Genomic DNA, 56945 nt, shown 5'->3' on the forward strand with positions numbered 1-56945 from the left:
CCGCGGGGGCAGCCGCGCGGCTCGTACTCCGGCCGGTCGGGGCCGACGGACGGATAGTCGGTGGCCTGCGTCTCCCAGGTGATGATGCCGTCCTTGACGTACACCTTCCACCGGCACGAACCCGTGCAGTTGACGCCGTGCGTCGAGTGCACGACCTTGTCGTGACTCCAGCGGTCGCGGTAGAACGACTCCCCCTCGCGGCCTCCGGTGCGGTGCACCTCCCGCAGGTCCTCGGAGACCTCGGCGCGGGAGAAGTACCTGCCCGCCCGCAGGAGGGTTTCGGCAGGGTTGGGCCTTGGCTGCACGTCCGGCTCCTTCACACGATGACGCGTCCAGTTCACTCGACGACGCGTCCGGCACGGCGAGCCTAAGCAGCGCGACCGGTGCGAAAGGGGGGCCGATCGGCCCTCCCCGCTGTGACCAAATCCCGTATCTGTCCCGGCGGATGGCGTGTGAGTCTGGATTCCGTGAGTGCTGTACGACGCTGGTTGCCCAACCAGCACGGAGCCTGGGCGATGCTCGCCGTCCCGTTCGTCACGGGCGTGCTGATCGGCGGCCCGGCCTGGATCGACCTCCCGCTGTTCGTGGCCTGGATACTGGCCTACGTCGCCGCCTTCCACGCCCAGCAATGGCTCCGGCTGCGCCGACTCTCACGCAACCCCCGCGCCGCCGCCCGGCACGTCCGGCCCGCGCTCGTCACCGGCGTGGCCACCGCCGCCGTCGGGATCCCGCTCGCCGTCGCCGAACCGTGGCTGCTGCTCGCCGCCGCCGCGATGACGCCGTTCCTCGCCGTCAACGCCTGGCACGCCCGGTACAACCGGGAACGCGACCTGCTCAACGGGATCGTCGCCGTCGTCCCCGCCTGCGGCATGCTCCTCGTCACCCTGCGGCTCGGCGGCGGCAGCCTCGGCCTTGTTGACGGACTGGCCCCGGCGGCCGCCTGCCTGCTCTACTTCGCCGGCACCGTCCCGTACGTGAAGACGATGATCCGCGAGCGCGACTCGCTCGCCTACCGGCGCGGATCCGTCGCGTACCACGCCCTCGCTCTGGTCGCGGCGACCCTGCTCAGCCCCTGGCTGGCGCTCCCCTTCGCCCTCTACCTGGCCCGCGCCGCCGCCCTGCCGGGCCGCCGCCTCACGCCCCCGGTGGTCGGCGCGGTGGAGCTGGCCGGCTCGCTGACGCTGATGGGGTTCCTGGTGGGGGCGTACGGGTGAGACCGGGGCGGGCCGGGGCGGCGCGGGCCCGGGTGGCGGCGGCCTACAACGCCTCGCGCTTGGTCAGCCAGTTGAAGCAGAGCCAGCCCGGCAGCACCGGCAGCCACAGGGTCAGCAGCCGGAACAGCAGCACCGCCGGTGTGGCGACCTCCAGGGGCAGGTTCACCGCCACCAGGCCGAGGGTCAGCGCGGTCTCGACCGCGCCGACACCGCCCGGCGTCGGCGCCGCCGAGCCGAGCGCGTTGCCCGCGAGGAAGACGACCGCCACGCTCGCGTAGCTGACGCTGACCTCGCCGTGTCCGAAGGCCCGCACCGAGGCGTCCAGGCAGAACACGAACGACGCGGTGAGCAGCAGCATCCCGCCGATGCCGGTGACCAGCTTCATCGGCCGCTGGACCACGTCCAGCATGCGCGGCACCACGCCCGCGAACAGCGAGCGCAGCCGCGTCGACACGAACTTCCGCAGGAACGGGATCGCCGTCACGACGAGGACCAGGACCGCGACCGTCAGCAGACCCGCGATCACCGTCCTCGACGGGGTGAACGACGGCGACTTCTCCGTCCCGGTCAGATAGCCGAAGGTCAGCAGGAGCAGGATGTGCGCTCCCAGGCCGAAGAGCTGCGACGCGCCGACGCTCGCCACCGCGAGCCCCGGGCGTACGCCCGCGCGCTGGAGGAAGCGGGTGTTCAGGGCCACACCGCCGACCGCCGCCGGGGCGACGATCTTCACGAACGAGCCGGCGACCTGCGCCGTCACCGTCCGCCGGAAGCCGACCCGCTCCGGCACGAAGCCGAGCAGGCTCATCGCCGCCGCGATGTAGCTCAGCGCCGCGAACAGCACGGCCGCCGCCACCCACCACCAGTCGGCGTGGCTGATCGCAGACAGCGGGGTCTTGGCGATCTGGCCGAGCAGGAAGTACGCGCCGATGGCGCCCGCGATCAGCGACACCAGGGTGCGCGGCTTGATCCGCTCCAGGCGGACCGGCTCCACCGGGGCCTGAGGGCGGATCAGGAGCACCTGCTGCCGGATCCGGACCAGCAGGTCCTCCTCGCGGGCCTCGTCCAGGGCCTCGTCGAGCGCGCGCTTCTCGGCCTTCTTGTCGGCCTGCTTCTCCGCCCGCGCCTCCTTGCGGGCGGTCGTCAGATTGGCGTGGGCCCGGGCCTCCGCCCGCGCCTGCCGGGCCGCCTCGGAGGCGGCGAGGACCGCGTCGCGCTCCCGCTTCGAGCGCTCGCGGCCGAGCCGGCGCAGCTCGGCGCGGGTCGACCGGCTGAGCGCGATCGGCTGGAGCAGGGGCATGCAGTCGGCGATCGCGTCGCCGCCCAGCACCTCGACGGCGAGGGCGACCGCCCGTTCGGGCCCCACCCGCAGGCCGAGCGTGGTGAGCAGCTGCGCGATGTCCATCCGCAGCACCAGGTCGCCGGCGGCGATCTCGCCGCCCCGCAGATCGGTCAGGATCACCTTGCCGGAACGATCCACCAGGATCGCGTCCCCCGCGAGCCGGCGGTGCGCGATCCGCCGCGACTGGAGGGCCTTCACCTGCCGCCAGGCACCGCGCACCAGGTCGTCGGTGATCTCGTCGTCGTCCAGCGAGTCCAGGGTCCGGCCGCCCAGGTGCTCGTACACGAGCATGACCGCGTCCGGGCCGAGCTCGGAGGTGGCGATCAGTTTGGGCGCGTTCGCGCCCGCCGCGATCGCCGCGTACGCGAGCAGCGCCTCCTGTTCCAGGGCCTGGCGCAGCGAGAGGATGGAGCGGCCGGTGGTGATGGAGCGCAGGGTGAGCCGCCGCCAGGCCCGGTAGAAGAAGCCGTGCGCCTGCTGTTCGCGGTCGACGACCGTCACGTCCAGCGGCGGGCCGTCCTCCAGGGTGACGACGTAGCGGCGGCCCCGGTCGCCGGTGTCCGCCGCGTCCGGCACGCCCTCGGCGCGCAGCGCGGTCACCGGCCGGAAGCCGACCCGGCGCAGTCCGGCGAGGAGCGTCTGCCCGGTCGGCCGGACGTTGGGCGAGCCGACCGCGTAGAGCGTGCCGTACGCCACCGTCCAGCCGATCAGGACGGTGAGGATGATCGAGAACGCGGTGGTGTAGCCGGCCACCAGCATCGTGAACGCGTCGAGCAGCAGCACCACCCACAGCACCACGCGCCAGCGCGGCCGGCGGGCCATGCCGACGGCCGTCATGTACGCGATGACGGGGGCGAGGTAGTTGTGGACGGGGTCGGTGAGCCCGCCCCCGGACTGCGGCTGGGTCAGCGCGTCCTGGATGGTGCCGGGCGCCACCTTCGCCACCCACAGATCGGTGGCGAGGGTCACCCCGTGCGCGAGGACGGCGGCGAGGACGCCGTCGGCGATCCGCAGTCCGTCACGTTTCACGAGCCGTTCGATGGCGAAGGCGACGGGGACCAGCAGGACGGCGATCGAGGAGAACAGCCCGGCGAGCTTGACGAAGATGTCGGGGGCGCCGCCGGCGCCCTTGTTGATGTCGTGCTCCAGGCCGGAGGTCGTGCCCTGGGCGAAGGCGGCGATGGCGAGGACGAGGGCGATGGCGAGGATGCCGACGAGCAGCCGCATGAGATCGGACGGACGATGCACGCGGGCGGCGAGCAGGGGCTCGTCGCCGGATACGCGCTCGGGTGCGCGTTCGGGCCGGCTGTCGTGCGCCATCACCATGTCCGTCTCTGCGTGCTTCTCGGTCGTCGCCGTGCGTGCTGCCGTTGTCGGGTCCGTCGTCGGTTTCGCTGTCGTCTGTGTCGTCGTTACGTGTTCGTGATCTCGTATCACCAGTCACCGCCCGCACGATGGTGGCACGAAGAGAGCCCGAACGGAGGCATCAGGGGGTTGTCAGTGCCGTACGGCAGGATGGGCCGATGCAGACGTACGAGCCGCCCGAGCTGCCGGAGTACGCGGAGCGGGTCCTTCAGGCCGCCGAGGACATCCCGCCCGGCCGGGTGATGACCTACGGGGACGTCGCCGAGTGGATCGGCGAGGGCGGTCCGCGCCAGGTCGGCCGGGTGATGGCGCTGTACGGCGGCTCCGTCCCGTGGTGGCGCGTGGTGCGCGCGGACGGGACGATCCTGCCGGGACACGAACACCGTGCGCTCGGTCACTACCGGGCCGAGGGCACCCCGCTGCGGGACACCCGCGGAGGCGGCGTGCCGCGCCTCGACCTGCGCCGGGCCCGCTGGGACGGGACGGCGGCGGGCACCCCGGTGTCCGGCGGGGACCAGGGAGAACCCGGCACGGACGGGTGAGACCGGGGTACGGGGGAGCCGGGCCGGAAGGACGTCGGCCCGGGAAGACCCTGCCCGGAAGCAGGGGACACGGGGCGCCGGGTCAGGCCGGACCGGCGGGTGTGAGATACCCGCGCCGGAGGCCCGGACGCGTGGGTTCCGGGCGCGCGATCGCGTAACGTCGAGGGTCGCGCTCCGCACCGGGACACCCCGGGGCCCGGGAGCCCCGAGCGCTCCGCGCACCGTACCCACGACCCACCAGCAGGACCGGCGACCCACGTGACTTCCTCCTCCGCCCTTCGGCCTACGCGGGGCCCCGGCGCGTACCGGCTGGTGCGGGCCGTGCCGGCACCGGTGCGGCCCCCTCTGCTTGACGCGACGCAGCGGGCGGTGGTTGAGCACCGGGAGGGACCGCTTCTGGTGCTCGCGGGCCCCGGCACCGGCAAGACGACCACGCTGGTCGAGGCCGTCGCGGCCCGGATGGAACAGGGCACCGCCCCCGAGCGGATCCTCGTCCTCACCTTCAGCCGCAAGGCCGCCGTGGAACTCCGCGACCGGATGGCGGCCCGGCTCGGCGGCCGGCGCCCCCCGCAGGCCACCACCTTCCACTCGTACTGCTACGCCCTGATCCGCGCACACCAGGACGCCGACCTGTTCGCCGAACCGCTGCGGCTGCTCTCCGGACCCGAGCAGGACCTGGCCGTCCGCGAACTCCTCGCCGGACAGATCGGCCTGGAGAAGGCCGGCCTCGGCAAGGTCGGCTGGCCCGACGAACTGCGCGCCTGCCTCACCACGCGCGGCTTCGCCGACGAGGTCCGCGCGGTCATCGCCCGCTCCCGCGAACTCGGCCTCGGGCCGGACGCCCTGGACGCCTTCGCGCGGCGGGTCGGACGCCCCGACTGGCGGGCGGCGGCCGGCTTCCTCGCCGAGTACCTGGACGTCCTGGACCTCCAGGGCGTCCTCGACTACACCGAACTGGTCCACCGGGCCGTGCTGCTCACCGAGTCGGCGGCGCCGGGCACGCTGCCCGCGTACGACGCGGTCTTCGTCGACGAGTACCAGGACACCGACCCGGCGCAGGTCCGGCTGCTGCGCGGGCTCACCGCCGGCCGCACCGGCGCGGTCGTCGCGTTCGGCGACCCCGACCAGTCGATCTACGCCTTCCGCGGCGCCGACGTGAACGGCATCCTCGACTTCCCCGCCGTCTTCGGCGGACCGGTGCGGGTCCTCGGCACCTCGCGCCGCTCCGGCGCCCGCCTGCTCGCCGCCACCCGGCTGCTCGCCCAGCGCATGCCGCTGCCGCGGCTGCCCGCCGCCCAGGCCCGCGCCCACCGCGCGCTTGAGCCGGTACGGGACGGGGGCCGGGCCGAGGTCTACACGTACCCCACGCCCTCGACCGAGACCGAGAACATCGCGGACCTGCTGCGCCGCGCCCACCTGGAGGACGGGGTCCCCTGGCAGGACATGGCGGTCCTCACCCGCGCCTCGGCCCACCTGCCGGCCCTCCGGCGCGCCCTCACCTCGGCCGGCGTCCCGGTGGAGACCGACGCGACCGACGTCCCGCTCCGGCACGAGCCGGCCGTCTCGCCGCTGCTGCTCGCGCTGCGGGCGGCGGCGCACGGGGCGGGGACGGACGGGGACGAGGCGAGGGGGGAGGCGGGGACCGAGCCGGGGGCGGAGCTCGCGCCCGAGTCGGGGCCGGTGCCCGCGCCCGAGCCGGAGTCCGAGCCCGGGGAGGCGCGGGAATCCGGCCCGGAGCCGGCGCCCGAGGAGCGGGAGCCGGAAGCCGGCCCCGAGCCGTCCGGGGCCGCCGGGGCCGTCGAGGACGCCCCCGCCCCCGCCCGCCTCGGGTGGCTCGGCGTCGAGACCGCCGTCGCGTTGCTCGCCTCGCCGCTCGCCGGGATGGACCCGGCCGATCTGCGCCGGCTCGGCCGGGCGCTGCGCGACGAGGAGCGGGCCGGCGGCAACACGGTGCCCGCCCCGTCGGACGTCCTGCTCGCGCGGGCGCTCGCGGAGCCGGAGCGGCTGGTGGCGCACGACCAGCGCTACGCGCGCGGGGCGCGCGTACTCGGCGAGCTGCTGCGGGACGCGCGCGTACGGCTCGCGGCCGGCGGCACCGCCGAGGAGGCGCTGTGGCTGTTCTGGAACGGTACGAGCTGGCCCACCCGCCTGGAGCGCGCCTCGCTGCGCGGCGGCCCGGGCGGCCGCAACGCCGACCGCGACCTCGACGCCGTGTGCGCGCTGTTCGAGACCGCCGCCCGCGCCGAGGACCGGGTCGGCGGCCGCGGCGCGCTCAACTTCCTCGAAGAGCTCGACGCCCAGGACATCGCCGCCGACACCCTCACCCGCCGGTACACCCGCCCCGACGCCGTCCGGCTGATGACCGCGCACCGCGCCAAGGGCCTCGAATGGGGCCTGGTCGTCGTCGCCGGGCTCCAGGAGGGCCGCTGGCCCGACCTGCGCCGCCGCGGCTCGCTCCTGGAGGCCGACCGCATCGGCCGCGACGGGCTCGCCGAGCCGCTCACCCCCGGCGCCCTGCTCGCCGAGGAGCGCCGGCTCTTCTACGTTGCCGCCACCCGGGCCCGCGACCGGCTCGTCGTCACCGCCGTGAAGGCCCCGGCGGAGGACGGCGACCAGCCGTCCCGGTTCCTCGCCGAACTCGGCGTCGAGCCGAAGGAGATCACCGGCCGCCCCCGGCGCCCCCTCGCGGTCGCCGCGCTCGTCGCCGAACTGCGCGCCACCACCGTCGACCCCGCCGCCTCGCCCGGACTGCGGGCCGCCGCCGCCGAACGCCTCGCCCGGCTCGCGGCCCTCGCCGACGAGGACGGCAACCCGCTGGTCCCCGCGGCCCACCCGGACCGCTGGTGGGGGCTCGCCGAGCCGACCCGCGGCGCTGTGCCGCTGCGTGACCGCGAGCACCCGCTCGCCCTCTCCGGCTCCGCCCTCGACCAGCTCGCGAACACCTGCGCCCTGCAGTGGTTCCTGGGCCGCGAGGTCAAGGCCGACGCCCCCGCGACCGCCGCCCAGGGCTTCGGCAACGTCGTGCACGTCCTCGCCGACGAGGTCGCCTCCGGCCGTACGCCCGCCGATCTCGACGTCCTCATGGCCCGACTGGACTCCGTCTGGGACGCCCTCGCCTTCGACGCGCCCTGGAAGTCCGCGCAGGAGAAGGAGAACGCCCGGGCCGCCCTGGAACGCTTCCTGCACTGGCACGTCATGGACCGGGCCGGCCGTACCCCCGCCGCCATCGAGCACGACTTCGACGTGACGCTCGCCGCCGGCGCGTACCAGGTGCGCATCCGCGGCTCCATGGACCGGGTCGAGGCCGACGAGCAGGGCCGTGCGTACGTCGTCGACTTCAAGACCGGCAAGTCCGCCCCCACCAAGGACGAGGTCGCCCACCACCCGCAGCTCGCCGTCTACCAGCTCGCCGTCCGCGAGGGCGCCGTCGACGAGGTCTTCGGCGGCCGCACCCCCGAACCCGGCGGCGCGGAACTCGTCCACCTGCGGCAGGCCGCGCCCAAGAAGGAGGGCGGCGACGCGCTGCCGAAGGTGCAGTCCCAGGAGCCGCTCGAAGGGACCGAGGGCACCTGGATCGGCGACCTCCTCGCCACCGCAGCCGGCCGGGTCCTCGACGAGCGGTTCACTCCTTCGGCGGGTCAGCAGTGCACCACCTGCGCCTTCCGGGCCTCGTGCAGCGCACGCCCGGAGGGCCGCCACATCGTGGAGTGACCTCGTACGTCCCGAGGGGCGCCGTCCCGGGCGCTCGCGGTGCGGGCCGGGCCGTGCTCCGGCAGTCTGGAGAACCGGTGCGCGCGTCCGCGGGCACCGGCCTGACGAGGACCGAGAGGCGGCCCCCGACCCGGACCCGGCACCAGCAGGAACCCGTCGGCCATCAGCGACAGCGAAGTCCCATCAGGGGGGAATCCCGCGAGGAGGCTCGCATGGCGTCCCACACCCCGCTCCGCACCACCACGCTCCGCGCCGCCACGGTCGTCTGCGCCGTTCTGGTCAGCGGAGCCGTGCCCGCCGCTCTGGCATATGCCCAGGCTCCGGCGGCGGCGGAGGCACCGTCACCCACCCCCAGCCCCAGGCCCTACTCGAATCTCACCCCCGCCCAGATAGCCGACAAGGGCATCGCCGCCACCAAGTCCGCGACCTCGTTCCGGATGATGGGCCACGTCATGGCCCACGGCCGCGCCGCCGACATCGACATCTCGCTCAACCAGCACGACTGCTCCGGCACGGTCAAGCTCCGCAACGGCTCCGGCGAGGTCCGGCAGACCGGCGGCACGACGTACATCAAGGGCGACGACGCGTTCTGGCGGACCGGCATGGCCGGACAGCGGCTGAGCCAGGACCAGATGAACTCGGCGATCAGCCAGCTCCACGGCCGCTGGCTGAAGATCCCCGCCGGGATGACCGACGGCCACGGCATGAAGATGGAGCAGTGCAACGTCACGTCCATCGCCGCCGACCTCGGGAAGTTCAAGACCGAGCACGGCCAGGTCGTGCGCGGCCCCGACGGCGTGGTGAACAACACTCCCGTGGCCACCGTGATCAAGCGGAACAGCGTCACGGTGCACGGCCGGACCCATGAGGAGACCTCGACCCTGTCGATCGCCTCTAAGGGCACGCCATACATCCTCAAGGCGGTCGGGACCGGCGGCACCGGCACCGGCTCGCTCGTCTTCTCCGACTTCGGCAAGACCGTGAAGGTCACGGCGCCGCCCGCCGACCAGACCGTCGACGTCTCCTCGATGAAGATGATGATGAGCCCGTCCCCGTCGCCGTCCTGAACGGCTCCGGCACCGCCCTGAGGGGCAGCGGCCCGGCCCTCGCGGCCGGGCCCGGAGGGGAGGCCGCCGGGAGGCGGCACGACGGGGAATGTCGGCGGACCCCGTTAGCCTCTTTGGAGTGACCTCACGCCTCACCGATCCCGAGCAGCTGAAGGAGCTGCTCGGGATCCCCTTCACCCCGGAGCAGACGGCCTGCATCATCGCGCCGCCCGCCCCGCAGGTCATCGTGGCCGGAGCCGGCTCCGGCAAGACGACGGTGATGGCCGCCCGGGTGGTCTGGCTGGTCGGCACCGGCCAGGTCGCGCCCGAGCAGGTCCTCGGCCTGACCTTCACCAACAAGGCCGCCGGCGAGCTGGCCGAGCGCGTGCGCACCGCCCTCGTCCGGGCCGGCGTCACCGACCCCGACCCGGCCCCGCTCCCCGGACCGGACGAGAACCCGCCCGGCGAGCCCCGGATCTCCACGTACCACGCCTTCGCCGGCCAACTCCTGACCGACCACGGCCTGCGCATCGGCCTGGAGCCCACCTCCCGGCTGCTCGCCGACGCCACCCGCTACCAGCTCGCCGCCCGCGTGCTGCGCGAGTCCCCCGGCCCGTACCCCGCGCTCACCCGCTCCTTCCCCACCCTCGTCGGCGACCTGCTCGCCCTCGACGCCGAGCTGTCCGAGCACCTCGTACGGCCCGAGCAGCTCCGCGCGTACGACACCGAGCTGCTCGCCGCCCTCGCCGGCGCCAAGCTCAGCAACGCCGACCTGCGTAAACTCCCCGAGGCCGCCGCCGCCCGCCGCGAACTCCTCGGCCTCGTGATCCGCTACCGCGCCGCCAAGCGCTCCCGCGATCTGCTCGACTTCGGCGACCAGATCGCCCTGTCCGCCGAGATCGCCACCACCCGGCCCGAGGTCGGGGCGCTGCTGCGCGACGAGTTCCGGGTGGTGCTCCTCGACGAGTACCAGGACACCTCCGTCGCCCAGCGGCTGCTGCTGTCCGGCCTCTTCGGCCAGGGCACCGGGCACGCCGTCACCGCCGTCGGCGACCCCTGCCAGGCCATCTACGGCTGGCGCGGCGCCTCCGTCGCCAACCTCGACGACTTCCCCACCCACTTCGCCCAGGCCGACGGTCGCCCCGCCGCCCGGCACGCCCTGTCCGAGAACCGCCGCAGCGGCGGCCGGCTCCTCGACCTCGCCAACGGCCTCGCCACCCCCCTGCGCGCCATGCACGCGGGCGTGGAGGCGCTGCGGCCCGCGCCCGGCGCGGAGCGCGACGGCAGCGTACGGATCGCGCTGCTGCCCACCCACACCGACGAGATCGGCTGGCTCGCCGACTCCCTCGCCCACCTGGTCCGCACCGGCACCCCGCCCGGCGAGATCGCCGTCCTGTGCCGCACGGCCGGCGACTTCCCCGCGATCCAGGCCGCGCTCGTCGCCCGGGACGTCCCCGTCGAGGTCGTCGGCCTGTCCGGGCTGCTCCACCTGCCCGAGATCGCCGATCTGGTCGCCGTCTGCGAGGTCCTCCAGGACCCCGGCGCCAACGCCTCCCTCGTCCGGCTCCTCACCGGCCCGCGCTGGCGCATCGGCCCGCGCGACCTGGCCCTCCTCGGCCGTCGCGCCCGGCTGCTCGTGCACCGCCCCGGGGCGGAGGCGGAGGACGCCGACCAGCGGCTCGCCGCCGCCGTCGAGGGCGTCGACCCGGCCGAGGTGATCTCGCTCGCCGACGCGCTCGACACCTTCCTCGACCCGGCCGGCGCCGAGGACGACACGCTGCCGTTCTCCGCCGAGGCCCGGGTCCGCTTCGCCCGCCTCGCCACCGAACTGCGCGCCCTGCGCACCTCGCTCGCCGACCCGCTGATGGACGTCCTGCACCGGGTCCTCGCCGCCACCGGCCTGGAGGTCGAGCTGTCGGCGTCCCCGCACGCCCTGGCCGCCCGCCGCCGCGAGACCCTCGGCAACTTCCTGGACATCGCCGCCGGCTTCGCCTCCCTCGACGGCGAGGCCACCCTGCTCGCCTTCCTCGGCTTCCTGCGCACCGCCGCGCAGTACGAGAAGGGCCTGGACAACGCGCTCCCCGGCGGCGAGAACACCGTCAAGGTGATGACCGCCCACAAGTCCAAGGGCCTGGAGTGGGACATCGTCGCCGTGCCGGGCCTGGTCACCGGGCAGTTCCCGTCCACCCGCGCGCGGGAGTCCTGGGCCGCCCAGCCGCAGGTCCTGCCGTACGCGCTGCGCGGCGACGCGGCGACCCTGCCCGAGCCGGGGGAGTGGACCGCGGCCGCCATGAAGGCGTTCAAGGACGAGCTGCGCGCGCACCAGCACACCGAGGAGCTGCGCCTCGGGTACGTGACCTTCACCCGCCCCCGTTCCCTGCTCCTCGGCTCCGGCCACTGGTGGGGCCCGGCCCAGAAGAAGCCCCGCGGCCCGTCCGGCTTCCTGACCGCGCTGTACGAGCACTGCGCGGCGGGGCACGGCGAGATCGAGGCGTGGGCGGACGCGCCGGCGGAGGACGAGGAGAACCCGCTGCTCGCCGCCGACCTGGCCGACCAGGCGTGGCCGCTGCCGCTCGACAAGGAGTCCTTCGAGCGGCGGCGCGAGGCCGCGCGGGCGGTCCTGGAGCGGCTGTGGGCGTACGGGCCGGGGGACGGCGCGCACGAGGCCCCGGCCCCGGCCCCGGAGCCGGAGGACGGCTGGTTCCCGGACGAGCCCGACTGGGACGGACCGGAGTGGGACGGACCGGAGTGGGACGGGCCGGTCCCGGACGAGCCGCTCCGGGCCGAGGAGCCCCCGCGGCCCGCGGAGGCCTCGGTGGAGGTCCCCGCCCCTCGCACCCCCGACGCGGCACCCACCCCGGAGGAGCTGCGCACCATCGAGTCCTGGGACCGCGACCTCACCGCCCTCGCCGCCGAGCTGCACCGCTCCCGCGCCACCACGCGGGACGTCGTGCTGCCCGCGTATCTCTCCGCCTCCCAGGTCATCCGGCTCGCCGCCGACCCCGACGGCTTCGCCCGGGAGCTGGCCCGCCCGATGCCCAAGCCGCCGCAGCCCGCCGCCCGCCGCGGCACCCGCTTCCACGCCTGGGTCGAGTCCCGCTTCGAGGAGCTGCCGCTGCCCCTGCTCGGCCCGGAGGAGCTGCCCGGCGGCGAGGAGTTCGCGGGGGAGCCGGAGATCCGCGACGAGCGGGACCTGGAGGAGCTGAAGGAGGCGTTCGACCGCACCCCGTACGCCCGCCGCGTCCCGTACCGCGTCGAGGTCCCCGTCCACCTCTCCCTCGCGGGCCGGGTGGTGCGCGGCCGGATCGACGCCGTCTACCGGGACCCGGACACCGGCGCGTACGAGATCGTCGACTGGAAGACCAGCCGTCTGCGCACCGCCGACCCGCTCCAGCTGGCGCTCTACCGGCTCGCCTGGGCCGAGCAGCACGGGCTCGACCCGGAGGAGGTGGCCGCCGCGTTCGTGTACGTACGGACGGGGGAGGTCGCCCGGCCCCGCAGGCTGCCCGGCCGGGCCGAGCTGGAGGCGATCCTGCGCGGCGACGGCCCCGGAGACGGCCCCGAGGGCGTCCCGGGCGTCCCCGGCGCTCCTGGTGTGCCGCACCCCTCGGACGCCCCGGACGGGGCGCCCCCGGGCGCCGGATAGGCTCAGTGCCATGAGCCAGACCCCGGACAGCGCCGTCCACCCCGCACCCTCCGACGCCGTACGCGCCCACATTGCCGCGCACCGGTCCGCCTTCCTCGACGACCTCGCCGCGTGGCTGCGGATCCCGTCGGTGTCGGCCCAGCCCGAGCGGTCCGGCGACGTGCGGCGCAGCGCCGACTGGCTCTCCGAGAAGCTGACCAGGACCGGTTTCACCACGGTCGAGGTGTGGGAGACGGACGGCGCGCCCGCCGTCTTCGCCGAGTGGCCGTCCGGCCTGCCGGACGCGCCGACCGTCCTCGTCTACGGCCACCACGACGTGCAGCCCGCCGCCCGCGAGGACGGCTGGCACACCGAGCCGTTCGAGCCGGCCGTGATCGACGGCCGGATGTACGGGCGGGGCGCGGCCGACGACAAGGGCCAGGTCCTTTTCCACACCCTCGGCGTCCAGGCGCACCTCGCGGCGACCGGCCGTACCGCGCCCGCCGTCAACCTGAAGCTGCTGGTGGAGGGCGAGGAGGAGTCGGGTTCGCCGCACTTCCGCGCCCTGGTCGAGCAGCACGCCGACCGGCTCGCCGCCGACCTGGCGATCGTCTCCGACACCGGCATGTGGTCCGAGACCACGCCGACCGTGTGCACCGGCATGCGCGGGGTCGCGGACTGCGAGATCGACTTCTACGGACCGGACCAGGACATCCACTCCGGATCCTTCGGCGGCGCCGTGCCCAACCCGGCCACCGTCGCCGGCCGGATCGTCGCCGCCCTGCACGACGACACCGAGCGGGTGGCCATCCCCGGCTTCTACGACGGGGTCACCGAGCTGTCCGAGGCCGAGCGGGCGCTCATCGCCGAGCTGCCCTTCGACGAGGCCGCCTGGCTGACCACCGCCAAGTCGCACGGCACCCTCGGCGAGGCCGGCCACTCCACCCTGGAGCGCGTCTGGGCCCGCCCCACCGCCGAGGTCAACGGCATCGGCGGCGGCTACCAGGGTCCCGGCGGCAAGACGATCGTCCCCGCCTCCGCCCACCTGAAGCTGTCCTTCCGGCTGGTCGCCGGCCAGGACCCGGCGCACATCGAGACAGCCGTCCGCGGGTGGCTGGCCGGGCTGGTCCCGGCGGGCATCCGGTACGAGATCGCCTTCGGCGCCCCGACCCGGCCCTGCCTCACCCCGCTCGACCACCCGGCCCTGAAGGCCGTGGCCGGCGCGATGAGCCGGGCGTTCGACGGGGCGAAGGTCCGCTACACGCGCGAGGGCGGCTCGGGACCGGCCGCCGACCTCCAGGACGTGCTGGGCGCCCCGGTGCTGTTCCTGGGCATCTCGGTCCCGTCCGACGGCTGGCACGCGCCCAACGAGAAGATCGAGCTGGATCTCCTCATGAAGGGCGTCGAGACGACCGCGTACCTCTGGAGCGACCTGCCCGCCGCTCTGCGCGCGGACGCCCCCGGCGCCTGACCGTCCGAACACCGGGCAGCCCGCGCGCCGAGCCGTCCGCACACCGACCCGTCCGCGCGCCGGGCCGCACCCACCCATCCGAACCGGGGGAGTTGGAACCACCTGTGAGCAGCACCTTGAAGAACGCGTTCGCGGAACGGCCGATCTCGCTCACCGCCCCGAGCGGGATCGACCGCGCCGCGCACCACCGCCTCGACGAGGCGTGGCTCGCCGCCGCCTGGAGCCACCCGACGACCCGCGTCTTCGTGGTCTCGGGCGGCCAGGTGCTGATCGACGACACGCCCGACGGCCGGACCGAGCTGGTGATGACCCCGGCGTTCGAGGCCCCGCCGACCGAGACCCACCGCTACTTCCTGGGCACCGACGACGACGGCGTCTCCTACTTCGCGCTCCAGAAGGACAGCCTGCCCGGCCGCATGGACCAGTCCGCGCGCCCGGCCGGACTGCGCGAGGCGGGGCTGCTGCTCTCGCCGCGCGACGCCGGTCTGATGGTGCACGCGGTGGCCCTGGAGAACTGGCAGCGGCTGCACCGCTTCTGCTCGCGCTGCGGCGAGCGGACGAAGATCGCGGCGGCCGGGCACGTCCGGCGCTGTCCGGCCTGTGGCGCCGAGCACTACCCGCGGACCGACCCGGCCGTGATCATGCTGGTCACCGACGACCAGGACCGGGCGCTGCTCGGCCGCCAGATGCACTGGCCCGAGGGCCGTTTCTCGACGCTCGCGGGCTTCGTCGAGCCCGGCGAGTCCATCGAGCAGGCGGTGGTGCGCGAGGTCTTCGAGGAGGCCGGTGTCACGGTCGGCGAGGTCGGCTACGTGGCGAGCCAGCCGTGGCCGTTCCCGTCCAGCCTGATGCTGGGCTTCATGGCCCGCGCGTCGTCCCCGGAGATCACCGTGGACGGCGAGGAGATACACGAGGCCCGCTGGTTCTCGCGCGAGGAGCTGGGCGCCGCCTTCGAGAGCGGCGAGGTGCTGCCGCCGTACGGGATCTCGATCGCCTCCCGGCTGATCGAGCTCTGGTACGGCAAGCCGCTGCCGAAGCCGGGCGACGTGGTCTGACCGGCGTCCGACGGGGGTCAGGCCGGGGTCAGGCCGGGGTACGGACGGCGTCCGGCCGGCCCGGCCGGCACCGTAAGCGGAAGCGGAACAGCCCCCTCCCGAGTGATCGGGAGGGGGCTGTTCCCAGCCACGCGGGAGGGAGCCTCAGACGGCGAGGGCCTGCTTGACCTGGGCCAGGCTCGGGTTGGTCATGACGACCTCGCCGTCGCCGGACGTCGGGACGACGCGCACGGTCGGAACGGTCTGGTTGCCGCCGTTGGCCTGCTCCACGAACTTCGCCGAGGCCGGGTCCTGCTCGATGTTGATCTCGGTGTACGCGATGCCCTCACGGTCCAGCTGGCTCTTCAGCCGGCGGCAGTAACCGCACCACGTCGTGCTGTACATCGTCACAGTGCCCTGCATGGCCTGGCGCTCCTCGTCTTCGGGGTGGCACGGAGGTCGGTGCCGAGAATAAAGAACGTACGCCTCGGTCCGGCCATTCCCGGAATTCGTATGACCGGCGTCGCACACCTGTGGACAAGCTCCGCACCGACCCCGCGAGACCTGGCAGCATGGCTGTGTGACAGCAGCAACGCACTCCTCTCTCTTCCCGCAGGTTCCGGAGTCGGCCGACGCGGTGCTCGCCGGGCTCGACCCCGAGCAGCGCGAGGTCGCCCTGGCCCTGCACGGCCCGGTGTGCGTCCTCGCCGGCGCCGGCACCGGCAAGACCCGGGCCATCACCCACCGCATCGCCTACGGGGTGCGGGCGGGCATACTCCCGCCCGCCAGTGTGCTGGCCGTCACCTTCACCAACCGCGCCGCCGGCGAGATGCGCGGCCGGCTCCGCCAGCTCGGCGCGGGCGGCGTCCAGGCCCGGACATTCCACTCCGCGGCCCTGCGCCAGCTCCAGTACTTCTGGCCGAAAGCCGTCGGCGGTGATCTTCCGCGGCTCCTGGAGCGGAAGGTGCAGCTGGTCGCCGAGGCCGCCGCGCGCTGCCGGGTCCGCCTCGACCGCAACGAGCTGCGGGACGTCACCGGCGAGATCGAGTGGGCCAAGGTCACCCAGACCGTCCCCGCCGACTACCCGGCCGCCGTCGCCAAGTCGCTGCGCGACGCCCCGCGCGACGCCGCGGAGATCGGGCAGATCTACGCGATGTACGAGCAGCTCAAGCGCGACCGCGGCGTGATCGACTTCGAGGACGTGCTGCTGCTCACCGTCGGCATCCTCCAGGACCGGCACGACATCGCGGACCAGATCCGCCGCCAGTACCAGCACTTCGTCGTCGACGAGTACCAGGACGTCTCGCCGCTCCAGCAGCGGCTGCTCGACCTGTGGCTCGGCGACCGCGACAACCTGTGCGTGGTCGGCGACGCCAGCCAGACGATCTACTCGTTCACCGGCGCCACCCCCGACCACCTGCTGAACTTCCGGGTCCGGCACCCCGACGCGACCGTGGTCAAGCTGGTCCGCGACTACCGCTCCACCCCCCAGGTCGTCCACCTGGCCAACGGGCTGCTCGGCCAGGCCCGCGGCCGGGCCGCCGAGCACCGCCTGGAGCTGATCTCCCAGCGCGACCCCGGCCCCGAGCCCGCCTACACCGAATACCCGGACGAGCCGGCGGAGGCCGAGGGCACCGCCCGCCGCATCCGCGAGCTGATCGCCTCGGGCGTCCCGGCCGGCGAGATCGCCGTGCTCTACCGGATCAACGCCCAGTCGGAGGTCTACGAGCAGGCCCTCGCCGACGCCGGCGTGCCCTACCAGCTGCGCGGCGCCGAGCGCTTCTTCGAGCGCGAGGAGGTCCGCAAGGCGGGCGTGGCGCTGCGCGGCGCCGCCCGCGCCGGGGGGAACGACGCCCTGCTCGACGACGTCGACGACCTGCCCGCCCAGGTCCGCGCCGTCCTCTCCAGCAACGGCTGGACCCCCGAGCCGCCGACCGGCTCCGGCGCCGTCCGGGACCGCTGGGAGTCGCTGGCCGCCCTGGTCCGGCTCGCCGAGGACTTCGCCCGCGCCAAGCCCGGCGCCACCCTCTCCGACCTGGTCGCCGAACTCGACGAGCGGGCCGCCGCCCAGCACGCCCCCACCGTCCAGGGCGTCACGCTCGCCTCGCTGCACGCCGCCAAGGGCCTGGAGTGGGACGCCGTGTTCCTGGTCGGCCTCACCGAGGGCATGATGCCGATCACCTACGCCAAGACCGACGAGCAGGTCGAGGAGGAGCGCAGGCTGCTGTACGTGGGCGTCACCCGGGCCCGGGAGCACCTCTCGCTGTCCTGGGCGCTGTCCCGCTCCCCGGGCGGCCGGGCCTCCCGGCGCCCCACCCGCTTCCTCAAGGGCCTGCGGCCCGGCTCCGGCAAGCTCGGCGCGGCCGGCGCGGGCGGCGGCGGGGGCATCGACCGGGGCAGCGGCTCCGGCCGGCGCAAGCGGCGCGGACCGGTGCTGTGCCGGGTCTGCGGCGCCACGCTCACCGAGGCGGGCGAGATGAAGCTGATGCGCTGCGAGGACTGCCCCTCGGACATGGACGAGGCGCTGTACGAGCGGCTGCGCGAGTGGCGCGCCGAGCAGGCCCGCGGGCTCGGCCAGCCGGCGTATTGCGTCTTCACCGACAAGACGCTCATGGCCATCGCCGAGCAGGTTCCCGGGTCCGACGGGGAGCTCTCCGCGATCTCCGGTGTCGGCGCCCGGAAGCTGGACCGTTTCGGGGCCGATGTTCTCGTCATCTGCGCAGGTGAGGAGCCCGGAGGGGGGGACGAGGCGGTCTGAGAAAAAATCGTCGGAAAAATAGTTTGCGCCCGCCCCGTCAAGCCCCATAGGTTCGTAACCACGAAAACGGCGGCTTCTTCGAAGCCCTGTCTTCGTGCTGTACTTGTCCAAATGAACATGAGGGTCCGGCTCACCCCGAACCTTCCGAGACGCCGAGAGGAGGCGATTCCAGTGATCAGCATGAACACCATCAACACCCGCAACGCCAAAGTGAACGATCGTCTGGTCGTCTCCGCCTGCTCGCTCGGCTTCTCCACCGTCGTCGCTTACCCCTCTGTTATTGGCACCGGTCTGTCCGGCGCCGGCATGCCGCTCGGCGCGTCGGCTCTCCTCATGGACCGGCTGGAGCACAGTGAGCGACCGACCAAGGCACTGGAAGCAGGAGTAGCAGGCAAGGCCCAGGCTTCGGCCTTCGGCTTTGCGGCCACCGCGACCGGTGCCGGTATTCAGCAGCAGACGACGCATGACCACACGATGTGGGCCTTCCGTGGGCTCGAACCCTGGAGTGATCCAGTCTGATCGACGATCAGGCCGGCGCCTTCAGGGCCGCGGAACCCCACCAGGGATCCGCGGCCCTTCTGTTTGTCCCCGAACGGGGCTGACGGAGCGAAGGGGCCTCGGGACCAGCAGCGACCGGGACCAGCCAGAACTCCGGCCAACAGGCCGGAACAACAGACGAGGAACGACAACCGTGCAACTCGAAGCGCACGCCCCGTCCGTACCGCCTTCCGAAACGATCCCCCCGCCCGGCCTCACGGAGGACTTCGCCTTGACTCCCCTCAGCACGCTCACCGCGCTCGACGACGCCATCGAGAACCTCGGCGTAGCCGTTCCCTGCCGTTCGTACGACCCCGAGGTCTTCTTCGCCGAGTCCCCGGCCGACGTCGAGTACGCCAAGTCCCTGTGCCGCACCTGCCCGCTCGTGGAAGCCTGCCTGGCGGGTGCCAAGGAGCGGCGGGAGCCGTGGGGCGTCTGGGGTGGCGAGCTGTTCGTCCAGGGCGTGGTCGTGGCCCGCAAGCGGCCCCGTGGTCGCCCGCGCAAGAACCCGGTCGCGGCATGAACATCACCGGAACCATCGACCGTCCCCTCACGCACGATCCCCAGAAGCAGGCCCCGATGACCCCCACTCCCCACGAGCCGGCCGGCTCCGCTACCCCCGACGTCTCCCTCAACGGCGCGATGCGCTCGCGTCAGAACAGGACCCGTGAAATGCAACTCATCCCCGAAGCCCTGGCTCGCGCCCATATGCGCGACCGCCTGCGGGAAGCCGAGGCGGAACGCCAGGCCGTGCGCCTGGTCGCCGCCCGGCGGATGCAGCGCCGCGCCGAGCGCGTGTCGATGCGCGCCCGCCGCGCGCTCGCCATGGCCGTCATGCACTGACACTGACGCGCGCCTCCCCGCCCTTCCCCGAGGGCGGGCGGTGCCCGGTGGCGGGGGCCGGTCCGAACGGACCGGCCCTCGCGGTGCGTTGCCCCGGCGGCGGGCCCCCGGAGGTCTATCGTCACCAGAGTGAACGACGACCCCGCCCCCGCACCCCGCGTGGAGTGCGCCCGCTGCGGCAAGACCGCCCCCGAGCCGCCCGTCACCTGGACCTGCTCGGTCGAGAACGGCACCCGTCACTTCTTCTGCGACGACTGCGCCCGCACCCACCTCCGGTCGATCGAGAGCCGTCTCGACTCCTCCTGGTGGTGACGGGGCCCCGGGGGGCTCCGGCTCACTCCTCGGGCACGGCGAACCCCGGCAGCCACTCCTCCAGCTCGTCCCGCAGCCGCACCCGCGCGCCCAGCTGGCACAGCACCCCGATGGTGCTCAGCGTCACCCGGTGTATCAGCAGATACGACGGAGGCAGGTTCAGCTGCTTGCCCAACTGGTGGGCGGGGGAGCGAGGATCGGCGAGCCGGGCCGCCTGGGCGCGCAGCCAGCCGCGGCTGAAGCCGAACTCGTCCACCTGGGCCGGCTCGATGATCGGCAGCAGATACGCGAGCACCTCCTCCGGGTCGAGCGCGACGGACTCCTTCACGAAGCCCTCCGCGCGCAGCAGCTCGTAGACCGTCTCCGCCTCGTCCGTCAGGGCCATCCGCAGACAGACGCCGATCGTCTCCGGCAGGCCGCCCGGCAGCCGGTCCACCGTGCCGAAGTCCAGCACCCCGAGCCGCCACGCCCCGATGTCCTCGCCGCCGTCGCCTTGCCCGTCCCCGTCCCCGTTCCCGGCCCCGTCCTCGGACGCGGGCCCCGGCAGCAGCCGGAAGTTGCCCGGGTGCGGGTCGGCGTGCAGCAGTCCGGTGCGCCCGGGCCCCGAGAACAGGAACCGCGCGAGCAGCTGCCCGGCCCGGTCGCGCTGCTCCGGCGTGCCCTCCGCGATCACCTCCGACAGTGGCACCCCGTCCAGCCAGTCGGTCACCAGGATCTGTTCCGACTGGTGCACCACGGCCGGCACCACCACGTGCGGATCGTCCGCGAACTCCTCCGCGTGCCGCTGCTGCGCGGCCGCCTCCAGGCCGTAGTCCAGCTCCTCGGCGACCCGGTCGCGCAGTTCCTTGATCAGCGGTTTGATGTCCATGCCGGGGATCAGCGGGCCGAGCAGCCGGGCGAACCGGCTCAGCTGGGTGAGATCCGAGAGCAGTGCCTCCCCGGCCCCCGGGTACTGCACCTTCACCGCGACCTCGCGGCCGTCCCGCCACACCGCCCGGTGCACCTGACCGATCGAGGCGGCCGCCGCCGGCTTGTCCTCGAACTCCAGGAACAGCTCGCGCCACTTCGGCCCCAGCCGCTCTTCGAGCACCGTGTGCACGGTCGCCGTCGGCATCGGCGGCGCCGCCTCCTGGAGCTTGGTGAGCGCCGCCCGGTAGGGTCCGGCGACCTCCTCGGGCAGCGCCGACTCGAAGACGGAGAGGGCCTGCCCGAGCTTCATGGCCCCTCCTTTCAACTGTCCCAAGGTCTTGAACAGTTGCTCGGCCGTGCGCTGCCGGAGCTCCCGCGCCACCAGCTCCGCGGACTTCCCGCCGATCCGCTTGCCGAGGCCCCAGGTCGCGCGCCCCGCGAAGCCGATCGGCAACGCGGCCAACTTCGCGGTCCGGGTGACCGCCTTCCGGGGAAGATCAGACATACGCCCTCCAAGTCCCAGACTGCCGTGCCGCACGGGGCCGTTACCCCGCCATTGTGTCGTGCCCGTCCTCGACCGCCGAGGCATGTTCCCGTTCCGCCGCGGACCGCGCCCCGCACGGACACGCCGGGTGCGCCCGGACCGGCGCCGAGCGCCACTCCAGCAGCGGCAGCGACACCTCCCACCGTGCCCCGGTGCTCGACGGCAGATCCCCGTCCAGGAAGGCCAGGGCGTGCGCCGCCGCGAGCCCCGCGACCGCCGACGCGAGCGCCACGTCGCACGCGGGCAGCGCGTGCGGCCGGCCCGAGCGCCACTGCGCCGGCAGCCGCGGCCACACCGGCTCCCGGTCGGCCCGCTCCTGCTGCGCGCACCCCGCGCAGGCCGTGCCGCCGGGCAGCACCAACGGGCCGACCACCCCCGTGGCCTCCAGCACCCCCGCGTACAGATGCGGCGTCCCGGTGGCCAGCCAGCGCTCCGCGGGCAGCGGATCCGGCACATACGCGCCGAGGCCGTCGCGCGGCGCGACCACGACGAGCGACCAGCCCGCCTCGCCGCCCTCGTCCCCCGTCACCCGGTCCGGCTCGCGGACCGGCCGGCCGCCCGGCGCCGACCGTCCCACCAGACGCCGCGCCGCCACGGCCCGCCGCTCGCCGACCGCCTCGGCCGGCAGCCCGCCCGGCGCGACCTCCCACGGGGCGACCGTGCCGGAGTCCGGTACCTCCACCCGGCCGACCCCCGCCGCCGACAGCAGCGCCGCCACCGCCGCGCCGACCCGTCCCGCGCCCCGCACCTGCACCCGCTGGGCCCGCCGCGCGGCCAGCGTCCGCGCCGCCCCGTCCGGCGCGTGGTGCACCACCGACAGCGAGGCCAGATCCGCCCGCACCGGATCCAGCTCCGGATCCGCCCGGCCCGCCGCCTCCGCCGACGCCCCCGCGCCCGGGGGCCCGCCCGGCGGACGTACCGACGCGTCCGCGATCAGCCCCGCCGCCGACAGCCGCCCGAGCAGCGCCTCCAGATGCCCGTCGGGGAGCCCGAGGGCCCGGGCCGCCGCGCGCAGCAGCTCCATCCCGCGCGTCCCGTCGAGCAGCCCGATCAGACTGCCGGTGGCCGGGTCCACCGGCCCCAGCACCACCGCGTGCGCGGGTGTCACCCCGAACTGCACGTACCGCAGATTCCGCCAGGCGCGCCGCAGCGCCGGTTTCACCATCGGATGCACGATCCACCCCCCGTGTCGAAGCCCGCGCGTCCCACCGTGGACGCGCAAGGCCAGAGTGCCCCCGCGGCGCGAGCCGTGCGGAAAGTTGTCCACAGGCCGAGGCATTAATCATTCGAATGGTGCGGGACTCGCCGCCGCCCAGCCGGTAACGTCGGAGGCGTGCCCGTCGACCCACAGCCCAGCCTGACCAGCACAGCGCCCCGCGTTCCGGGGGCGAGCGCGGTGGAGGTCCGCCGCAGCTCCCGCCGCAGACGGACCGTCTCCGCCTACCGCGAGGGCGACCGCACCATCGTCCTCATCCCGGCCCGGATGTCGGAGGCGGAGGAGCGCCGCTGGGTCACCGTCATGCTGGACAAGCTGGCGGCCCAGGAGAGCAAGAGCGTCCTCGGCGACCGGGAGCTGACCGAGCGCGCCGAGCGGCTGTCCGGCCAGTACTTCGGTGGCCGGGCCCGCCCCGCCTCCGTCCGCTGGGTCACCAACCAGAACACCCGCTGGGGCTCCTGCACCCCCTCCGAGGGCAGCATCCGGCTGTCCCACCGGCTCCAGGGCATGCCCGAGTACGTCGTCGACTACGTGCTCTGCCACGAGCTCGCCCATCTGCTCGTGCCGGGCCACGGCCCCGATTTCTGGCGGCTCCTGGACGCCTACCCCCGCACCGAGCGGGCCCGCGGCTATCTGGAGGGCGTGGCCGAGGCCGCCCGGCTGCCGCAACTGCCGGGTGCCCGCGAGGAGTGACGGCGGCATGCGTCGATTTCGTACCAGACCGCTGCCGCCCTGCCCGGATGTCACGGCAAGCCGTTAGCCTGGCGCGACGCATTCGCTCTTCTGGACGGGGGACGGTCGTCGCATATGGCCAGGGAATTCCAACGCGGCCACAAGGCCAAGATCAGTGATCTGACGGCGGGCACGGATCTGTACGTGGGCGTGCGGATCGCGGCGCCTGGCCTGACCTTCGACATCAGCTGCTTCGGGCTGGACGCGGACGAGCGGCTCTCGGACGACCGCTACTTCGTGTTCTTCAACCAGCCGAAGTCGCCGGAGGAGTCGATTCAGCTCCTCGGCGCGCAGGCCGGCGACACCGAGTCCTTCCGGGTGACCCTGGACCGGATCCCGGCGCGGATCCAGAAGCTGTCCTTCACCGCCACCATCGACGGTGCCGGGCAGATGTCGCAGGTCGGCCCCGGCTGGATCCGGATCGTCGCGGGCGGCGAAGAGGTCGCCCGCTACGCCTTCACCGGTGCGGAGTTCTCCACCGAGCGCGCGGTCATGCTCGGCGACTTCTATCTGAAGGACGTCTGGCGCTTCGCCGCCGTCGGCCAGGGCTTCGACGGCGGTCTGGCCGCGCTCCTGAAGAACTTCGGCGGCGAGGTCGCCGAAGAGGAGCCCGCCGCGCCGCAGGCCGCGGCCCCGGCCCCCGGTTTCGCCCCGCCGGCCTTCGGCGCGCCCGCCGCACCGGCCCCGGCTCCCGCACCGGCCCCGGCTCCCGCGCCCGCCTTCGGTGCCCCGCCGGCCCCGGCGCCCACTCCGGTGCCGCCCGCCCCGATGCATAACGCGCCGACGATGGTCGCGCCCCTGGCACCCCAGCCCGCGGCCCCCGCCCCGGCCCCCGCACCGGCTCCGGCTCCCGCGCCCGGTGCGTACGGCCAGCCGCCGATGCCCCAGTCCTTCGGCCAGCCGCAGCCCCCGGCCTTCGGCCACGCGCCCGGCGCGACCCCGCCGCCCGGCGCGCCCGCCTACGGGCAGCCCGCCCCGGCCCCGTACGGTCAGCCGCAGTTCGGCCAGGTCCCACCGCAGCCCTCGTACGGCGGCGGTGTGCCGCAGGGCGCCCCGGCCGCCGGCGCCGGGCTCGCCGCCGCGCTCGCGCCGTACAAGGAAGCCGCCACCGGCGCCCGCTGGACCCCGCAGAACCAGCAGCTCATGCGGGTCGACCTGGCCATGGGCGGCAACCCCGTGCTGGCCCGGCAGGGCTCCATGGTCATGTACCAGGGCAAGGTCGATTTCTCCTACAAGGGCGCCGGCTTCGCCGGCCGCATCGTGGGCAACGCCACCGGCCAGGAGATGCAGCTGATGCGCTGCACCGGACGCGGCCAGGTCTTCCTCGCCGAGAACGGTGCCCATCTGCACCCGATCGAGCTCCAGGGCGACGGCATCTGCGTCTCCGCCGAGAACGTGCTCGCCTTCGACGAGTCGCTCCAATACGAGGTGCGCCGTATCGAGGGCCACGGCATCCCCGGCGGCGCCCTGTTCACGATGCTGTTCCAGGGCACCGGCACCGTCGTGGTGAAGACCCACGGTGTCCCCGTCGTGCTGCCCGTCACCCCGACCACCTTCGCCGACTGCAACGCCGTCGTCGCCTGGTCGGCCGCGTCCCAGGTCATCCTCTCCAGCCAGGTCCGGCTGCGCCGCAACGCCTACCCGGGCCACAGCGGGGAGACCGTGAACCTCCAGTTCCGGGGCGCCCCCGGCAACTTCATCGTCGTCCAGCCCTACGAGGTCTGAGGGAGCCCGGAACATGAACCAGCAACTCGCGGGCTTCGCCCCGACCCCCGTCACCGCGCGCATGGAGAACCACGGCACCGCCATGCTCAAGGTCGCCATGGCCACCGGCCAGGACCTGTACGCGCGCACCGGCTCGATGGTCGCCTACGAGGGCTTCGTCTCCTACGAGCCGAACCCGCCGGCCCTCCGCCAGCACGCCAAGGAGTGGCTGACCGGCGAGAGCGCGCCGATCATGAAGTGCACCGGCGACGGACTGCTCTACCTCGCCGACTACGGCGCCGACGTCGTCGTCATCAACCTGAACAACGACTCCCTGTCGGTCAACGGCAGCAACCTGCTCGCCTTCGACGCGCACCTCCAGTGGGGCGTCGAGCGGGTCAAGGGCCTGGCGAAGTTCGCCGGCCAGGGCATGTTCAACGTCCAGATCGCCGGCACCGGCTGGGTCGCCCTCACCTCGCGCGGCACGCCGGTCGTCGTCGACTGCGGCCGGGGCGAGGACGAGACGTACGTCGACCCCGACGCGCTCGTCGCCTGGTCGCCCACGCTCAAGGTGAAGGGCAAGCGCAGCTTCAAGGCCGGCTCCCTCATCGGGCGCGGCAGCGGGGAGGCCTACCAGATGGCCTTCTCGGGCCAGGGCATCGTCGTCGTACAGCCGAGTGAGGACAGCTCCGACCGCCTGCGGGTCCGGGGCTGAGGGGGAGCGAGAACACATCATGCAGAGCCCGCTTTTCAACCACGCAGAGCAGCAGAGCCAGGAACGCTACGTCGTGCAGAACCCGCAGCTGCTGCGGGTCTCCCTGGCCGGCCAGGACGACATCCTCGCCCGCAAGGGCGCGATGGTCGCCTACCAGGGCCTCGTCGACTTCGACGGCGAGTACCAGTCCTCGAACCAGCGCCGGACCCGTTCCCGTACCGGCGAGGGCCTCGACCTGATGCGCTGCTTCGGGCAGGGCACGGTCTACTTCGCCAACCTCGCGCAGTACATCCACGTCGTGGACGTCGACCAGGACGGCATGACCGTCGACAGCGCCTACGTCCTCGCCCTGGACTCGACGCTGCACACCGAGGTCATCGCCGTGGACAGCCAGTACGGGGTCTCCGGCACCGGCAAGTACCAGCTGAACATCACCGGCCGCGGCAAGGTCGCCCTGATGACCTCCGGGCAGCCGCTGATGATGCAGGTCACCCCGGACAAGTACGTGAGCGCCGACGCCGACGCGATCGTCGCCTGGTCCAGCGGTCTGCGGGTGCAGATGCAGGCCCAGACGCACAACGCCTCGGTCCGCCGCCGGCGCGGCGACACCGGCGAGGGCTGGGAGCTCAGCTTCCTCGGCACGGGCTTCGCCCTGGTGCAGCCCAGCGAGGTCATGCCGCCGCAGAACGCCGCCATCGGGCAGGGCATCGCCGCCCAGTACGGCGTCGGCGGGAACGGCGCGCACGGCCAGAACCAGGGCAACGTCTGGAGCTGACGCGTCCGCGCGCGAAGAGACACACGTAAGGGGCGGCCTCCCAAGGGAGACCGCCCCTTACCGCTGACCGCTCGCGTGGCCGGTCACACGCCGTCCGCCGCGCGTCCGCTACGGGTCGTCCGCTCCGCGTCGTCCGTTACGCGCGTGCCGCGAGCCGGGCCCGGGTCCGCTCCACCAGGCGCACCACCGAGGCGTCCGCCACGTCCGCGACCTCGTCGTAGCCGAACCAGCGCACGTCCAGCGACTCGTCGCTGACCGTCGCCGCGGCCCCGGCCGGGGCGAGCGCCGCGTACTGCACGTCCAGGTGCCACTGGCACGCGTTCGGGATCGGATGCCGGTCGAGCCGCACCGGGCCGCCCGGCAGCAGCGTCAGATCGGCGATGCCGGACTCCTCGGTCGCCTCGCGCAGCGCCGCCGCCGCGACCGTCGCGTCGCCCGGCTCGCAGTGGCCGCCCATCTGGAGCCACATGTTCAGCTTCCGATGCAGCGTCAGCAGCACCTGGCCCCGCGAGGGATCGATCACCAGCGCGCTGGCCGTCACGTGCCCGGCCGGGCACGGCTTGTACATGCCGTCCGGGTGCTCGGCGAGGTGCGCCAGATAGACATCGCGAAGCTCCGGCTGGTCCTCGTACTCCTTGAGCACGAGGACCGCGTCGTCGTACGGGCTCACTTCTCGGTGTCGTCCTTGCCTTCGCCCCGCTCGTCGCCTTCGGTACGGCCCGGGGCATCGCCCTTCGCCGCCTCGCCCAGCATCTTGTCCAGCTCGGAGAAGTCCGGCTGCTCGCTGTGGACGAAGCCGTCCGGGTCGTCCAGGTCGGTCGCCGTCGGCAGCATGTCCGGGTGTTCCCAGAGGCCGTCGCGTCCGTCCATGCCGCGCGCGTCGGTGAGCGAGGCCCACAGGCGCGAGGCGTCCCGCAGCCGGCGCGGGCGCAGCTGGAGACCGATCAGGGTGGCGAAGGTCTGCTCGGCGGGGCCACCGGTCGCCCGGCGTCGGCGCAGCGTCTCGCGCAGCGCGTCCGCCGAGGTCAGCCGGGCCTTCGCGGCCTCGTGCACGACCGCGTCCACCCAGCCCTCGACGAGCGCGAGCGCCGTCTCCAGGCGGGCCAGGGCCGCCTTCTGCTCGGCGGTGTCCTCCGGCTGGAACATGCCCTGCTGGAGCGCTTCCTGAAGCTGCTCGGGGTGCGACGGGTCGAGCTGGCCCACCGCCTCCTCCAGCTTGGAGGTGTCGACCTTGATGCCGCGGGCGTAGCCCTCGACCGCGCCGAACAGGTGCGAGCGCAGCCACGGCACGTGCGCGAAGAGCCGCTGGTGGGCGGCCTCGCGCAGGGCCAGGTACAGCCGGACCTCGTCCGAGGGGACGCCCAGGTCCTTGCCGAAGGCCGCGATGTTCAGCGGCAGCAGCGCCGCGCGCCCGGCCGGGCCGAGCGGCAGACCGACATCCGTCGAGCCGACGACCTCGCCCGCGAGCACGCCCACGGCCTGGCCGATCTGCTGGCCGAACATGGCGCCTCCCATGGAGCGCATCATGCCGATCAGCGGGCCCGCCATGGCCTGCATCTCCTGCGGCAGCACCTCGCCCATCGCCGCGCCGACCCGCTCGGCGACCGGGTCGACCAGCTGCTTCCAGGCCGGCAGGGTCGCCTCGACCCACTCGGCGCGGCTCCACGCCACGGCCGTGTTCGCCCCGGACGGCAGCGAGGTCACCTGGTCCAGCCACAGGTCGGCCAGCCGCACGGCCTCCTCGACCGCGGCCTTCTCGGCCGGGCCGACGCTCTCGTCCTTGGTGCCGTCGGAGGTGCCCTGCGCGACGACCTGGCGCGCGATCTGCTTCGCCATGTCCCAGTTGACCGGGCCGCCCTCGTAGCTGAGCATCTGGCCCAGCTGCTGGAAGGCCGCGCCCAGGTCCTGCGGGTTCAGCGAGCCGAACATCGCGGCGAACGGGTTGTCCGCGTCGCCCTGGCCGGCACCGCCCATGCCCGGCAGGCCGCCGAAGCCGAACGGGTTCGCCCCGAACGGATTGCCGCCGCCCTGGCCACCGGACCCCTGGCCACCTCCGGCGGGGTCCTTCTTCTTGCCTTCGTCGCCGTTCTCCGGCTCCTCCGGCGGAAGGCCGAATCCGAATGGGGTGTCACTCACAGGTTTCCTCGGCTCGTAAGGCCACCGGCTTCCTGCCGGTGGCGGGCTCTCGGCTTGGCTCGCCTCCCCGACTCCACACCACCAAGCGTAGGCGGTGGTGGCCCGGCCGGGCCGGGCTCGCCGGGCACGCCGGGCTCGTCGGACCGGCGAACCACCGCGACATCCGCACCGGATCAGGGCTCGGTGCTCCGCCGGGCCGGGGCCTGGGGCAGGATGGACGCCACCTGGTACGCACACGTCATACGCGTACGTACTGAAGACAACCGCTGGAGACGCCCGGTGAGTTCCCCAGAATCTCAGGTTCGCGCAGCGCGAAACCCGTCCACCCGGTCCGCCGCGCGCGGCCCCGTCGTCGCGGTCACCGGTGCCGCGTCCGGGGTCGGTGACCTGCTGACCCGGAGCCTTGCCGCATCGGACGAGGTCAAGCAGGTCGTCGCGATCGACGAACGCCGGGGGGAGGTCCCCGAGGCGCAATGGCACATCCTCGACGTGCGCGACCCGGCCATCGCCGAGAAGCTGCGCGGCGCCGACGTCGTCGTGCACCTCGCGGTCGACCTCGACCTGGAGACCGACCCGGCCGCGCGCACCGCGTACAACGTACGCGGCACCCAGACCGTGCTCACGGCCGCCGCCGCGGCCGGGGTGCACCGGGTGGTGCTGTGCACCTCCGCCATGGTCTACGGCGCGCTGGCCGACAACGACATCCCGCTCTCCGAGGACGCCGAGCTGCGCGCCACGGCCGAGGCCACCGGCGTCGGCGACCTCCTGGAGATCGAGCGCCTGGCCCGGCGCGCCCCGCGCGCCCACCCCGGCCTGCACGTGACCGTGGTCCGCCCCGCGGTCCTCGTCGGCGGTACGGACACGGCGCTGACCCGCTACTTCGAGTCGCCGCGGCTGCTCGTCGTCGCCGGATCCCGGCCCACCTGGCAGTTCTGCCATGTGGAGGACCTGGTCAGCGCGCTGGAGTACGCGGCCCTGGGCAAGGTCGAGGGCGAGTTCGCGGTCGGCTGCGACGGCTGGCTGGAGCAGGAGCAGGTCGAGGAGCTGTCCGGGATCCGGCGCATGGAGCTGCCCTCGGCGGTCGCCCTCGGCGCGGCGGCCCGGCTGCACCGGATCGGCCTCACCCCGTCCCCGGCCGGCGACCTCGCCTACACCATGCACCCCTGGGTGGTCAGCGTCAGCCGGCTGCACGACGCCGGCTGGCGGCCGCAGTGGACCAACGAGGAGGTGCTGGCCGCTCTCCTGGAGGAGGTCGAGGGCCGGCACACGGTCGCGGGACGCCGGCTCGGCCGCAAGGACGCCACGGCGGCGGGCGCGGCGGGCGCCACGGTGGCACTGCTCGGCACGGCGGCGCTGGTCCGGCAGATGCGCAAGCGACGCGGCCTCTAGGCCCCTCCTCCGGAGGGCCGGGGCGACAAGCGGGGAACACGGTGACGGGTTGTCCGAGCGGTACGGCACGATGGGCGTATGGCAGACAGGCATGACCACCCCGGCGAGCGGGCGGCGGACGACCCGATCAAGCTCCTCGCGATCCGTGACACGCCGCTCTCGCTGGACGAGGTGTTCCGCGCGGTCGGTGACGACGCCGCGGGCGGCATCGCCCTGTTCGTGGGCACGGTGCGCAACCACGACGGCGGCGCGGACGTCGACGCGCTCGGCTACTCCTGCCACCCCACGGCCGAGCAGGAGCTGCGCCGCGTCGCCGAGAAGGTCGCCGCGAACCACCCGGTCCGCGCCCTGGCCGCCGTCCACCGGGTGGGGGACCTCAGGGTGGGCGACCTCGCGGTGATCGTCGCCGTCTCGTGCCCACACCGCGCGGAGGCCTTCGAGGCGTGCCGCCGGCTGATCGACGACCTCAAGCACGAGGTCCCGATCTGGAAGCACCAGAGCTTCTCGGACGGCACAGAGGAGTGGGTGGGGGCCTGCTGAGACCTCGACCCGGAGACCGGGGGAGGGGGACGGCGCCTGCTGACACCTCGACCCCGGGAGAGGGTCAGGGGATTCGGCGTCGCGCAAGACGCCACGCCGCCACGTCGTAGTCGAACGCCCGATTTGCGTAACCGACCCCCAGGCAGCAGCGTTGAGGATGCGGATGAATAGTCTGCTGATCAACTCACTGGGGATCACTGGGGATGGGAGGTCGGGATGGCAGCGCTGGCCTGGTTGCTGATTCCGGTTTTCGCAGTCGTCGGCGCGGCGATATGGGGAAGCTGGGCTTCACGGAACAAGACCATCGGGGATGTCGCCGAGCTCGCGGGCTACGCGCGATTCCGGGACGCCATGGAGCGGTCCCGCCCCTCGGATCCCCACCCCTTCGCCGATCCCGCCTCCGCTTCCGCGCTGCCGGAACGTGAGGCCGCGACGTCCGGCACCGGCTGAGCCTCGGACGGCCCGCCCCGGGAGTGCGCACACAGGCAGGTCCCGTACTGTCGTTCCATGCCACGCCGCACCGCGACGATGCTCGCCTCCACCCTGATCCTGATCACGCTGCTCTGCGTCGGCGTACTCATCCCGGTGCCCTACTCGGAGATGAGCCCGGGACCCACGGTGAACACCCTCGGCGAGGCGCGTGGCGAGCCGGTGCTGCAGATCTCGGGACAGAAGACGTACCCGACCACGGGCAACCTCAACATGACCACGGTCCGGGTCACCAGCGCGGACTACAAGATGAACGCGATCGAGGCCGTCTACAAGTGGCTGGCCCACGACAGCGTGATCGTCCCGCACGAGACGCTCTACCCGGACGGCAAGACCGAGGAGCAGTCCAGCCAGGAGAACGCCGAGGAGTTCAGCCAGTCCCAGGAGAGCGCCAAGGTGGCCGCCCTGAAGGAGCTGGACATCCCGGTGACCTCCCGGGTCGTCGTCGCCACCGTGGTCAAGGGCACCCCCGCCGAGGGCAAGCTGCACGCGGGCGACGTGATCCGCGCCGTGGACGGCACACCGATCAAGGCGCCGGGTGACGTGGCCAAGATCGTCACCAAGCACAAGCCCGGCCAGCGGGTGGCCTTCACCATCACCCCGGCCAAGGAGGCCGCCGCGGCGGCCAAGGCCCACAAGGACGCGAACGTCACCGAGCAGGTGGTCCTCACCACGGCGAAGTCGGAGGAGGGCGACCGGGCCATCGTCGGCATCCAGGCCGGCACCGACCACGTGTTCCCGTTCACCGTCGACATCAAGCTCGCCGATGTCGGCGGCCCGAGCGCCGGCCTGATGTTCGCGCTGGGCATCGTCGACAAGCTCACCCCGGGCGCGCTCACCGGCGGCAAGTTCATCGCCGGCACCGGCACCATCGACGACGCCGGCAAGGTCGGTCCGATCGGCGGCATCGAGATGAAGCTGGTCGGCGCGCGCGACGCGGGCGCCCGCTACTTCCTCACCCCGGCCGACAACTGCGCGGCGGCCGCCGCCGACATCCCCGCCGGGCTCACGCTCGTCAAGGTGAACACCATCGACGACGCCCGGAACTCCCTGGAGAAGCTCCGTACGGGCGACACGGCCGCCCTGCCCAGCTGCTCCAAGGGCTGAGCAAGCGGGCGCGGGCACGGCGCGGGTACGGGGCGCGTACGGCGCGGGTACGGGTCCGGGGCGACCACCCCGTACCCGTACCGTCACCCGCCTCGGGGCCGCGGGACCCCGGGCCTCAGGACTCGAAGGTCGCCGCGAGCGCGTCCGCGAGGCCGGGCACCAGGTCCGGGCCCGTCAGCACCTCGGTCGGCGAGTCCTTCTCGCGCAGCCGGATCGCGGCCTCGCGCGCGCCGTTGCGCAGCACGGCGACCGTCATGCGGACCTCCTGGCGGTCCGGGTGCCGGGCCACCCACTTGGCGAGCCCGGCCTCGTTCAGACCCTTCGGCACGGACGCCTCGGCCGACGGCGGCAGCATCAGCCGCTCCACCGTCAGCGCGCAGCCGGCCACGGCGTCCGGCCAGGCGATGGTGCCCAGGAACTCGTCCAGGGCCTTGCCGGCCGGCAGCTGGTCCTGCTCGATCGGGGTGTAGCCGGCGGCGGCGGACTCGCCGTCCTTGCCGGGGAGCTGGCGGGCGACCGACGGCGCGGAGGCGCGCAGCCGGGCGGTGTCGACCAGGGCGAAGAGCCGGGCCGGACGGTCCCAGCCGAGGCCCGAGGCGTAGTCGTCGATCTCGAGCACCGCGCGGGTGAGGGGGCTCGCGGCCATCGGAGGGCCGGAGGGGGAAACGTTGGACATGACCAATATCCTGCCTCCTCTTTCCCGAAAGTCGGGAACTAGGTAAAGCCTCAGTAAGTTGCATCAGTGGGCTCTACGATCGCGGAGCCTGTTCTGTGCACGGAGATCGACGCATCTCTCGCATCAACTTCAAGGGGCGTACGTTGGCTTTCCAGATGCCGGACCGCGGAGGCGGCAGAGGCGGCAGGGGTCCGTCGGGGCCGTCCGGACCGAGGATGAGGGTCGGCCGGCCGTCCCGGCGCGCCCGTACGCTCCTGATGACCCTGGGCGTCCTGGCCGTGCTTTTCATGGTCTTCGTGATGTTCGCGGGATTCTGGACGGACTGGCTCTGGTTCCGTTCCGTCCATTACTCGTCGGTGTTCACCACCACCCTGTGGACCAAGATCGGCCTTTTCCTGGTCTTCGGCCTGCTCATGGCCGTCGCCGTCGGCTTCAACATCTGGCTGGCGTACCGGCTGCGGCCGCCGCTGAGCGCGATGTCGCAGGAACAGCAGAGCCTCGACCGGTACCGGATGGGGATCGCGCCGTTCCGGAAGTGGCTGCTGCTCGCCGTCACCGCGGTGATCGGCCTGATCGCCGGAGCCTCCGCCTCCGGTCAGTGGCGCACCTGGCTGATGTGGGTGAACGGGGTCTCGTTCGGCGAGAAGGACCCCCAGTTCAAGCTGGACGTGTCGTTCTACGCGTTCGATCTGCCCTGGTACCGCTTCCTGCTGGCCTTCGGCTTCGGCGCCACGGTGCTGTCGCTGATCGCCGCGGCCCTCACGCACTACCTGTACGGCGGGCTGCGCGTCACCAGCCCGGGCGCCCGCGCGACCGGCGCCGCGACCGGCCACCTGTCGGTGCTGCTCGGCGTCTTCGTCACGCTGAAGGCCGTCGCGTACTGGCTCGACCGGTACGGCCTCGCGGTGAAGTCCAGTGACTTCAAGGCGGCCGGCAACTGGACCGGCCTGCGCTACGTGGACGCCAACGCCTATCTCCCGGCGAAGACGATCCTCTTCTGCATCGCGGTCATCTGCGCCCTGCTGTTCTTCGCGACGCTGTGGCGGCGCACCTGGCAGCTGCCGGTGATCGGCTTCGGCCTGATGGTGCTCTCGGCGATCCTGATCGGCGGCCTCTACCCGGCCATCGTGCAGAAGTTCCAGGTCCAGCCGAACGAGCAGGCCAAGGAAGCGCCGTACATCAAGAAGAACATCGACGCGACCCGCCGGGCCTACGACATCGCCTCCACCAAGCCGGAGGAGTACTCGGGCAAGTCCACGGTCAAGGCCAAGGACCAGCTGCGCACGGACGCCGACGCGGCGGCCGCGTACCGGCTGATCGACCCGAACATCGTCTCGCCGACGTTCCAGCAGCTGGAGCAGAAGCGGAAGTACTACCAGTTCCCGCTGACCCTGGACGTCGACCGGTACGACGGCAAGGACACCGTCGTCGGCCTGCGCGAGCTCAACATCAAGGGCATCCCGAAGCGGAACTGGATCAACGACCACTTCACCTACACGCACGGGTACGGCGCCATCATGGCGACCGGCACCCAGACCGACGCCAACGGCTCCCCGGTCTTCACCGAGCAGGGGCTGCCGACGAGCGGGATGCTCCCGACGTACGAGCAGCGCGTCTACTACGGCGAGAAGACCGACCAGTACTCCATCGTCGGCGGGCCCCAGAAGGAGCTCGACTACGACGGCAAGGGCGAGCGGACCACCAGCTACAAGGGCAACAGCGGCGTCAGCCTCTCCAGCACCTTCAACCGGGCGGCGTACGCGGTCGCGTTCAGCGAGCCGCAGATCCTCTACTCCGGCGCCATCGGCGACGGCTCGCGGATCCTGTACAACCGCACGCCCAAGGAGCGCGTCGAGGCCGTCGCGCCGTGGCTGACCATCGACGGCGACGCCTACCCGGCGGTCATCGACGGCCGCATCCAGTGGATCGTCGACGCGTACACCACCACCAACGGCTACCCGTACGCCTCCCGGACGACGCTCGGCGAGACCACCGCCGACGCGCTCACGGTCGGCAACCAGCAGCGCGCGGTGATGGCCCAGCAGAACCAGGTCAACTACATCCGCAACTCGGTGAAGGCCACCGTCGACGCGTACGACGGCACGGTGACCCTCTACCAGTGGGACACCAAGGACCCGGTCCTCAAGACCTGGATGAAGGCGTTCCCCGACACGGTCAAGCCGCGTGACGCGATCAAGCCGGAGCTCCTGGAGCACCTGCGCTACCCGCAGGACATGTTCAAGGTCCAGCGCGAGCTGCTCACCCGCTACCACGTCGAGGACGCGGAGCGCTTCTACAGCGGCTCCGACGCCTGGCAGGTGCAGGACGACCCGACCGACAAGGCCGGCACCGCCGTCCCGCCGTACTACCTGAGCATGAAGATGCCCGGGGAGCAGGACCAGCGGTTCTCGCTGACGACGACCTTCACGCCGAACGGCCGCCCGAACCTGGGCGCGTTCATGGCGGTCGACGCCGACGCCACCAGCACGGACTACGGCCGGATAAGACTGCTGACGGTCACGGAGGACGTGCCCGGCCCCCAGCAGGTGCAGAACAAGCTCAACGGTCTGCCGGCGGTGGCCAACTTCGTCCGTGACATGAAGGGCGCCGACTCCGACATCCAGTACGGCAACCTGCTCACGGTCCCGCTGGACGGCGGCTTCCTGTACGTGGAGCCGGTGTACGCGCAGGGCCGCAACGCGCACTACCCGCTGATGAAGAAGGTCGCGGTGTCGTACGTGGACGCGGACCAGCCCAAGGGCGGCACCACGAAGGACGTCACGGTCTTCGAGGACAACCTCGCCGCGGCGCTCGACTCGGTGTTCGGTACGGAGGGGGTCACCCCGCCGCCGACGACGCAGCCGCCGGGCACCACCACCCCGCCCAAGGCGACCACCAACGACGCCAAGCTCAAGCAGGCCATCGCGGACGCCCAGAAGGCGTACGAGGACGCCGAGGCCGCGCTCCGCAAGCCCGACTGGGACGCGTACGGCAAGGCCCAGGCGGCCCTGCAGGACGCGCTCCAGCGCGCGGCCGACGCGGGAGCGCAGCTGAAGAGCGACGCGGGCGCCGGCGGTCAGAAGGCGGACGCCCCGAAGGCGGACGCTCCGAAGGACGCCCCGAAGGATCCGAAGAAGGCGAACGAGGCCGTGCCGAGCACGCCTTCGCCGGACCCGTCGGCCGACCCGTCCGCGAAGGCGGGCGACTGACCGGCGGCCGACCGTCGCCGGCCGACCGCCGGCCAGGCTCCGTCCCGCGTCGTGATACTGTTTGTTCACCGACGCGGGGTGGAGCAGCTCGGTAGCTCGCTGGGCTCATAACCCAGAGGTCGCAGGTTCAAATCCTGTCCCCGCTACTGAAGTCGAGGGCCCGAATCCATTTGGATTCGGGCCCTCGGTGCGTTCCCGGACAGGTCGCGTCCCCCAAAAGGCGGTACGAGAGAGGCGAGTTGGTGCCAAACGTGTTTCACTTGTCTCTCTGTGGGCATGTCGACAAAACGCTGAAGTGACCTCACGGGCTGCGGTATACCAGGTGTACGCGGGTTGCGGGTGGTGCGACGATGGTTTTTATGGGGGACAGGGCAACTCTGTTGGAGACAGGGCGGTTTGTGCAGCGGCGTGCCGATAACGCCGCAGACGAGATCATCGAGGCCGCGGGGGCCGTCGATGCGGACGCCGGCAGCACCACCGCCGCAGACCAGGTGACCGACCACGAGACCGAGGCCGAGACCGAGGCCCGGCACCGGCTTGCCGCGGAGAAGGGCGACGCGGCCGCCATGAGCGTCCTCGGCGCGATGCTGCTGCGCCGAGGGGACCTGGAGGGGGCCGAGCCGTTCCTGCGGACCGCCACCACCCAGGGCGACCGGGCCGCCGCCAACAACCTGGGTGTGCTGCTGCACCAGCGCGGCTACCCGGACGAGGCCGCGGCCTGGTGGCGGGTCGCCGCCGTCGCGGGCTCCGCACCGGCCGCGCACGCCCTCGGCCGGCACCACCGCGAGCGCGGCGACGAGCCCGCCGCCGAGTACTGGCTGCGCCAGTCCGCCGAGCAGGGCCACGCCCTCGGCGCGTACGCGCTCGCCGAACTCCTGCAGCACCGCAGCGACGTGGGCGCCGAGCGCTGGCTGCGCGCCGCCGCCGAGCAGGGCCACCGCGAGGCCGCCTTCCGCCTCGCCCTCGTGCTGGAGCGCCGGGCGACGGAGCAGATCGGCGGCCCGCACGCGTACGGCTCCGGGAACGAGCCCGTCGGCACCGGGACCCGGCTGCGGACGACCGTCACCCCCGGCGGTGAAACCGGTGCGACGTTCGCGCCCCGTACGAGCGAAGCCGGCGCGCTCGCGATGGCCATGGCGATGCCGGCGACCGGGACCGTGGCCGCGGCCCGGCGGCGCGGGCTCGCGACCGGGCTCGCCGAGGCCGAGGCGTGGTTCCGGCAGGCCGCCGCGCGCGGCCACCGCAAGGCCGCCCTGCACCTCGGCGCGATCCTCGAGAAGCGCGGCGAGCTGAAGGAGGCCGGCCGCTGGTACCTGATGTCCGCCAAGGACGGCGAGTCCAAGGCCGCCTGCGCGCTCGGCTTCCTGCTGCGCGACGCGGGCGACGAGGAGAGCGCCGCCGTGTGGTGGCTGCGGGCCGCCCAGGACGGTGACGGCAACGCCGCCAACGCGCTCGGCGCGCTGCACGCCGCCCGCGGCGAACAGCAGACCGCCGAGCGCTGGTACCGCGCGGCCATGGACGCGGGCGACGTGAACGGCGCGTACAACCTCGGGCTGCTCTGCGCCGCCCAGGAGCGCGTCACGCAGGCCGAGCAGTGGTACCGCCGCGCCGCCTACGCGGGGCACCGCGAGGCCGCCAACGCGCTCGCCGTCCTGCTGCTCCAGGCCGGCGACGCGAACGGCGCCGAGCCCTGGTTCTCCAAGGCCGCCGAGGCCGGCAGCGTCGACGCCGCCTTCAACCTCGGCATCCTCTACGCCGGCCGCGACGACGACCGCAACGCGCTCACCTGGTACGAGCGCGCGGCCGCCGCCGGGCACACCGAGGCCGCGCTCCAGGTCGGCATCGCCTGCCTGCGCGACGGTGACGAGCGGGGCGCCGAGCGGCATCTGCGGTGCGCGGCGGGCGGCGGCAGCGCCGAGGCGGCGTACCGGCTCGCCACGGTCCTCGACGCGCGCCGCCCGGCCCCCGGCCCGGTGGTGCTCGGCGCCCCGCGTGCCGAGAAGTCCGAGTGCGAGGAGTGGTACGAGCGGGCCGCCGGACAGGGCCACCGCCGCGCCCAGGTACGGGTCGGCATGCTCGCCGCCGACCGGGGCGACATCGCGGAGGCGGCCCGCTGGTACCGGGAGGCGGCCGAGGCCGGCTCCCGCAACGGCGCCTTCAACCTGGGGCTGCTGCTGGCCCGCGAGGGCGGTGAGCGGGAGGCCGCCTTGTGGTGGACCCGCGCCGCCCACGCCGGCCACGGCCGCGCCGCGCTCCGGCTCGCCCTGCTCGCCGCCCGGCGCGGCGAGCTGACCGAGGGCCGCCGCTGGTGCGACCGCGCGGTGGAGCTGGGTCCGTCCGAGGTGGCGGAGCGCGCGGCCCGGCTGAGCGAGGCGCTGCACCAGGAACTCACCGCGTAATGCAGGTCACCCCGTATCGGATTTGCTCTGCCCCGAGCGGTCCCGTAAGGTTGTGTTCACCGACGCGGGGTGGAGCAGCTCGGTAGCTCGCTGGGCTCATAACCCAGAGGTCGCAGGTTCAAATCCTGTCCCCGCTACTCAGTAGCCGAAGGCCCGGATCGTGCAGACGATCCGGGCCTTCGCCGTTGTCCGGGCCTGCGTGGACAAGGCATATGCGGACGAGAAAGGCCCCCGCCGTGTCGGCGGGGGCCTTCGTTCATGTCTTGTCGGTACGTCGTCCGGGGTGCGGGATCAGGCGGCGGCCGAGGTGGCGCAGCTCGGGCAGATGCCGCGGTAGGTGACCTCGGCGCCGGAGACCATGAAGCCGAAGCGCTCCGAGTCGGGCAGGGCGGCCAGCGGGTCGCCCGCCGGGTGCACGTCGCGGATCGCGCCGCAGTGGGCGCAGACCAGGTGCTGGTGGGGGCGGTGCGCGTTCGGGTCGTACCGCTTGGCGCGGCCGTCCGTGGCGACCTCGATCACCTCACCGAGCGTGACCATCTCGCCCAGCGTGTTGTAGACGGTCGCCCGGGAGATCTCGGGGAGCCGCTCCACCGCGCGCGAGTGGACCTCGTCGGCGGTCAGGTGCACGTGGTCTCCGTCGAGCACCTCGGCCACGACGCGACGCTGCGCGGTCATCCGCCATCCGCGGCCGCGCAGTCGTTCCAGCAGGTCACTCATGAGGGTCAGCCTAACAGTCGAGCGAGACCTGCCCTGAATCGGTGTGATTTTGGATACAAGTTCGACTTGGACTCGGTCCAGAAGCGCGCGTCGGGCGGTGGATGGCGTCCCGCGTTCGGGTGGCCGATGGGACCTTACGAGGTTGACGCCCTGTGCCCGCACCCCGGGGAGGCGTGCGGGTGCAGGGCGTCGGTCAGGCGGCCAGCCGGGCCGGGACCCAGCAGCGGATGATGTCGCGGACGGAGACGATGCCGACCGGCCCGTGGCCGTCGAGCACCACGAGGTGGCGGAAGTTGCCGCGGGTCATCGTCTCCGCGGCCTCCTCCAGGGTCCAGGTCGGCGCCGCGAAGACGACGTCCCGGGTGGTGTGCGCGTCGGCGGTCTCCAGGTCGGGATCGCGGCCGATGGCGATGGCGTCGAGGATGTCGCGCTCGGTCAGGATGCCGAAGCCGCCCGAGTCGCCGTCCTGGACGACGGCCGAGCCGACGCGGCGCGCCGACATCAGACGGGCCGCCTGGCGGAGAGTGTGGGCCGGGCCGATGGTGAGGATCGCGGTACTCATGGCGTCGCGGACGAACATGGAGGGAACCACCCCCGATTCGAGGCTTTCGGGAACCCGTTCACAAGTTCACAAGTGAAGGGAGCCTCAGAGTCGCACCAGGCGAGAGGGCCGACAAGGGGGCGCGCGAAGCACCCCGGGAGCACTCGGGGGGCGGCTGCCCCGGGGAGTCGGGGACCGGCCCGGGGCGAGGGAGCCGGAAGGGCGCCCCGGGCCTGAAGGGTCGTACGACAGGCCCGGAGCCGGCCGGCCTCGAAAAATCAGTCCTCGGCCGGGCGCTGGTTGAGGTAGCTGAGCAGCTCGCCGTGGAGCAGGCCGTTGGACGCCGCCGCGTTTCCGCTGTGCGGGCCGTGCCGGCCGTCGAGTCCGGTGAAGGTGCCGCCGGCCTCCTGGACGACGATCGCCGTGGCCGCCATGTCCCACAGCGACAGTTCGGGCTCCGCGCACAGGTCCACCGCGCCTTCGGCGACCATCATGTACGGCCAGAAGTCGCCGTACGCGCGCGTACGCCAGCAGGCGCGCGTGAGGTCGAGGAAGCCGTCGAGCCGGCCGCGCTCCTCCCAGCCGCTGAGGCTGGAGTACGCGAACGAGGCGTCCTCCAGGCGTTCCACCTGCGACACCTTGATCCGGGACGCCGAGGCCAGGCTGCGGCCGGTGTACGCGCCGAGGCCCTTCGCCGCCCACCAGCGGCGGCCGAGCGCGGGCGCGGACACCACGCCCACCACCGGCTGGAAGCCGGTCTCCCCGGCCTCCATCAGCGCGATCAGGGTCGCCCAGACCGGCACCCCGCGCACGTAGTTCTTGGTGCCGTCGATGGGGTCGATCACCCAGCGGCGCGGGCCCGAGCCCTCGACCCCGTACTCCTCGCCCAGGACCGCGTCCCGCGGCCGGGCGCGCTGCAGCTGCCCCCGGATCAGCTCCTCGGCGGCCTTGTCGGCCTCGCTCACCGGGGTCATGTCGGGCTTCGTCTCGACCTTGAGGTCGAGTGCCTGGAACCGGTCCATCGTGGCCGCGTCCGCGGCATCCGCGAGGACATGGGCCAGACGCAGATCGTCGTGGTAATCGGCCATGCGGGAACTCTATCCCCCGAAGAGCCCCCCCTCTGGCCGGGGACCTTGACAGCGCGTGGCCGGCTGCCGACGCTGAGCGGTGGATCCGTACGTTCCGGGGGACGGTTCACGAGACGTTCCGGAGGCGTTCATGCCGACTGCCCGTGAGGCCCTGCTCGTCGCCGCGCTCGGCGCGCTCGTGCACCGGCCCTGGTCCGCCGTGCGGATGGCCGACGTCGCGCGGGACGCGCGGGTGTCCCGGCAGACCCTCTACAACGAGTTCGGCAGCAAGGAAGGGCTGGCGAGGGCGCTGGCCCGGCGGGAGGCCGACGCGTATCTGCAGGGTGTCCGGCGGCTGCTCGCCGTACCCGCCCCGCCCGCGCGCAATCTGGCGGCCGTCGCCGAGTGGACGGTCGTGCGCGCCGCCGAGCGTCCGTTGCTGCGGGCCCTGCTCACCGATGCCTGGAGCGACCGGCTGCCCCGCCCCCGGCCGGTCCGGGCCGGCGCCCGGACCGCGCCCGTCCCCGCCCAGCGGCGGGCCGACGAGGGGCCGCCGGCGCCCGGCGAACTGGTCGCGGCGGTCGCGGCGGCGGCGGGGGAGCGGTGGGCGGGGGGCTGCGAGATCGCGGTACGGCTGGCGCTCAGCCATGTCGTGGCTCCGGCCGTGCCGTGGAGCCGGGCGGGCGCCGGGGGCGCGGCGGGCCGGGACGGTCAGCGCGCGGAGCCGGAGAGCTGGAGTCCGACCACGCCCACGATCACCAGCGTGATCGAGACGATCTTGAGCGTGGAGACCACGTCGCCGAGGAAGACCATGCCGTAGATCGCGGTCCCGGCGGCCCCGATCCCGGTCCACACGGCATAGGCCGGACCGACATCGAGCCGGCGCAGCGCCAGGGTCAGCAGGCCGAAGCTGCCGAGCGCGAAGGCCGCGAACGCGATCGTCGGCCACAGGCGGGTGAAGCCGTGCGAGAGCTTCAGGCAGACCGCGAAGCCCGTCTCCAGGAGTCCGGCGACCACCACCAGCAGCCACGCCATCGTCAGTGCCTCCCACGCCTCGGTGACCGCATCGCCACTCGAATCAGGTGGCTCACACAGCTCACTCGACTCACTTGGTGCGATTATGCACTTACCAGCGGTGGCAGCCCGCAAACGTGCGCGATTGCGCCACCACAACGGCCGGACAAGGCCCCCGGAACGCGCCGGGGGAGGGGGATCAGTCGCCCTCGTGGCGTTCCCGGGTGGCGAGCAGCCGCCGCAGCGAGAACAGCCGCGCCGGATCCGCGTGCCCGTCGGCGACCCAGGCGTCCAGCGCGCAGTCCGGCTCGTCGTGGCTGCACGCGCGCGGGCACTCCTCGGTGCCGGGCTCCAGGTCGGGGAAGGCGTGGATGACCCGGGACGGGTCGACGTGCGCGAGCCCGAAGGACCGGACGCCCGGGGTGTCGACCACCCAGCCTTCGGCCTTGTCCAGCGGCAGCGCGAGCGCCGACGTCGTGGTGTGCCGGCCGCGGCCGGTCACCGCGTTCACATGGCCGGTGATCCGCCGCCGCTCCTCCGGGACCAGCGCGTTCACCAGCGTCGTCTTGCCCACGCCCGAGTGGCCCACGAACGCGGTGACCCGGCCGTCCAGGTACGTGCGCACCCGGTCCGCCGCCTCGCCGTCGTACAGCTCGTCGCGGTTGACGACCACGTAGGGGATGTCCAGGGCCCCGTACAGCTCCAGGAGCTCCGACGGCGGCGCCAGGTCCGACTTCGTCAGCACCAGGAAGGGTTCGAGCCCGCCGTCGTAAGCCGCCACCAGACAGCGGTCGATCAGCCGCGGGCGCGGCTCGGGGTCCGCCAGGGCGGTCACGATCGCCAGCTGGTCGGCGTTGGCGACGACCACGCGCTCGTACGGATCGTCGTCGTCGGCCGTCCGGCGCAGCACCGAGCTGCGCTCGCCGATGCGCACGATCCGCGCCAGGGTGTCCTTCTCGCCGGACAGATCGCCGACCAGGGAGACCCGGTCGCCCACCACGGCGGCCTTGCGGCCCAGTTCACGGGCCTTCATGGCGAGGATGATCCGGTCGTCGACCAGACAGGTCAGCCGGCCGCGGTCGACGGTGAGGACCAGGCCCTCGACGGCGTCCTCGTGCTTCGGGCGGATGTTCGTACGGGGGCGGCTGCCCTTGCGGTTGGGCCGCTGGCGGATGTCGTCCGCGTCGGTGTGCTTGCCGTAACGCCGCATGGCTCAGACTCCGAGCATTTCGGTCCACATCCTGGGGAAGTCGGGCAAGGTCTTCTCGGTCGTCTTCACGTTCTCGATCTCCACGTCCTTCACGGCCAGGCCGAGCAGCGCGCCCGCGGTCGCCATCCGGTGGTCGTGGTACGTGTGGAAGATCCCGCCGCGCAGCGGGCGCGGGCGGATGCGCAGGCCGTCCTCGGTCTCGGTGACGTCGCCGCCGAGGCCGTTGATCTCCCGGGTGAGCGCCGCCAGCCGGTCCGTCTCGTGCAGCCGCAGATGGGCCACGCCGCGCAGGGTCGACGGGGAGTCGGCGAGCGCGGCGACGGCCGCGATGCCGGGCGTCAGCTCGCCGACCTCGCCGAGGTCGACGTCGACGCCGTGGATCCGGCCGGTGCCGGTGAAGGTCAGCCCGGCCTCGGTCAGCTCGCAGGAGCCACCCATCGCGGTGAAGATCTCCCGCAGCGCGTCACCGGGCTGCGTGGTGTGGGCCGGCCAGTCCGGCACGGTGACCCGGCCGCCGGTGACCAGCGCCGCCGCGAGGAACGGCTGGGCGTTCGACAGGTCCGGCTCCACCACCAGATCGCGGCCGCGCAGCGCGGACGGGGCGACCCGCCACACGTCGGGCTCCCCGCCGTGCTCCGGCTCGTCGACCCGGGCGCCGGCCGCCCGCAGCATGTCCACCGTCATCCGGATGTGCGGCATCGACGGCAGCCGGCCGCCGACGTGCCGTACCTCCACGCCCTGGTTGAAGCGCGCGCCCGACAGCAGCAGCGCGCTGACGAACTGCGACGACGAGGAGGCGTCGATCTCCACGACCCCGCCGTCCAGGCCGCCGGAACCGTGCACGGTCATCGGCAGCGCGCCGCGCCCGTCGTCCTCGATCCGGGCGCCCAGCGCGCGCAGCGCGTCGATGACCCCGTGCAGCGGGCGCTCGTGCGAGCGCGGGTCGCCGTCGAAACGGACCGGGCCGTCGGCGAGCGCCGCGACCGGTGGCAGGAAGCGCATGACCGTACCCGCGTTGCCGACGTCCACGGTCGCCGGGCCGCGCAGCCCGGCCGGGATGATCCGCCACGCCTCGCCGGTGCCGTCCGGGCCCACGCCCTCCTCGATCCTCACACCGAGCGTGCGCAGCGCCTCCGCCATCAGCAGGGTGTCGCGCGAGCGCAGCGGGCGGCGCACCCAGCCCGGCTCGGCGGCCAGGGCGGCGAGCACGAGGGCCCGGTTGGTGACCGACTTCGACCCGGGCACGGTGACGGTGGCGTCGACGGCGCCGCCCGCGTACGGGGCGGGCCACAGGCCGGTGAGCGGATCGGTGGACGCGGAACTTTCGGTCATGCCCTCACTCTACGGGGGCACCGCTCACCGGCGGCACGCCGAGCGCCACGGTCCGTGCCCGCCCGGCGGCCGACCGTGACGGGTCCCGCTACCACCCGAGCAGCCACCGCCCGCCGCCGATCAGGCAGCAGAGCGAGACCGCGTGGAAGAAGAGCAGCCACAGCGTCGGCGGCACATGGGTGAGCCGCCCGAGCTGGTCGGCGTCGGAGTCGCCGCCGCCCTCGCGCCGCCGCTGCGACTGGAGCTCGAAGGCCGGCCGGACCCCGCCGAGCAGCAGGAACCAGACCACCGCGTACGCGAAGACGGACTGCACGTCCGGGCCGGTCAGCCAGGACACCAGGAGGAACAGGCCGCCGGTGAGCAGCACGGTGAGGATCCCGTACGCGTTGCGCACCATCACGAGCAGCGCGAGCAGCAGGGCCGTGGCCACCCACAGCAGCAGGGTGACGTGGTGCGCGCCGAGCAGCGCGGCGCCGCCGAGGCCGAGCAGCGGGGCGGCGGGGTAGCCGGCGGCGGCCGTGAGGATCATGCCGAGGCCGGTGGGCCGGCCGCGCGAGACGGTGAGCCCGCTGGTGTCCGAGTGCAGCCGGATCGACTGCAGACGGCGGCCGGTCACCAGGGCTGTCAGGCCGTGGCCGCCCTCGTGCGCGATGGTGATCGCGTTGCGGGACAGCCGCCATATCGGGCGGGGCAGGACGACGGCGAGGGCCGCGACCGCCGTGGCGATCACGATCCACTGCTCGGGCGCGGGCTGGGTGCCGAGGAGGGACGGCAGGCGATCGGTCATCTCAGGAGAAGGCTCTCGGTGGAAGGCGGGACCGTGGCAGTGTGGCACTCATGTGCGGACGGTATGCGGCGAGCAGACGCCCCGAGGACCTGGTGGGCACCTTCGGGGTCGAGAAGTGGGACCCCGAGGAGACCCTGGCCCCCGACTGGAACGTGGCCCCCACCAAGGAGGTGTACGCGGTCCTGGAACGTCCTCTCAAGGGCGAGGACGCGGAGTCGCGGCGGCCGGTTCGGCAGATGCGGGTGCTGAAGTGGGGGCTCGTGCCGTCCTGGGCGAAGAGCCCCGAGGGCGCGGCCCGGCTGATCAACGCGCGCGCGGAGACCGTGCACGAGAAGCCCTCCTTCAAGCGGGCCTTCGCCACCCGCCGCTGCATCCTGCCCGCCGACGGGTATTACGAGTGGGTGACCGGCGCCGGCGAGCGCGAGCTGGAGGTCGAGGGCAAGCGCAAGCGGCCCCGGAAGCAGCCGTACTTCGTGACCCCGGCCGACGGCTCCGTCTTCGCGATGGCCGGACTGTACGAGTTCTGGCGGGACCGGACGCTGCCCGACGACCACCCGGCGGCCTGGTGGGTGACCTGCTCCGTGGTCACCACGGAGGCGGAGACCGGACCGCTCGCCGTCGCCCCGGCCGAGGGGCCGGGCTCGCTCGCGGAGATCCACCCCCGGATGCCGCTGATGCTGACCCCGGACCGCTGGGACGCCTGGCTGGACCCGGCGTGCACCGAACCGGAGGAGGTCCGGGCGCTGCTCGCGGCCCCGCCGGAGGGGCTGATGCGGGCCTTCCCGGTCGGGACTGCGGTCAGCAACGTCCGCAACAACGGGCCGGAGCTGCTGAAGGAGCTGTCCGGCCCGGAGGTGGGCACGCTGTTCTGACGGCTGTTCCGATGGCTGTTCCGAGGGCTGGTCTGTCCTGTGACGGCCGGCCTGTCAGACGACGGACCAGCCGTCATATGACAGGCCGACGGTGTGCTTCCGGCCGCGTCCCGCCCGGTCGCGGCAGGATGAGCGGGTGATCGAGACCGACGACAAGACCGGGAGCGGGCCGACGCGCGCATCCGCCCCGGCACCCCGTACCGAGACCGTGCCGACCGATGCCGGGGACGCCCGGATCACCTGGATCGACGCGAAGAAGCCGTGGACCGTGCTCGCCGTGAGCCACGGCGCCGGCGGCGGCATCGAGGCCCGCGACCTTCAGGCGCTCGCCGCCGCGCTGCCCGCCGAGGGCGTGACCGTGGCGCTGGTCGAGCAGCCCTGGCGGGTGGCCGGCAAGAAGGTGGCGCCCGCCCCGAAGACCCTGGACACCGGCTGGCGCGGACTGTGGCCCGCGCTCGCCGCGTCCGGCCTGCCGGTGATCGCCGGCGGGCGCAGCGCCGGGGCCCGGGTCGCCTGCCGTACCGGCGCCGAGCTGGGGGCGAGCGCCGTCCTCGCGCTGAGCTTCCCGCTGCATCCGCCGGGCAAGCCGGAGAAGTCCCGAGGTGACGAACTTCTCGGAGCCGGTCTCCCGGCTCTCGTGGTGCAGGGCGGCAACGACCCGTTCGGCAAGCCCGCCGAGTTCCCCGAGGGCCCGTACACGCTCGCCGAGGTGCCGTACGGCGATCACGGCTTCGCCGTTCCGAAGCGCGCTCCGCTCGGTCAGGAGGAGGCCCTGGAGACGCTCGTCGGCGCCGTCTCGGGCTGGATCGCCGCCTTGCGGTGACCCGGGAATGCCGGGGGCGGGCGGGCTGTTGTGACGGACATCGGTGTGTGAGAGCGAAAAGCAAGAGGGAGACCGTCGTATGGGTTCGACCATCTGCCGCGAGCGCCCGCAGGCCACGGATCTCGACTGGACCGTGCTGCCCGCGGTGCGTCCCGCCCCTGTTCGGGCGGCGCGCGATGTGGATCCTCGTCTATCCTCCGAAGCGAGCGGGTCCGCGTTCGGATCCGCCGAGGCGCTGGAGGAGGTGGGTCCGGTCACTGGGACCGACACAGGGACGGACGACGGCCCCGAGGAGACGACCGCGGAGCGCAACGCGCGCTTCGAGCGGGACGCGCTCGAGTACCTCGACCAGATGTACTCGGCCGCGCTGCGCATGACGCGCAACGCGGCGGACGCGGAGGACCTGGTCCAGGAGACCTACGCGAAGGCGTACGGCTCCTTCCACCAGTTCCGTGAGGGCACCAACCTCAAGGCGTGGCTCTACCGCATCCTCACGAACACCTTCATCAACTCCTACCGGAAGAAGCAGCGCGAGCCCCAGCGCTCCGCCGCCGAGGAGATCGAGGACTGGCAGCTCGCCCGCGCCGAGTCGCACATGTCGACCGGACTGCGGTCCGCCGAGTCGCAGGCCCTCGACCACCTTCCGGACTCCGACGTCAAGTCCGCGCTCCAGGCGATTCCCGAGGAATTCCGCATCGCGGTCTACCTCGCCGATGTCGAGGGCTTTGCGTACAAGGAGATCGCCGACATCATGGGGACACCCATCGGTACGGTGATGTCCCGACTGCACCGGGGCCGCCGCCAGCTGCGCGGCATGCTCGAGGACTACGCGCGCGATCGCGGGCTGGTACCCGCGGGCGCCGGAGAGTCGTCGCACGATCTGAAAGGTTCGGCCTCATGAGCTGCGGAGAGCCGCACGAGACGGACTGTTCGGAGATCCTCGACCATCTCTACGAGTTCCTCGACCACGAGATGCCGGACAACGACTGCACCAAGTTCGAGGTGCACTTCGAGGAATGCTCTCCCTGCCTGGAGAAGTACGGGCTGGAGCAGGCCGTGAAGAAGCTGGTCAAGCGCTGCTGCGGCAGTGACGACGTACCGGTGGACCTGCGCGCCAAGGTCATGGGCCGGATCGAGCTGATCCGCTCCGGGCACCAGGTGCCCGAGGCGGACGTCGCCACCGCGGCGGCCGAGCCGACCCCGCAGGAGCACTGAGCGCCGGCCCCGATCGCGGGGTCCCGGGCGCCAAGCGAAAAGGGTTCTCCAACCCCTCGTAAGACAAGGGCATATGCCCACAAAACCGCAGGCCGGGTGAGCATCTCGCCCGGCCTGTCGCGTCCCTTTCCGCCCCTGTCACCCGATGGTGCGAATCGGCTCCGGCGCGCCACGACGCGCCACCCCCACTCGCTAGCGTGGCGGGGGTGATAGGCGAGAAGGTCGTTCCGCGCGGGAGGAGTGTTCCGCGCATCGCACGCGGATATGTCGGTGGGGCCGTGCTCGCCGCCGGCGCGGCCGTCCTGCCCGCGTTACGCCCCGGCTCGGTCACCCCCTGGACCACCGTGCTGCCGCTCGCCGCGCTCTACGCGGTGTGCGAGCTGCCCGCCCGCTGCACCTGGGGCCGCTGCGCGTCCGACGGCGGCGAGGCCCGCGGGCCCGCCTTCCCCGGCGCGGGCTCCTTCTTCCCGGTCCTGCTCGCCGCGGCCCTGCTGCTCCCGCCGTCCGCCGCCGCGCTCACCGCCGTGCCCGGCGCGCTGCTCGCCCCCGTCGACGCGCCGCCCGTCACCCTGCGCCGCGTCTGGCGGGCCGCCCGGCTCGTCCTCGCCGTCTGGGCCGCCGCCCGCGTCGGCCAGGTCCTGCCGTGCCACGACGCGGGCGGCCTCGGCAACAGCCTCGTCGTGCCCGACTTCCCGTACGTCCTGCTGCCCGCCGGCGCCACCGCGCTCGCGTTCTCCCTGGCCCTCACCGTCCTCGACGGCGGCATCCGTGCCACCGTCGACCAGCTCCCGCCGCACGCCGCCTGGCGCGGACTGCTCGGCCGGTCCCTCGCCCCGCACGCCGTGCACACCCTGGCGGGCCTGATGATGGCCGTGCTCTGGCGCAGCAGCTACGGGCCGGTCGCCGCGCTCTTCGTCCTCTTGCCGGTGTCCGTCTCCTGCTGGGCCTTCGCCCAGTACCACCGCGAACGGGCCGCCCACCAGGCCACCATCCGGGCCCTCGTCCAGGCCGTGGACATCAAGGACAGCTACACCCGAGGCCACAGCGAACGCGTCGGCCGCGCCTCCGTCCTCATCGCCGAGGAACTCGGCATGCCGGAGCCCCGCCTGGAGGTCGTCCGCTTCGCCGGCGTCCTCCACGACGTCGGCAAGCTCGGCGTGCCGACCCGGGTCCTCAGCAAGGACGGACCGCTCACCCCCGAGGAGCGCCGGATCATCGAACTGCACCCCGAGTACGGCCACGAGATGGTCCGCGGCATCGGCTTCCTCGGCGAGGCCCGCAGCGCGATCCTGCACCACCACGAGCACCTGGACGGCTCCGGCTATCCGTACGGCCTCAAGGGCGAGCAGATCCCCGAGTACGCGCGCGTGGTCGCCGTCGCCGACGCCTTCGACGCCATGACCTCCACCCGCTCCTACAGCCGCGCCCGCCCGGTCGAGGCGGCCGTCGCCGAGCTGGAGCGGTGCGCCGGCACCCAGTTCGACCCCCGCATGGTCGCCGCGCTCGTCCGCGCCCTCGCCCGGCACGGCTGGCAGACCGAGGTGACGGCCGACGAGACCGCCGTCCCGGCCCCGCGCCCCCCGGCCCCGTCCCTTTCCGACCCCGTTGCCGAACCCGTATCCGGCCCCTCGTCCGAACCCGGTGATCCGGTGCCCGGCGCCGCGCCCCTCCAGGAGCGGACGTGAGGCCCCGCACCGGCCGCCTGATCGTCGCCGCCGTCCACACCGGCGCCGTGCTGCTCACCCTCGGCGGCCTGAGCAGCACCCTGTGGCACGGCGTCGACGACCCCGCCACCGCCCTCGCCTTCGCCGTCCTCATCGGCCTCGGCGAACTCACCCGCCGCGCCGGTACGGCCCCCGCGGCCCTGCCCGTCCTCGCCGAGCCCCGCGAACGCGACCCCGCCCCGACGACCGCCGCCGGCTCCCTCGCGTACGCCATGCTCGGCGAGAACGCCGGACACCCCACCCACCACGGCGTCCTCCAGACCGCCGCCGTCGTCGGCGTGGCCGCCGTCCTCGGCGCCCTGCCGCACGTCCTGCGCGGCCGAGGCCCCGAACTCGACCACCTGGCCCGGGGCCTCCTCAGCGTCGGCTTCGCGGCCTTCTGCTTCCAGCCGTTCGCCGTCGAGAGCCCGCTCGCGGCCCGGCTCGGCCAGGGGCCCTCGTACGCCCTCGTGCTGATCCTCCTGCTGCTGCTCACCGCGCTGTGCGACGCCGTCCTCGCCGCCGCGCTGCGCCGGGCCCGTGCCGTCCCGCGCGGCGCCTTCCGGGGCACCGGCGGCCCCCCGGTCCCCGCCGTCCCCTTCGCCCCGCTGTTCCGTGACGAACTGCGCGGACTGGTCGGCATCGGTTCCGCGGTCTGCGCCACCGGCGCGGTCATGGCGCTCGGCGTGGCCGCCGTCGGCCTGTGGGCGCTGCCCGTCTTCGCCGTACCGCTGCTGCTCGCGCAGGTCTCCTTCCGCAGGTACGCGGCGGTGCGCACCACCAACCGCGAGACCATCGCCTCGCTCGCCCGCGCCACCGAGGTCGCCGGCTGCACCCGCCCCGGCCACGCCCACCGGGTCGCCGCGCTCGGCCGGGCCGTGGGCCGGGAGCTGGGCCTGGCCGGCACCGAGCTGACGGTGCTCGCCTACGCGGCGCTCATGCACGACATCGGACAGCTCTCACTCGTCGACCCGGTGCCCGGCGGCGCCACCGCTCCGCTGCCCGCCGCCGAACAGCGCCGGATCGCGCTGCTCGGCGGGGCCGTGGTCCGGCAGACCGGTGTCCCGCCCGCGGTCGCCGTCGTCGTCGAGCGGCAGGCCGACCCGTACGAGGAGCAGCCGCTCGCGGCCCGGATCGTCCGGGCCGTCAACGCGTACGACGAGCTGGCCGCCGACGACGGCGGGACCGCCGCCTTGGAGCGGCTGCGGCGCGGCACCGCCCGCGACTACCACCCCGACGTGGTCGAGGCGCTGGCCCGGGTCCTCGCCCGCGGTGGCCCCGCGACCGTGCCGGCGGGCCCGGCCCCGGGCCCCGCGACCGCCGCCGGGCCCGCCGGTCCGGCGATTCCCGAGCCCGCCGGAACCCCCGCGACCCCCGTGACCACCGGGGAGACAAGTGGGGGGACACCCTCCGCGACCGCCGGTGCGCGCGGGGGCGTCGCCCCCGTCCCACCGGGGTAACCCACGGGTAATGAGCGCGCGTCCGACCGGGCATGGTTGGATGCGAACAAGAGGGTGTAGCGACCGGCAGGCGGGAATCGTGAGGATCTTCGGGAAGGTACGGCATCGGCCCTCCGCCTCGTGGCGGCAGGCCACCGACCGCGCGTTCACGCTGATCGGCGACGGCCGGTACGAGGACGCGGGCGCGCTGCTGACGCGTGCGGCGGACCTGGAGCCCTGGCTCTCCGAGTCCTGGTTCAACCTGGCCCTGCTGCACAAGTTCCGGCACGACTGGGAGCAGGCCCGCACCGCGGGGCTGCGCGCCGTCGCGCTGCTCGACAAGGAGTCCGGCGCCCCGGACTGGTGGAACGTGGGCATCGCCGCGACCGCCCTGCAGGACTGGCCGCTGGCCCGCCGCGCCTGGCAGGCGTACGGCCTCAAGGTCCCCGGCGCCTCCGCCGGCACCGGCGAACCGGCCGGCATGGAGCTGGGCAGCGCGGCCGTGCGGCTCTCCCCGGAGGGCGAGGCCGAGGTCGTCTGGGGACGCCGGCTCGACCCGGCCCGCATCGAGGTGCTGTCCATCCCGCTGCCGTCGTCCGGGCGGCGCTGGGGCGAGGTCGTGCTGCACGACGGCGTGCCCAACGGCGAGCGCACCACCACCGCGGGCCCCGCCTACCCGGTCTTCGACGAGATCGAGCTGTGGGCCCCCTCACCCGTCCCCACCTGGGTGGTCCTCCTGGAGGCCGCCACCGAGGCCGACCGGGACGCCCTGGAGCAGCTGGCCGCCGACGCCGGCTTCGCCGCCGAGGACTGGTCGTCCTCCGTGCGGCTGCTGTGCCGCGCCTGCTCCGAGTCGACGATGCCCAGCGCCGAGGGCGAGGGCGAGCACCTGGACCCGCACGACCACAGCGAGCCGGGCCACCCCGGACCGCTCGGCCACCGCTCGCCCGGCGAGCTGTGGGTCCCCGAGCGCGAGTGCGGGATCGCCGCCCCGCCGAGCCTGGTCCGCGGACTGCTGGACGGCTGGGTCGCGGACAGCCCCGACAGCCGGGAATGGCGTGATCTGGAAGAAGTCTGCTGACCGCTCCCCGTAGGCTGTACCCCGCATCTACAACGGGATGTACCGGTTCGAGGAAGAGGGCGTACGGCCAAGATGTCGCAGCACGGCACTGAGCAGGAGCAGGGACCGATGGGCGTGTACGCCGTCGACGACGAGGGCTTCATCGTCGACACCGAGGACACCGACGCCCGCGAGGCCGCCCACCGCGAGCGGGGCACCTCGCGCCCCATCACCGTCGTCGGCAACCCCGTGCTGCACCGGGAGTGCAAGGACGTCACCGAGTTCGGCGACGAGCTGGCGACGCTGATCGACGACATGTTCACCAGCCAGCGCACCGCCGAGGGCGTCGGCCTCGCCGCCAACCAGATCGGCGTCGACCTCAAGGTCTTCGTCTACGACTGCATGGACGACGAGGGCGTCCGGCACGTCGGCCACATGATCAACCCGGTCCTCGTCGACCTGCCGGCCGACCGCCGGATCCTGGACGACTCCAACGAGGGCTGCCTCTCCGTCCCGACCGCGTACGCCTCGCTGGCCCGCCCGGACTACGCCGAGGTGACCGGCCAGGACCTGCACGGCAACCCCATCAAGGTGCGCGGCACGGGCTACTTCGCCCGCTGCCTCCAGCACGAGACGGACCACCTGTACGGCTTCCTGTACATCGACAAGCTCTCCAAGCGCGACCGCAAGGACGCCCTGCGGCAGATGGCCGAGGGCACCCCGCGCTACCCGGTCGTCCCCAACGACTGACCCGCGCTTCCTCGCGTCCGTACGGCGCGGTGGACGGCCCAGCCGACCGCCGCGCCGCACGTGTACCAGAACAGGTCCGGCGCGTTGAACGACGTACCGAGGACGAGGCGCGCGAGCGTGCTGCGCGCGGCCAGCTCCGCCGGGACGTCCGTCAGCTGGAAGAACTCGACGGCGCACGAGAAGCCGAGGGCGACGCCCGCCGCCGTGACCGGCCGCACCCGGGGCGCGATCAGCACCACCAGGGTCAGGATCAGCACCGTATAGAGCGCGTCCCCCGCGTACTTGGCGACGACGCCCGAGCCCGCGGCCCTGATCCCCAGACCGGCGGCGACAGTGAGCAGCGCGGCGGCGCACGCCAGCAGCCGCGTCCGTAAGAAGATCCCCATGGCGGGCACCCTACGTGGCGGAAGGGCCGCCCCGTCGCGGAGCGGCCCCTCGGAGAAGCGGGATCAGAAGTCCTCGTCCAGGTCCACCGAACCCTCGACGGCGACCTGGTACGCCGACGGGCGGCGCTCGAAGAAGTTGGTCAGCTCCTGGACGCCCTGCAGCTCCATGAACGCGAACGGGTTCTCCGAGCCGTACACCGGCGCGAAGCCGAGCCGGGCCAGCCGCTGGTCGGCGACGCACTGCAGGTACTCGCGCATGGACTCGGTGTTCATGCCCGGCAGACCGTCGCCGCACAGGTCGCGGCCGAACTGGAGCTCCGCCTCGACGGCCTCCCGCAGCATCGCGGTGACCTGCGCCTGGAGCTCGTCGTCGAAGAGCTCGGGCTCCTCCTTGCGGACGGTGTCCACGACCTCGAAGGCGAAGCTCATGTGCATCGTCTCGTCCCGGAACACCCAGTTGGTGCCGGTGGCCAGACCGTGCAGCAGGCCGCGCGAGCGGAACCAGTAGACGTACGCGAACGCGCCGTAGAAGAACAGGCCCTCGATGCAGGCGGCGAAGCAGATCAGGTTGAGCAGGAAACGGCGGCGGTCGGCCTGGGTCTCCAGCCGGTCGATCTTCTCGACCGAATCCATCCATTTAAAACAGAACTGGGCCTTGTCACGGATCGACGGGATGTTCTCGACGGCCGCGAAGGCGGCGGCGCGCTCCGCCGGATCGGGGAGGTAGGTGTCGAGCAGCGTCAGATAGAACTGGACGTGCACGGCCTCCTCGAAGAGCTGGCGCGAGAGGTAGAGCCGCGCCTCCGGGGAGTTGATGTGCTTGTAGAGCGTCAGGACGAGGTTGTTGGACACGATCGAGTCGCCGGTCGCGAAGAAGGCGACGAGGCGGCCGATCATGTGCTGCTCGCCCGGGGACAGCTTGGCGAGGTCGGACACGTCGGAGTGGAGGTCGACCTCCTCCACGGTCCAGGTGTTCTTGATGGCGTCGCGGTAGCGCTCGTAGAAGTCCGGGTAGCGCATCGGACGCAGGGTCAGTTCGAAGCCCGGGTCGAGCAGGTTCTTCTGGGTGTCGGACATTACTGGCAGGCCTCGCAGGACTCGGGGTTCTCAAGGGAGCAGGCGATGGCGTCCGCGTCGGGCGCCTGCGCCTGCGCGGGCACGGGGGTGGTGGCGCGCGCGGCGCGGGCGATCCGGGTGGCCGGCCGGGACCGCAGGTAGTACGTGGTCTTCAGACCCTGCTTCCAGGCATAGGCGTACATCGACGACAGCTTGCCGATGGTCGGCGTCTCCATGAACAGGTTCAGTGACTGCGCCTGGTCCAGGAACGGGGTGCGGGCCGCCGCCATGTCGATCAGACCGCGCTGCGGGATCTCCCAGGCCGTCCGGTACAGCGCGCGCGTCTCGGCCGGCACCCAGGCGAAGTCCTGCACCGAGCCCGACGACTCGCGCAGCGCCTCCCGGGTCTCGGCGTCCCACACGCCCAGCCGCTTCAGCTCGTCCACCAGGTACGCGTTGACCTGGAGGAACTCGCCGGACAGGGTCTCGCGCTTGAACAGGTTGGAGACCTGCGGCTCGATGCACTCGTAGACACCGGCGATCGAGGCGATCGTCGCGGTCGGCGCGATGGCGAGCAGCAGGCTGTTGCGCATGCCGACGGCGGCGATCCGGGCGCGCAGCGCGGCCCAGCGCTCCGGCCAGGTCAGCTCCACGTCGTAGTGGTCCGGGTGCAGGACACCGCGGGCCGTACGGGTGCGGTCCCAGGCCGGCAGCGGGCCGTGGCGCTCGGCGAGGTCGGCGGACGCCTCGTACGCGGCGAGCATGATCCGCTCGGCGATCCGGGTGGAAAGCGCCCGCGCCTCGGCCGAGTCGAACGGCAGCCGCAGCCGGAAGAACACGTCCTGGAGGCCCATGGCGCCCAGACCCACCGGCCGCCAGGTCGCGTTGGAGCGGCCGGCCTGCTCGGTCGGGTAGAAGTTGATGTCGACGACCCGGTCGAGGAAGGTGACGGCGGTACGGACGGTCGCGTCGAGCCGCTCCCAGTCCAGCTCGCCGGCCTCGGTGTCGACGAAGGCGCCCAGGTTGACCGAGCCGAGGTTGCACACCGCGGTCTCGCCGTCGTCCGTGACCTCGATGATCTCGGTGCAGAGGTTCGAGGAGTGGACGACCGCGCCGGGCTCGGCGGTCTGGTTCGCGGTCCGGTTGGCGGCGTCCTTGAACGTCATCCAGCCGTTGCCGGTCTGCGCGAGGGTGCGCATCATCCGGCCGTACAGCTCGCGGGCCGGCAGCGTCTTGCGGGCCAGGCCCGCCGCCTCGGCCGCGCGGTAGGCGGCGTCGAACTCCGCGCCGTACAGGTCGACCAGCTCGGGCACGTCGGCCGGCGAGAACAGCGACCAGTCGGCGTCCGCGTTCACCCGGCGCATGAACTCGTCCGGGATCCAGTGCGCCAGGTTCAGGTTGTGGGTGCGCCGGGCGTCCTCGCCCGTGTTGTCGCGCAGCTCCAGGAACTCCTCGACGTCCGCGTGCCAGGTCTCCAGGTAGACGGCGGCGGCGCCCTTGCGCCGGCCGCCCTGGTTCACCGCGGCGACCGAGGCGTCCAGCGTCTTCAGGAACGGGACGATGCCGTTGGAGTGCCCGTTGGTGCCGCGGATCAGCGAACCGCGGGCGCGGATCCGGGAGTACGCGAGGCCGATGCCGCCCGCGTGCTTCGACAGGCGCGCCACCTGGTGGTAGCGGTCGTAGATGGAGTCCAGCTCGTCCTTCGGGGAGTCGAGGAGGTAGCAGGACGACATCTGCGGGTGGCGGGTGCCGGAGTTGAAGAGGGTGGGGGAGGACGGCAGGTAGTCGAGCCGGCTCATCAGCCCGTACAGCGCCGCGACCTCGTCCAGGGCGCGCACGCTGTCGTCCTCGGCGAGACCGGCGGCGACGCGCAGCATGAAGTGCTGCGGCGTCTCGACGACCTTGCGGGTGATCGGGTGGCGCAGCAGATAGCGGGAGTAGAGGGTGCGCAGGCCGAAGTAGCCGAAGCGGTCGTCGGCGGCCGCGTCGATGGTCAGGTCCAGCCGGGCCGCGTGCCGGGTGACGAACGCGGCGGTGCGGTCGGCGATCAGGCCCTCGCGGTGACCGGTGGCGACGGAGGCGGAGAAGGAGACCGCGCCCTGCCCGGCCGCCTCCTCGGCGATGGTCAGGGTGAGCAGCCGGGCGGCGAGCCGGGAGTACGCCGGGTCCTCGGCGATCAGCCCCGCGGCCGCCTCGGTCGCGAGCTCGCGCAGCTCCGCCGTGTCCGAGCCGGGATGCCGGCCGCGCAGCGCGGCGGCGGCGACCCGGCCGGGGTCGGTGTCGGGGAGGTCGGCGGTGAGATCGGTCAGGATCCGCAGCAGCGCGGTTCCCGGGCCGTCGGTCTCGGCCGCCTGGTCCGCGGATGATGGGGCCGAAGCCGGATCTGCGGGCGCGATGGTCACTGGGGGGCTCTCCCTCGCTCGGCTCGGGGCCACGGCGGGGGAACGGGGACGTGCGGGGGCCGGGAGGATACGCACGGCGCGCCGCGTCCACCGGCCCACTCCGCGAGGCCCGGACGTCTGTGGCACCCGGAACGGACGGACCGGGCGCGCTGTCGGCAGGTCCTCGGACTTTCCTTCCTGCATAAGCGCACGAAGTACACCGTTGCGGGACAGTTCCGGACTTCCACCGGATTC

The 56945-nt window shown here is 73.2% G+C and carries 49 protein-coding genes, 2 tRNA genes and 1 riboswitch (2 of these 52 running past the window's edge); of the genes, 33 read left to right on the forward strand and 18 right to left on the reverse strand.

All coding sequences use genetic code 11. The features are described 5' to 3' along the window. Positions 1-305 carry the 5' portion of a nitrate reductase subunit alpha gene (locus ABZ693_RS00270; RefSeq protein WP_359871644.1) on the reverse strand. The gene continues 3379 nt to the left of window position 1, outside the view, so 305 of the gene's 3684 nt are visible here — the first part of the coding sequence; it begins with the start codon at positions 303-305; the stop codon falls past the left edge of the window. 162 nt (positions 306-467) lie between these two features. Between ABZ693_RS00270 and ABZ693_RS00275 the strand changes: the two genes are divergently transcribed. Then, complete coding sequence (locus ABZ693_RS00275) at positions 468-1214, forward strand: YwiC-like family protein (RefSeq protein ID WP_359871646.1); 747 nt, start codon at positions 468-470, stop codon at positions 1212-1214. Between the two features lie 43 nt (positions 1215-1257). Here the strand turns inward: ABZ693_RS00275 and ABZ693_RS00280 are convergent, their stop codons facing one another. Next, positions 1258-3879, reverse strand: coding sequence for a flippase-like domain-containing protein (locus ABZ693_RS00280; protein WP_359871648.1), 2622 nt, complete (start codon positions 3877-3879; stop codon positions 1258-1260). A 197-nt stretch (positions 3880-4076) separates the two neighbouring features. Here ABZ693_RS00280 and ABZ693_RS00285 point away from each other — a divergent pair, with 197 nt between their 5' ends. From ABZ693_RS00285 to nudC, 6 genes are all read left to right on the forward strand, one after another. Then, complete coding sequence (locus ABZ693_RS00285; RefSeq protein ID WP_359871650.1) at positions 4077-4460, forward strand: MGMT family protein; 384 nt, start codon at positions 4077-4079, stop codon at positions 4458-4460. Between the two features lie 258 nt (positions 4461-4718). Next, the gene (locus tag ABZ693_RS00290; protein ID WP_435842305.1) at positions 4719-8171 is read left to right on the forward strand and encodes an ATP-dependent helicase; all 3453 of its coding nucleotides are present in this window, start codon (positions 4719-4721) and stop codon (positions 8169-8171) included. A 212-nt stretch (positions 8172-8383) separates the two neighbouring features. Then, the gene (locus ABZ693_RS00295; RefSeq protein WP_359871651.1) at positions 8384-9238 is read left to right on the forward strand and encodes a hypothetical protein; all 855 of its coding nucleotides are present in this window, start codon (positions 8384-8386) and stop codon (positions 9236-9238) included. Positions 9239-9356: 118 nt separating this feature from the next. Next, positions 9357-12863: an ATP-dependent helicase gene (locus tag ABZ693_RS00300; protein ID WP_359871653.1), complete on the forward strand. Its 3507-nt coding sequence runs from the start codon at positions 9357-9359 to the stop codon at positions 12861-12863. A 10-nt stretch (positions 12864-12873) separates the two neighbouring features. Further along, positions 12874-14313 carry a dipeptidase gene (locus ABZ693_RS00305; protein WP_359871655.1) on the forward strand — a complete coding sequence of 480 codons (1440 nt, stop codon included), beginning with the start codon at positions 12874-12876 and terminating at the stop codon, positions 14311-14313. Between the two features lie 104 nt (positions 14314-14417). Further along, the gene (nudC, locus tag ABZ693_RS00310) at positions 14418-15368 is read left to right on the forward strand and encodes an NAD(+) diphosphatase (RefSeq protein WP_359871657.1); all 951 of its coding nucleotides are present in this window, start codon (positions 14418-14420) and stop codon (positions 15366-15368) included. A gap of 144 nt (positions 15369-15512) precedes the next feature. Here nudC and ABZ693_RS00315 read toward each other — a convergent pair whose 3' ends face one another. Further along, positions 15513-15770, reverse strand: a complete 258-nt coding sequence (locus ABZ693_RS00315; RefSeq protein ID WP_359871659.1) for a mycoredoxin — start codon at positions 15768-15770, stop codon at positions 15513-15515. A 157-nt stretch (positions 15771-15927) separates the two neighbouring features. Between ABZ693_RS00315 and ABZ693_RS00320 the strand changes: the two genes are divergently transcribed. From ABZ693_RS00320 to ABZ693_RS00340, 5 genes are all read left to right on the forward strand, one after another. Beyond that, on the forward strand, positions 15928-18105 hold the full coding sequence (locus ABZ693_RS00320; protein WP_359871661.1) for an ATP-dependent DNA helicase UvrD2: 2178 nt from the start codon (positions 15928-15930) through the stop codon (positions 18103-18105). A 180-nt stretch (positions 18106-18285) separates the two neighbouring features. Then, positions 18286-18624 (forward strand): hypothetical protein, encoded by a 339-nt coding sequence (locus ABZ693_RS00325; protein WP_359871663.1) that lies wholly within the window; start codon positions 18286-18288, stop codon positions 18622-18624. A 172-nt stretch (positions 18625-18796) separates the two neighbouring features. After that, positions 18797-19165, forward strand: coding sequence for a WhiB family transcriptional regulator (locus tag ABZ693_RS00330; protein WP_359871665.1), 369 nt, complete (start codon positions 18797-18799; stop codon positions 19163-19165). Next, complete coding sequence (locus ABZ693_RS00335; RefSeq protein WP_359871667.1) at positions 19162-19485, forward strand: putative WhiB-interacting protein; 324 nt, start codon at positions 19162-19164, stop codon at positions 19483-19485. The genes ABZ693_RS00330 and ABZ693_RS00335 overlap by 4 nt, the downstream gene beginning before the upstream one ends. A gap of 129 nt (positions 19486-19614) precedes the next feature. Next, the gene (locus ABZ693_RS00340) at positions 19615-19797 is read left to right on the forward strand and encodes a hypothetical protein (RefSeq protein WP_359871668.1); all 183 of its coding nucleotides are present in this window, start codon (positions 19615-19617) and stop codon (positions 19795-19797) included. Positions 19798-19819: 22 nt separating this feature from the next. Here the strand turns inward: ABZ693_RS00340 and ABZ693_RS00345 are convergent, their stop codons facing one another. Further along, entirely contained in the window at positions 19820-21211 is a 1392-nt protein-coding gene (locus tag ABZ693_RS00345) for an ABC1 kinase family protein (RefSeq protein WP_359871670.1), read from the reverse strand. Positions 21212-21251: 40 nt separating this feature from the next. Continuing rightward, the gene (locus ABZ693_RS00350; RefSeq protein WP_359871672.1) at positions 21252-22424 is read right to left on the reverse strand and encodes a ThiF family adenylyltransferase; all 1173 of its coding nucleotides are present in this window, start codon (positions 22422-22424) and stop codon (positions 21252-21254) included. A 159-nt stretch (positions 22425-22583) separates the two neighbouring features. Here ABZ693_RS00350 and ABZ693_RS00355 point away from each other — a divergent pair, with 159 nt between their 5' ends. The 4 genes from ABZ693_RS00355 to ABZ693_RS00370 all read left to right on the forward strand — a co-directional run bounded on the left by ABZ693_RS00355 (position 22584) and on the right by ABZ693_RS00370 (position 26392). Continuing rightward, the gene (locus ABZ693_RS00355; RefSeq protein WP_359871674.1) at positions 22584-23159 is read left to right on the forward strand and encodes a M48 metallopeptidase family protein; all 576 of its coding nucleotides are present in this window, start codon (positions 22584-22586) and stop codon (positions 23157-23159) included. A 114-nt stretch (positions 23160-23273) separates the two neighbouring features. After that, a complete protein-coding gene (locus tag ABZ693_RS00360) occupies positions 23274-24923 on the forward strand; it encodes a TerD family protein (protein ID WP_359871676.1) in 1650 nt (549 codons plus the stop codon). Positions 24924-24936: 13 nt separating this feature from the next. Continuing rightward, positions 24937-25617 (forward strand): AIM24 family protein, encoded by a 681-nt coding sequence (locus ABZ693_RS00365; protein ID WP_359871678.1) that lies wholly within the window; start codon positions 24937-24939, stop codon positions 25615-25617. A gap of 19 nt (positions 25618-25636) precedes the next feature. Further along, a complete protein-coding gene (locus ABZ693_RS00370) occupies positions 25637-26392 on the forward strand; it encodes an AIM24 family protein (RefSeq protein WP_359871680.1) in 756 nt (251 codons plus the stop codon). A 136-nt stretch (positions 26393-26528) separates the two neighbouring features. Here the strand turns inward: ABZ693_RS00370 and ABZ693_RS00375 are convergent, their stop codons facing one another. Together ABZ693_RS00375 and ABZ693_RS00380 are read right to left on the reverse strand one after the other, a co-directional pair. Beyond that, complete coding sequence (locus tag ABZ693_RS00375) at positions 26529-27062, reverse strand: NUDIX hydrolase (RefSeq protein ID WP_359871682.1); 534 nt, start codon at positions 27060-27062, stop codon at positions 26529-26531. Then, positions 27059-28528: a zinc-dependent metalloprotease gene (locus ABZ693_RS00380; protein ID WP_359871684.1), complete on the reverse strand. Its 1470-nt coding sequence runs from the start codon at positions 28526-28528 to the stop codon at positions 27059-27061. Before ABZ693_RS00380 ends, ABZ693_RS00375 begins: the two co-directional genes overlap by 4 nt. Before the next feature lie 279 nt (positions 28529-28807). On the opposite strand from ABZ693_RS00380, the gene ABZ693_RS00385 reads away from it, so the two are divergent. From ABZ693_RS00385 to ABZ693_RS00400, 4 genes are all read left to right on the forward strand, one after another. Beyond that, on the forward strand, positions 28808-29917 hold the full coding sequence (locus tag ABZ693_RS00385) for an SDR family oxidoreductase (RefSeq protein ID WP_359871686.1): 1110 nt from the start codon (positions 28808-28810) through the stop codon (positions 29915-29917). Between the two features lie 78 nt (positions 29918-29995). Beyond that, positions 29996-30457 carry a molybdenum cofactor biosynthesis protein MoaE gene (locus ABZ693_RS00390; RefSeq protein ID WP_359871688.1) on the forward strand — a complete coding sequence of 154 codons (462 nt, stop codon included), beginning with the start codon at positions 29996-29998 and terminating at the stop codon, positions 30455-30457. Between the two features lie 216 nt (positions 30458-30673). Next, on the forward strand, positions 30674-30907 hold the full coding sequence (locus ABZ693_RS00395) for a hypothetical protein (RefSeq protein ID WP_359871690.1): 234 nt from the start codon (positions 30674-30676) through the stop codon (positions 30905-30907). A gap of 57 nt (positions 30908-30964) precedes the next feature. Then, positions 30965-32053 carry a YlbL family protein gene (locus ABZ693_RS00400; RefSeq protein WP_359871692.1) on the forward strand — a complete coding sequence of 363 codons (1089 nt, stop codon included), beginning with the start codon at positions 30965-30967 and terminating at the stop codon, positions 32051-32053. Positions 32054-32168: 115 nt separating this feature from the next. Here ABZ693_RS00400 and ABZ693_RS00405 read toward each other — a convergent pair whose 3' ends face one another. Then, positions 32169-32729, reverse strand: a complete 561-nt coding sequence (locus tag ABZ693_RS00405; protein WP_359871694.1) for a PPA1309 family protein — start codon at positions 32727-32729, stop codon at positions 32169-32171. 155 nt (positions 32730-32884) lie between these two features. On the opposite strand from ABZ693_RS00405, the gene ABZ693_RS00410 reads away from it, so the two are divergent. The 4 genes from ABZ693_RS00410 (at position 32885) to ABZ693_RS00425 (ending at position 38474) form a co-directional block, all read left to right on the forward strand. Further along, on the forward strand, positions 32885-35938 hold the full coding sequence (locus ABZ693_RS00410) for a UPF0182 family membrane protein (protein WP_359871696.1): 3054 nt from the start codon (positions 32885-32887) through the stop codon (positions 35936-35938). A gap of 72 nt (positions 35939-36010) precedes the next feature. Beyond that, positions 36011-36084 (forward strand) — tRNA-Met (locus ABZ693_RS00415). Between the two features lie 204 nt (positions 36085-36288). Continuing rightward, positions 36289-38337: an SEL1-like repeat protein gene (locus ABZ693_RS00420; RefSeq protein WP_359871697.1), complete on the forward strand. Its 2049-nt coding sequence runs from the start codon at positions 36289-36291 to the stop codon at positions 38335-38337. A gap of 63 nt (positions 38338-38400) precedes the next feature. Beyond that, a tRNA-Met gene (locus ABZ693_RS00425) sits at positions 38401-38474 on the forward strand. A 154-nt stretch (positions 38475-38628) separates the two neighbouring features. On the opposite strand, the gene ABZ693_RS00430 is transcribed toward ABZ693_RS00425, so the two are convergent. The 3 genes from ABZ693_RS00430 to hisN all read right to left on the reverse strand — a co-directional run bounded on the left by ABZ693_RS00430 (position 38629) and on the right by hisN (position 40683). Then, the gene (locus tag ABZ693_RS00430) at positions 38629-39054 is read right to left on the reverse strand and encodes a Fur family transcriptional regulator (protein ID WP_359871699.1); all 426 of its coding nucleotides are present in this window, start codon (positions 39052-39054) and stop codon (positions 38629-38631) included. Positions 39055-39247: 193 nt separating this feature from the next. Then, entirely contained in the window at positions 39248-39634 is a 387-nt protein-coding gene (locus ABZ693_RS00435; protein WP_359871702.1) for a CBS domain-containing protein, read from the reverse strand. A 239-nt stretch (positions 39635-39873) separates the two neighbouring features. Next, entirely contained in the window at positions 39874-40683 is an 810-nt protein-coding gene (gene hisN / locus ABZ693_RS00440) for a histidinol-phosphatase (RefSeq protein ID WP_359871704.1), read from the reverse strand. A gap of 130 nt (positions 40684-40813) precedes the next feature. On the opposite strand from hisN, the gene ABZ693_RS00445 reads away from it, so the two are divergent. Then, positions 40814-41482 carry a TetR/AcrR family transcriptional regulator gene (locus ABZ693_RS00445; RefSeq protein WP_359871706.1) on the forward strand — a complete coding sequence of 223 codons (669 nt, stop codon included), beginning with the start codon at positions 40814-40816 and terminating at the stop codon, positions 41480-41482. On the opposite strand, the gene ABZ693_RS00450 is transcribed toward ABZ693_RS00445, so the two are convergent. The 4 genes from ABZ693_RS00450 to ABZ693_RS00465 form a co-directional block, all read right to left on the reverse strand. Continuing rightward, the gene (locus tag ABZ693_RS00450; protein WP_359871708.1) at positions 41374-41697 is read right to left on the reverse strand and encodes a DMT family transporter; all 324 of its coding nucleotides are present in this window, start codon (positions 41695-41697) and stop codon (positions 41374-41376) included. The two genes, ABZ693_RS00445 and ABZ693_RS00450, sit on opposite strands and share 109 nt — an antisense overlap. 178 nt (positions 41698-41875) lie before the next feature. Continuing rightward, positions 41876-42886: a ribosome small subunit-dependent GTPase A gene (gene rsgA, locus ABZ693_RS00455; RefSeq protein ID WP_359871710.1), complete on the reverse strand. Its 1011-nt coding sequence runs from the start codon at positions 42884-42886 to the stop codon at positions 41876-41878. Between the two features lie 3 nt (positions 42887-42889). Next, positions 42890-44218 (reverse strand): 3-phosphoshikimate 1-carboxyvinyltransferase, encoded by a 1329-nt coding sequence (gene aroA / locus ABZ693_RS00460; protein WP_359871712.1) that lies wholly within the window; start codon positions 44216-44218, stop codon positions 42890-42892. Positions 44219-44306: 88 nt separating this feature from the next. After that, complete coding sequence (locus ABZ693_RS00465) at positions 44307-45005, reverse strand: M50 family metallopeptidase (protein WP_359871714.1); 699 nt, start codon at positions 45003-45005, stop codon at positions 44307-44309. Between the two features lie 50 nt (positions 45006-45055). Here ABZ693_RS00465 and ABZ693_RS00470 point away from each other — a divergent pair, with 50 nt between their 5' ends. The 8 genes from ABZ693_RS00470 to def all read left to right on the forward strand — a co-directional run bounded on the left by ABZ693_RS00470 (position 45056) and on the right by def (position 52867). Further along, the gene (locus tag ABZ693_RS00470) at positions 45056-45877 is read left to right on the forward strand and encodes an SOS response-associated peptidase (protein ID WP_359871716.1); all 822 of its coding nucleotides are present in this window, start codon (positions 45056-45058) and stop codon (positions 45875-45877) included. A 136-nt stretch (positions 45878-46013) separates the two neighbouring features. Then, the gene (locus tag ABZ693_RS00475) at positions 46014-46700 is read left to right on the forward strand and encodes an alpha/beta hydrolase family protein (RefSeq protein WP_435842307.1); all 687 of its coding nucleotides are present in this window, start codon (positions 46014-46016) and stop codon (positions 46698-46700) included. A 244-nt stretch (positions 46701-46944) separates the two neighbouring features. Continuing rightward, the gene (locus ABZ693_RS00480) at positions 46945-47601 is read left to right on the forward strand and encodes a sigma-70 family RNA polymerase sigma factor (protein WP_359872114.1); all 657 of its coding nucleotides are present in this window, start codon (positions 46945-46947) and stop codon (positions 47599-47601) included. Beyond that, entirely contained in the window at positions 47598-47915 is a 318-nt protein-coding gene (gene rsrA, locus ABZ693_RS00485; RefSeq protein ID WP_359871718.1) for a mycothiol system anti-sigma-R factor, read from the forward strand. Before ABZ693_RS00480 ends, rsrA begins: the two co-directional genes overlap by 4 nt. 278 nt (positions 47916-48193) lie before the next feature. Beyond that, entirely contained in the window at positions 48194-49600 is a 1407-nt protein-coding gene (locus tag ABZ693_RS00490) for an HD-GYP domain-containing protein (protein ID WP_359871719.1), read from the forward strand. Then, the gene (locus ABZ693_RS00495; RefSeq protein WP_435842308.1) at positions 49597-51078 is read left to right on the forward strand and encodes an HD domain-containing protein; all 1482 of its coding nucleotides are present in this window, start codon (positions 49597-49599) and stop codon (positions 51076-51078) included. The genes ABZ693_RS00490 and ABZ693_RS00495 overlap by 4 nt, the downstream gene beginning before the upstream one ends. Before the next feature lie 79 nt (positions 51079-51157). Beyond that, the gene (locus tag ABZ693_RS00500) at positions 51158-52138 is read left to right on the forward strand and encodes a tetratricopeptide repeat protein (RefSeq protein WP_359871721.1); all 981 of its coding nucleotides are present in this window, start codon (positions 51158-51160) and stop codon (positions 52136-52138) included. 108 nt (positions 52139-52246) lie between these two features. Further along, the gene (gene def / locus ABZ693_RS00505; protein WP_381670277.1) at positions 52247-52867 is read left to right on the forward strand and encodes a peptide deformylase; all 621 of its coding nucleotides are present in this window, start codon (positions 52247-52249) and stop codon (positions 52865-52867) included. Here the strand turns inward: def and ABZ693_RS00510 are convergent. The 3 genes from ABZ693_RS00510 to ABZ693_RS00520 form a co-directional block, all read right to left on the reverse strand. After that, positions 52843-53253 (reverse strand): ribosomal maturation YjgA family protein, encoded by a 411-nt coding sequence (locus ABZ693_RS00510; protein ID WP_359871724.1) that lies wholly within the window; start codon positions 53251-53253, stop codon positions 52843-52845. The genes def and ABZ693_RS00510 overlap by 25 nt on opposite strands. A gap of 63 nt (positions 53254-53316) precedes the next feature. Continuing rightward, positions 53317-54330, reverse strand: coding sequence for a ribonucleotide-diphosphate reductase subunit beta (locus ABZ693_RS00515; protein ID WP_359871726.1), 1014 nt, complete (start codon positions 54328-54330; stop codon positions 53317-53319). Further along, complete coding sequence (locus tag ABZ693_RS00520; RefSeq protein ID WP_359871728.1) at positions 54330-56711, reverse strand: ribonucleoside-diphosphate reductase subunit alpha; 2382 nt, start codon at positions 56709-56711, stop codon at positions 54330-54332. Before ABZ693_RS00520 ends, ABZ693_RS00515 begins: the two co-directional genes overlap by 1 nt. A gap of 149 nt (positions 56712-56860) precedes the next feature. Continuing rightward, positions 56861-56945: riboswitch (adenosylcobalamin-variant (AdoCbl-variant) riboswitch) on the reverse strand (it continues 14 nt past the right edge of the window).

It is taken from the genome of Streptomyces laurentii (genome assembly GCF_040635425.1).
GTDB lineage: Bacteria > Actinomycetota > Actinomycetes > Streptomycetales > Streptomycetaceae > Streptomyces > Streptomyces laurentii.

Bases quoted from the DNA above. Each gene is read 5' to 3' on its own strand.
- ABZ693_RS00280 (WP_359871648.1), bottom strand. From the start codon at position 3,879: ATGGTGATGGCGCACGACAGCCGGCCCGAACGCGCACCCGAGCGCGTA.
- ABZ693_RS00285 (WP_359871650.1), top strand. From the start codon at position 4,077: ATGCAGACGTACGAGCCGCCCGAGCTGCCGGAGTACGCGGAGCGGGTC.
- ABZ693_RS00295 (WP_359871651.1), top strand. From the start codon at position 8,384: ATGGCGTCCCACACCCCGCTCCGCACCACCACGCTCCGCGCCGCCACG.
- ABZ693_RS00305 (WP_359871655.1), top strand. From the start codon at position 12,874: ATGAGCCAGACCCCGGACAGCGCCGTCCACCCCGCACCCTCCGACGCC.
- ABZ693_RS00315 (WP_359871659.1), bottom strand. From the start codon at position 15,770: ATGCAGGGCACTGTGACGATGTACAGCACGACGTGGTGCGGTTACTGC.
- ABZ693_RS00325 (WP_359871663.1), top strand. From the start codon at position 18,286: ATGAACACCATCAACACCCGCAACGCCAAAGTGAACGATCGTCTGGTC.
- ABZ693_RS00335 (WP_359871667.1), top strand. From the start codon at position 19,162: ATGAACATCACCGGAACCATCGACCGTCCCCTCACGCACGATCCCCAG.
- ABZ693_RS00345 (WP_359871670.1), bottom strand. From the start codon at position 21,211: ATGTCTGATCTTCCCCGGAAGGCGGTCACCCGGACCGCGAAGTTGGCC.
- ABZ693_RS00360 (WP_359871676.1), top strand. From the start codon at position 23,274: ATGGCCAGGGAATTCCAACGCGGCCACAAGGCCAAGATCAGTGATCTG.
- ABZ693_RS00365 (WP_359871678.1), top strand. From the start codon at position 24,937: ATGAACCAGCAACTCGCGGGCTTCGCCCCGACCCCCGTCACCGCGCGC.
- ABZ693_RS00370 (WP_359871680.1), top strand. From the start codon at position 25,637: ATGCAGAGCCCGCTTTTCAACCACGCAGAGCAGCAGAGCCAGGAACGC.
- ABZ693_RS00390 (WP_359871688.1), top strand. From the start codon at position 29,996: ATGGCAGACAGGCATGACCACCCCGGCGAGCGGGCGGCGGACGACCCG.
- ABZ693_RS00395 (WP_359871690.1), top strand. From the start codon at position 30,674: ATGGCAGCGCTGGCCTGGTTGCTGATTCCGGTTTTCGCAGTCGTCGGC.
- ABZ693_RS00400 (WP_359871692.1), top strand. From the start codon at position 30,965: ATGCCACGCCGCACCGCGACGATGCTCGCCTCCACCCTGATCCTGATC.
- ABZ693_RS00405 (WP_359871694.1), bottom strand. From the start codon at position 32,729: ATGTCCAACGTTTCCCCCTCCGGCCCTCCGATGGCCGCGAGCCCCCTC.
- ABZ693_RS00410 (WP_359871696.1), top strand. From the start codon at position 32,885: ATGCCGGACCGCGGAGGCGGCAGAGGCGGCAGGGGTCCGTCGGGGCCG.
- ABZ693_RS00420 (WP_359871697.1), top strand. From the start codon at position 36,289: ATGGTTTTTATGGGGGACAGGGCAACTCTGTTGGAGACAGGGCGGTTT.
- ABZ693_RS00430 (WP_359871699.1), bottom strand. From the start codon at position 39,054: ATGAGTGACCTGCTGGAACGACTGCGCGGCCGCGGATGGCGGATGACC.
- ABZ693_RS00435 (WP_359871702.1), bottom strand. From the start codon at position 39,634: ATGTTCGTCCGCGACGCCATGAGTACCGCGATCCTCACCATCGGCCCG.
- hisN (WP_359871704.1), bottom strand. From the start codon at position 40,683: ATGGCCGATTACCACGACGATCTGCGTCTGGCCCATGTCCTCGCGGAT.
- ABZ693_RS00445 (WP_359871706.1), top strand. From the start codon at position 40,814: ATGCCGACTGCCCGTGAGGCCCTGCTCGTCGCCGCGCTCGGCGCGCTC.
- ABZ693_RS00450 (WP_359871708.1), bottom strand. From the start codon at position 41,697: ATGGCGTGGCTGCTGGTGGTGGTCGCCGGACTCCTGGAGACGGGCTTC.
- rsgA (WP_359871710.1), bottom strand. From the start codon at position 42,886: ATGCGGCGTTACGGCAAGCACACCGACGCGGACGACATCCGCCAGCGG.
- aroA (WP_359871712.1), bottom strand. From the start codon at position 44,218: ATGACCGAAAGTTCCGCGTCCACCGATCCGCTCACCGGCCTGTGGCCC.
- ABZ693_RS00465 (WP_359871714.1), bottom strand. From the start codon at position 45,005: ATGACCGATCGCCTGCCGTCCCTCCTCGGCACCCAGCCCGCGCCCGAG.
- ABZ693_RS00470 (WP_359871716.1), top strand. From the start codon at position 45,056: ATGTGCGGACGGTATGCGGCGAGCAGACGCCCCGAGGACCTGGTGGGC.
- rsrA (WP_359871718.1), top strand. From the start codon at position 47,598: ATGAGCTGCGGAGAGCCGCACGAGACGGACTGTTCGGAGATCCTCGAC.
- def (WP_381670277.1), top strand. From the start codon at position 52,247: ATGGGCGTGTACGCCGTCGACGACGAGGGCTTCATCGTCGACACCGAG.
- ABZ693_RS00510 (WP_359871724.1), bottom strand. From the start codon at position 53,253: ATGGGGATCTTCTTACGGACGCGGCTGCTGGCGTGCGCCGCCGCGCTG.
- ABZ693_RS00515 (WP_359871726.1), bottom strand. From the start codon at position 54,330: ATGTCCGACACCCAGAAGAACCTGCTCGACCCGGGCTTCGAACTGACC.